50 protein-coding genes and 3 pseudogenes (1 of these 53 only partly in view) are annotated in these 57,393 nt (G+C 62.8%); 32 read left to right on the top strand and 21 right to left on the bottom strand.

What is annotated here, in order from left to right; translation table 11 throughout:
• Positions 1-149 carry the 3' portion of a winged helix-turn-helix transcriptional regulator gene (locus BLR29_RS30175; protein WP_255371518.1) on the top strand. It extends 124 nt beyond the left edge of the window, so 149 of the gene's 273 nt are visible here — the last part of the coding sequence; the start codon falls outside the window, past its left edge; it ends in the stop codon at positions 147-149.
• A 603-nt stretch (positions 150-752) separates the two neighbouring features.
• Here the strand turns inward: BLR29_RS30175 and BLR29_RS30170 are convergent.
• From BLR29_RS30170 to BLR29_RS30140, 7 genes are all read right to left on the bottom strand, one after another.
• A complete protein-coding gene (locus BLR29_RS30170) occupies positions 753-1,760 on the bottom strand; it encodes a Bug family tripartite tricarboxylate transporter substrate binding protein (RefSeq protein WP_092143304.1) in 1,008 nt (335 codons plus the stop codon).
• A gap of 42 nt (positions 1,761-1,802) precedes the next feature.
• The gene (locus BLR29_RS30165) at positions 1,803-2,561 is read right to left on the bottom strand and encodes an SDR family NAD(P)-dependent oxidoreductase (RefSeq protein WP_255371522.1); all 759 of its coding nucleotides are present in this window, start codon (positions 2,559-2,561) and stop codon (positions 1,803-1,805) included.
• A 91-nt stretch (positions 2,562-2,652) separates the two neighbouring features.
• On the bottom strand, positions 2,653-3,195 hold the full coding sequence (locus BLR29_RS30160; RefSeq protein WP_092143298.1) for a carboxymuconolactone decarboxylase family protein: 543 nt from the start codon (positions 3,193-3,195) through the stop codon (positions 2,653-2,655).
• A 65-nt stretch (positions 3,196-3,260) separates the two neighbouring features.
• Positions 3,261-4,064, bottom strand: coding sequence for a citryl-CoA lyase (locus tag BLR29_RS30155; RefSeq protein ID WP_092143295.1), 804 nt, complete (start codon positions 4,062-4,064; stop codon positions 3,261-3,263).
• Complete coding sequence (locus BLR29_RS30150) at positions 4,061-4,780, bottom strand: SDR family oxidoreductase (RefSeq protein WP_092143292.1); 720 nt, start codon at positions 4,778-4,780, stop codon at positions 4,061-4,063. The genes BLR29_RS30155 and BLR29_RS30150 overlap by 4 nt, the downstream gene beginning before the upstream one ends.
• Positions 4,777-6,324, bottom strand: coding sequence for a class I adenylate-forming enzyme family protein (locus tag BLR29_RS30145; RefSeq protein WP_092143289.1), 1,548 nt, complete (start codon positions 6,322-6,324; stop codon positions 4,777-4,779). The genes BLR29_RS30150 and BLR29_RS30145 overlap by 4 nt, the downstream gene beginning before the upstream one ends.
• A 59-nt stretch (positions 6,325-6,383) precedes the next feature.
• The gene (locus BLR29_RS30140) at positions 6,384-7,358 is read right to left on the bottom strand and encodes a Bug family tripartite tricarboxylate transporter substrate binding protein (RefSeq protein ID WP_092143286.1); all 975 of its coding nucleotides are present in this window, start codon (positions 7,356-7,358) and stop codon (positions 6,384-6,386) included.
• 155 nt (positions 7,359-7,513) lie between these two features.
• On the opposite strand from BLR29_RS30140, the gene BLR29_RS30135 reads away from it, so the two are divergent.
• On the top strand, positions 7,514-8,548 hold the full coding sequence (locus BLR29_RS30135; protein WP_092143283.1) for a LacI family DNA-binding transcriptional regulator: 1,035 nt from the start codon (positions 7,514-7,516) through the stop codon (positions 8,546-8,548).
• A gap of 531 nt (positions 8,549-9,079) precedes the next feature.
• Entirely contained in the window at positions 9,080-9,613 is a 534-nt protein-coding gene (locus BLR29_RS30130; RefSeq protein WP_092143280.1) for a DUF4339 domain-containing protein, read from the top strand.
• 136 nt (positions 9,614-9,749) lie between these two features.
• Here BLR29_RS30130 and BLR29_RS30125 read toward each other — a convergent pair whose 3' ends face one another.
• Together BLR29_RS30125 and BLR29_RS30120 are read right to left on the bottom strand one after the other, a co-directional pair.
• Positions 9,750-10,733 (bottom strand): VOC family protein, encoded by a 984-nt coding sequence (locus tag BLR29_RS30125; RefSeq protein WP_092143277.1) that lies wholly within the window; start codon positions 10,731-10,733, stop codon positions 9,750-9,752.
• A gap of 24 nt (positions 10,734-10,757) precedes the next feature.
• On the bottom strand, positions 10,758-11,639 hold the full coding sequence (locus BLR29_RS30120) for a fumarylacetoacetate hydrolase family protein (RefSeq protein ID WP_092143274.1): 882 nt from the start codon (positions 11,637-11,639) through the stop codon (positions 10,758-10,760).
• A gap of 368 nt (positions 11,640-12,007) precedes the next feature.
• Here BLR29_RS30120 and BLR29_RS30115 point away from each other — a divergent pair, with 368 nt between their 5' ends.
• From BLR29_RS30115 to BLR29_RS30100, 4 genes are all read left to right on the top strand, one after another.
• The gene (locus tag BLR29_RS30115; RefSeq protein WP_176861102.1) at positions 12,008-13,375 is read left to right on the top strand and encodes an MmgE/PrpD family protein; all 1,368 of its coding nucleotides are present in this window, start codon (positions 12,008-12,010) and stop codon (positions 13,373-13,375) included.
• Between the two features lie 3 nt (positions 13,376-13,378).
• On the top strand, positions 13,379-14,788 hold the full coding sequence (locus tag BLR29_RS30110; RefSeq protein ID WP_092143268.1) for an MmgE/PrpD family protein: 1,410 nt from the start codon (positions 13,379-13,381) through the stop codon (positions 14,786-14,788).
• Between the two features lie 70 nt (positions 14,789-14,858).
• Positions 14,859-15,827: a Bug family tripartite tricarboxylate transporter substrate binding protein gene (locus BLR29_RS30105; protein ID WP_092143265.1), complete on the top strand. Its 969-nt coding sequence runs from the start codon at positions 14,859-14,861 to the stop codon at positions 15,825-15,827.
• Between the two features lie 91 nt (positions 15,828-15,918).
• Positions 15,919-16,980, top strand: coding sequence for a lactonase family protein (locus BLR29_RS30100; protein WP_092143262.1), 1,062 nt, complete (start codon positions 15,919-15,921; stop codon positions 16,978-16,980).
• Positions 16,981-17,067: 87 nt separating this feature from the next.
• Here BLR29_RS30100 and BLR29_RS30095 read toward each other — a convergent pair whose 3' ends face one another.
• Positions 17,068-18,045 carry a hypothetical protein gene (locus tag BLR29_RS30095; RefSeq protein WP_092143259.1) on the bottom strand — a complete coding sequence of 326 codons (978 nt, stop codon included), beginning with the start codon at positions 18,043-18,045 and terminating at the stop codon, positions 17,068-17,070.
• A gap of 571 nt (positions 18,046-18,616) precedes the next feature.
• On the opposite strand from BLR29_RS30095, the gene BLR29_RS30090 reads away from it, so the two are divergent.
• The 6 genes from BLR29_RS30090 (at position 18,617) to BLR29_RS30065 (ending at position 23,787) form a co-directional block, all read left to right on the top strand.
• The gene (locus BLR29_RS30090) at positions 18,617-19,030 is read left to right on the top strand and encodes a hypothetical protein (RefSeq protein WP_092143256.1); all 414 of its coding nucleotides are present in this window, start codon (positions 18,617-18,619) and stop codon (positions 19,028-19,030) included.
• A gap of 318 nt (positions 19,031-19,348) precedes the next feature.
• Entirely contained in the window at positions 19,349-19,789 is a 441-nt protein-coding gene (locus tag BLR29_RS30085; protein WP_255371517.1) for a hypothetical protein, read from the top strand.
• A 228-nt stretch (positions 19,790-20,017) separates the two neighbouring features.
• Positions 20,018-21,145, top strand: coding sequence for an alpha/beta fold hydrolase (locus BLR29_RS30080; protein ID WP_092143253.1), 1,128 nt, complete (start codon positions 20,018-20,020; stop codon positions 21,143-21,145).
• A gap of 81 nt (positions 21,146-21,226) precedes the next feature.
• Positions 21,227-22,069 carry a class I SAM-dependent methyltransferase gene (locus BLR29_RS30075; protein WP_092143250.1) on the top strand — a complete coding sequence of 281 codons (843 nt, stop codon included), beginning with the start codon at positions 21,227-21,229 and terminating at the stop codon, positions 22,067-22,069.
• Positions 22,039-22,401 carry a Kelch repeat-containing protein gene (locus tag BLR29_RS30070; RefSeq protein WP_369804739.1) on the top strand — a complete coding sequence of 121 codons (363 nt, stop codon included), beginning with the start codon at positions 22,039-22,041 and terminating at the stop codon, positions 22,399-22,401. Before BLR29_RS30075 ends, BLR29_RS30070 begins: the two co-directional genes overlap by 31 nt.
• Before the next feature lie 114 nt (positions 22,402-22,515).
• Positions 22,516-23,787, top strand: a complete 1,272-nt coding sequence (locus BLR29_RS30065; RefSeq protein WP_176861101.1) for a patatin-like phospholipase family protein — start codon at positions 22,516-22,518, stop codon at positions 23,785-23,787.
• Between the two features lie 386 nt (positions 23,788-24,173).
• Here BLR29_RS30065 and BLR29_RS30060 read toward each other — a convergent pair whose 3' ends face one another.
• On the bottom strand, positions 24,174-24,740 hold the full coding sequence (locus tag BLR29_RS30060; protein ID WP_092143244.1) for a lipid-binding SYLF domain-containing protein: 567 nt from the start codon (positions 24,738-24,740) through the stop codon (positions 24,174-24,176).
• Positions 24,741-24,789: 49 nt separating this feature from the next.
• Positions 24,790-25,113, bottom strand: a complete 324-nt coding sequence (locus BLR29_RS30055; protein WP_176861100.1) for a hypothetical protein — start codon at positions 25,111-25,113, stop codon at positions 24,790-24,792.
• 571 nt (positions 25,114-25,684) lie between these two features.
• On the opposite strand from BLR29_RS30055, the gene BLR29_RS30050 reads away from it, so the two are divergent.
• Positions 25,685-26,383: a hydrolase gene (locus BLR29_RS30050; RefSeq protein ID WP_092143241.1), complete on the top strand. Its 699-nt coding sequence runs from the start codon at positions 25,685-25,687 to the stop codon at positions 26,381-26,383.
• Between the two features lie 310 nt (positions 26,384-26,693).
• Complete coding sequence (locus BLR29_RS32215; RefSeq protein ID WP_143018559.1) at positions 26,694-26,789, top strand: DUF2789 family protein; 96 nt, start codon at positions 26,694-26,696, stop codon at positions 26,787-26,789.
• 319 nt (positions 26,790-27,108) lie between these two features.
• Here the strand turns inward: BLR29_RS32215 and BLR29_RS30045 are convergent, their stop codons facing one another.
• Positions 27,109-27,606, bottom strand: a complete 498-nt coding sequence (locus BLR29_RS30045) for a winged helix-turn-helix transcriptional regulator (protein ID WP_176861099.1) — start codon at positions 27,604-27,606, stop codon at positions 27,109-27,111.
• Positions 27,607-27,731: 125 nt separating this feature from the next.
• On the opposite strand from BLR29_RS30045, the gene BLR29_RS30040 reads away from it, so the two are divergent.
• The 8 genes and pseudogenes from BLR29_RS30040 to BLR29_RS33080 form a co-directional block, all read left to right on the top strand.
• A complete protein-coding gene (locus tag BLR29_RS30040) occupies positions 27,732-28,925 on the top strand; it encodes an MFS transporter (RefSeq protein ID WP_092143235.1) in 1,194 nt (397 codons plus the stop codon).
• Between the two features lie 202 nt (positions 28,926-29,127).
• Positions 29,128-30,201: an efflux RND transporter periplasmic adaptor subunit gene (locus BLR29_RS30035; protein WP_255371516.1), complete on the top strand. Its 1,074-nt coding sequence runs from the start codon at positions 29,128-29,130 to the stop codon at positions 30,199-30,201.
• 4 nt (positions 30,202-30,205) lie between these two features.
• On the top strand, positions 30,206-33,370 hold the full coding sequence (locus tag BLR29_RS30030; RefSeq protein WP_092143229.1) for an efflux RND transporter permease subunit: 3,165 nt from the start codon (positions 30,206-30,208) through the stop codon (positions 33,368-33,370).
• Positions 33,357-34,799, top strand: a complete 1,443-nt coding sequence (locus tag BLR29_RS30025) for an efflux transporter outer membrane subunit (protein ID WP_092143226.1) — start codon at positions 33,357-33,359, stop codon at positions 34,797-34,799. The genes BLR29_RS30030 and BLR29_RS30025 overlap by 14 nt, the downstream gene beginning before the upstream one ends.
• A gap of 576 nt (positions 34,800-35,375) precedes the next feature.
• Positions 35,376-35,747 carry a hypothetical protein gene (locus BLR29_RS30020; protein WP_092143223.1) on the top strand — a complete coding sequence of 124 codons (372 nt, stop codon included), beginning with the start codon at positions 35,376-35,378 and terminating at the stop codon, positions 35,745-35,747.
• Positions 35,747-36,337: pseudogene (locus tag BLR29_RS30015) on the top strand (TonB family protein); the annotation flags it as partial. The gene BLR29_RS30020 and the pseudogene BLR29_RS30015, both read left to right, overlap by 1 nt.
• Positions 36,338-36,387: 50 nt before the next feature.
• Complete coding sequence (locus tag BLR29_RS30010; protein ID WP_092143217.1) at positions 36,388-37,116, top strand: MotA/TolQ/ExbB proton channel family protein; 729 nt, start codon at positions 36,388-36,390, stop codon at positions 37,114-37,116.
• A gap of 22 nt (positions 37,117-37,138) precedes the next feature.
• Positions 37,139-37,283: pseudogene (locus tag BLR29_RS33080) on the top strand (IS6 family transposase); the annotation flags it as partial.
• Positions 37,284-37,953: 670 nt separating this feature from the next.
• Here the strand turns inward: BLR29_RS33080 and BLR29_RS30000 are convergent.
• From BLR29_RS30000 to BLR29_RS29990, 3 genes are all read right to left on the bottom strand, one after another.
• Positions 37,954-38,559, bottom strand: coding sequence for a YitT family protein (locus tag BLR29_RS30000; protein WP_092143211.1), 606 nt, complete (start codon positions 38,557-38,559; stop codon positions 37,954-37,956).
• Between the two features lie 344 nt (positions 38,560-38,903).
• Positions 38,904-39,785, bottom strand: a complete 882-nt coding sequence (gene hchA, locus BLR29_RS29995; protein WP_092143208.1) for a glyoxalase III HchA — start codon at positions 39,783-39,785, stop codon at positions 38,904-38,906.
• Between the two features lie 195 nt (positions 39,786-39,980).
• Complete coding sequence (locus BLR29_RS29990) at positions 39,981-40,946, bottom strand: enoyl-CoA hydratase/isomerase family protein (protein WP_092143205.1); 966 nt, start codon at positions 40,944-40,946, stop codon at positions 39,981-39,983.
• Positions 40,947-41,760: 814 nt separating this feature from the next.
• On the opposite strand from BLR29_RS29990, the gene BLR29_RS29985 reads away from it, so the two are divergent.
• The 3 genes from BLR29_RS29985 (at position 41,761) to BLR29_RS29975 (ending at position 45,868) form a co-directional block, all read left to right on the top strand.
• Positions 41,761-42,534: an SDR family oxidoreductase gene (locus tag BLR29_RS29985; RefSeq protein WP_092143202.1), complete on the top strand. Its 774-nt coding sequence runs from the start codon at positions 41,761-41,763 to the stop codon at positions 42,532-42,534.
• A gap of 82 nt (positions 42,535-42,616) precedes the next feature.
• A complete protein-coding gene (locus BLR29_RS29980; RefSeq protein WP_176861098.1) occupies positions 42,617-45,388 on the top strand; it encodes a winged helix-turn-helix domain-containing protein in 2,772 nt (923 codons plus the stop codon).
• Positions 45,389-45,451: 63 nt separating this feature from the next.
• The gene (locus BLR29_RS29975; protein ID WP_092143196.1) at positions 45,452-45,868 is read left to right on the top strand and encodes a nuclear transport factor 2 family protein; all 417 of its coding nucleotides are present in this window, start codon (positions 45,452-45,454) and stop codon (positions 45,866-45,868) included.
• Positions 45,869-45,897: 29 nt separating this feature from the next.
• On the opposite strand, the gene actP is transcribed toward BLR29_RS29975, so the two are convergent.
• The 3 genes from actP to BLR29_RS29960 form a co-directional block, all read right to left on the bottom strand.
• On the bottom strand, positions 45,898-47,469 hold the full coding sequence (actP, locus tag BLR29_RS29970; protein ID WP_255371514.1) for a cation/acetate symporter ActP: 1,572 nt from the start codon (positions 47,467-47,469) through the stop codon (positions 45,898-45,900).
• Positions 47,466-47,780, bottom strand: coding sequence for a DUF485 domain-containing protein (locus tag BLR29_RS33075; protein ID WP_092143193.1), 315 nt, complete (start codon positions 47,778-47,780; stop codon positions 47,466-47,468). Before BLR29_RS33075 ends, actP begins: the two co-directional genes overlap by 4 nt.
• Positions 47,781-47,847: 67 nt before the next feature.
• A complete protein-coding gene (locus BLR29_RS29960; RefSeq protein ID WP_255371513.1) occupies positions 47,848-49,527 on the bottom strand; it encodes a fatty acid--CoA ligase in 1,680 nt (559 codons plus the stop codon).
• Positions 49,528-49,827: 300 nt separating this feature from the next.
• Here BLR29_RS29960 and BLR29_RS29955 point away from each other — a divergent pair, with 300 nt between their 5' ends.
• The 4 genes and pseudogenes from BLR29_RS29955 to BLR29_RS29940 form a co-directional block, all read left to right on the top strand.
• Positions 49,828-50,616 carry an SDR family NAD(P)-dependent oxidoreductase gene (locus BLR29_RS29955; protein ID WP_092143187.1) on the top strand — a complete coding sequence of 263 codons (789 nt, stop codon included), beginning with the start codon at positions 49,828-49,830 and terminating at the stop codon, positions 50,614-50,616.
• A gap of 40 nt (positions 50,617-50,656) precedes the next feature.
• The gene (locus tag BLR29_RS29950; protein ID WP_092143184.1) at positions 50,657-51,700 is read left to right on the top strand and encodes a phosphotransferase family protein; all 1,044 of its coding nucleotides are present in this window, start codon (positions 50,657-50,659) and stop codon (positions 51,698-51,700) included.
• A complete protein-coding gene (locus BLR29_RS33270) occupies positions 51,591-51,983 on the top strand; it encodes an acyl-CoA dehydrogenase N-terminal domain-containing protein (protein ID WP_092143181.1) in 393 nt (130 codons plus the stop codon). Before BLR29_RS29950 ends, BLR29_RS33270 begins: the two co-directional genes overlap by 110 nt.
• A pseudogene (locus BLR29_RS29940) lies at positions 51,950-52,294 on the top strand (acyl-CoA dehydrogenase family protein); the annotation flags it as partial. The gene BLR29_RS33270 and the pseudogene BLR29_RS29940, both read left to right, overlap by 34 nt.
• Positions 52,295-52,361: 67 nt before the next feature.
• On the opposite strand, the gene ggt reads toward BLR29_RS29940, so the two are convergent.
• Positions 52,362-54,077: a gamma-glutamyltransferase gene (ggt, locus tag BLR29_RS29935; RefSeq protein WP_092143178.1), complete on the bottom strand. Its 1,716-nt coding sequence runs from the start codon at positions 54,075-54,077 to the stop codon at positions 52,362-52,364.
• A 257-nt stretch (positions 54,078-54,334) separates the two neighbouring features.
• Here ggt and BLR29_RS29930 point away from each other — a divergent pair, with 257 nt between their 5' ends.
• Positions 54,335-55,255, top strand: coding sequence for a LysR substrate-binding domain-containing protein (locus tag BLR29_RS29930; RefSeq protein WP_092143175.1), 921 nt, complete (start codon positions 54,335-54,337; stop codon positions 55,253-55,255).
• 401 nt (positions 55,256-55,656) lie between these two features.
• Here BLR29_RS29930 and BLR29_RS29925 read toward each other — a convergent pair whose 3' ends face one another.
• Positions 55,657-56,289, bottom strand: a complete 633-nt coding sequence (locus tag BLR29_RS29925; protein WP_092143172.1) for a malonic semialdehyde reductase — start codon at positions 56,287-56,289, stop codon at positions 55,657-55,659.
• Between the two features lie 304 nt (positions 56,290-56,593).
• Here BLR29_RS29925 and BLR29_RS29920 point away from each other — a divergent pair.
• The coding region (locus tag BLR29_RS29920) for a patatin-like phospholipase family protein (protein ID WP_176861096.1) at positions 56,594-57,393 on the top strand (800 nt) is incomplete at its 3' end.

The raw sequence follows: 57,393 nt of genomic DNA, 5'->3' as shown, positions 1-57,393 counted from the left end.
TGAGACTGGCTGAACTGAAGGAAGCTTGCCTGGTCGAGCACACCATCGGCGGCTATCGACTGACCAATCAGGGGGGGAGTCTTGGCGCGGCGCTGGAACCGCTGTTTGCATGGGCCGAGGAATGGGCGAAGCACACAAATTTGGGTTGAGGCGAGCCGGCGCAGCTTCTTTTGACTCATGTCGGCAGTTCAGGGTGGGGCGGTGCATTCGAAGCCCTTCGGCGCGAGCGGCGCCGATCGCCGACTCTCACGTGGACTTCGTCGGCCTGCAGCAGACGGCGCAGCCGAAGTTGGCGTCGTCGAATCCGGCTCGCCACGGTTCGGCGCACTGTGGACGGTCCTGTAGGTGCCAACTGTCGCGCTCCGCATCGGAACGGGGGCTGCCGGCATGCCGATTGGCGCGCAGCTCATTGGCAAGTACGCCGATGACCTCGCACTGCTGGCCTCGGCATGCGCTGCGCCAAGAGGGCGGGCTATGGGCAGTAGACAGGCCGTTTGGGGTGCACCAGGCCCGATGCTGACAGCCGCGACCGATTAGCTGAAGCCGGCCACCCCTAGCTGACATCCGCTCCCTAAGGCACGCGACGCGACGCTACGGATTCGCTGCCGGTATAAGACTCGGCGAGCGGCGAGATTGGTGCAAACCTTGACGCCGCCGAGCCTTGGGCGGCTAACGAGCCAATATTGCGCCGCTCGCGAATAGCTAGACGGTTATGCAACGTATCCTGAGTTGTACCCACAGGGAGCGAGGTCTCAGTCCAGATGGATCTGATTGACCCTTGCGATGTTCTGCCATACCAGCAGGTCCGCTCGCACTGTCTGCGCGAACTGCTCTGGTGTCTTCAGCGGTGGATCGACTAGATTGAGTTGCAGGAACCGCTCACGCAGTTCAGGCGCTGAAAGGGTCGCCAGGACCTCGCGGTGTACCGCGCTTACCACGGATTGAGAGGTTCCTTTGGGAGCGAACACGCCATACCAGGCGTCTGTATCGAAGGGGTAGCCTTGCTCCGTCATAGTTTGCAGTGCTGGCAGGGCGGGCCCCCGGTGAGAGCCAGTAATGGCGATGCCTCGCAGCTTCCCATTCTTGATCAGTGGGACAGAACTGGTGGCATCGACAAAGGCGACCTGGATCCGTCCGCCCTGCATGTCCTGGTAGATCTGGCCGATGGTCTTGTAGGGAACGTGGCGGATATCGAGGCCATTCCGCCCCTTCAATGACTCCATGATTAGTTGTCCCGTCGATCCTGGACCCCAGGTCGCGTAATCGTACTTGCCGGGGTTGGCCTTCACTAGGGTCACAAAGGACTTGAGATCATGCGCGGGGAAATCATTGGTGACCACCAAGTGGATGCCGCCCGCGAAGATCTGAGCCACGGGCACAAGGTCCCGTGTCACGTCGAATGGCAGCTTGCTTAACAACGCCTGGCTGATGACGGTGGACGACGAACTGGCAAACAGCAGTGTGTAGCCATCCGGAGTTGCCTTTGCTACGGCATCGACGCCAATCACTCCGTTGGCACCGGGCCGATTGTCCACGACCACAGGCTGCTTCAGCGACCGGCTCAGGCGCTCCGCAAAAATCCGCGCGATAGTGTCGGGCCCGCTACCACCTGCACTCGGCAGAATCAACCGCACTGGTCGTGCGGGCCATGTCTCCGCGAGAACCGTGCTCGTCATGCAAGCCATGACGAGCCACGCCCCCCGGGCAAGATACCGAGAGGCCGCGGAAGCGGCGCCGGCGCATAAGGTCCAGAAGTTCATTTGGGTCTCCTCTCTAATATGCTCGATCGGCGCCGGGTTCCGTCAGGCTGCAGCGCGCACGGCACCAATGGACAGTCCGCCGTCCACGACTAGCATCTGGCCGTTGACGTAGGACGATTCGGTGCTGATGAGGAAGAGAGCGGCATTGGCGACTTCCCAGCCCGTGCCTTGCCGTCCAAAGGGCAGGGGGCGCGCCGCACGCGACGGGCGGGCGCGCGAGGCGTCGCGTCCCATTGGCGTGTCGATCAAGCCTGGTGCGAGCACGTTGGCGCGTAGTCCTGTACCTTGCCCGGCAAAGGCGACGGCGCGACCGAGCGCCATTAGGCCGGCTTTGGATGATTCATAGGCCGGCAGGCCGCTCAGAGGCGAGATCGCCGCGGTGGAGGCGACGAAGACGACCGTGCTGCCGGGTGGCATGACAGCGGCAGCCTCCTGCGCGCAGAACATTGGCGCCCGCAGGTTCAGATCTTGTACGCGATCCCAGTCGGCAGGATTTTCGCCGCCAAAGCGGTTCTGGGTGCCAATGCCGACATTGACGACGAGCCCGTCCAGGCCATCCATGGCGGATACTGCTTCGCGCACCATCCGGGAAATCTGGGCAGGGTCCGAAACGTCAGCTTGAACCGCGAAGCTCCGCCCGCCTTCACGAGCGATCCAGTCAACCGTGCCTTGGGCGGCGCCGGGATCGATGTCGGCGCAAGTCACCGCTGCACCCTCGCGCGCAAACAGCACCGACATGGCGCGTCCGTTTCCGACGGAAGGGATGGGGTCCACGGTCTGGCGCTGGCCAGCGCCAACCACCAGGATCCGGCGGCCGGCAAGGCGCCCCTCGCGACGGACAGTGCCCAGTGCGGGCGCGAAGAGTTGCTGATCAGGACTCGGTTGCAGGATATCAGTCACGGGGGATCTCCAGATGTTCAAGCGGCGGGTTCTCAATTTCGACTTCCAGGTTTTCCAGCAGGCGAGACACCAGCATGTAGTAGCCGATGGTCACCAGTAATTCCATGGTCTGCTGATCTCCAAGTGACTTCGCTACGCGTGCGTACAGCTCGTCAGGTGCCTTGACGTCGCGCACCACGGCATCGGTGAATGCGACCACTAACGCCTCGCGCGAGTCGAGTACTTTGGTTGAGTCGGGCCCGAGGACAGCTTCGATCTTTGCTTGGGGCAATCCGGCGGCGCGCGCCACTCGGCGATGCTGATGGATTTCGTAGGGGGCCTTGCACAGTGCGCCCACCCTGAGGATGGCCAGCTCGCGCAGCGTGGCGGGTAGCGCCGATTTCACGAGAATGGCGCGTCCCAGCGCCAGGAAGCCGATAGCGGTCTCGGGCGCGTTGGGGAGGATGCGGTACAGGTTGAGCGGCGGACGGCCGCGCACCAGCTCGCCGAGCGGGCCGGTGACTTCATTGACGTCAAAATATGGCATGCGAGCCATGGAATCTCCTCTGGCCGCGTTGGCACGGCGCATGAGTGGTGGATGAGGCGGTAACCTTCTGGGTATCAGGGCAGCACGTTTCGCGTGTCCTGGCGCAGTACCAGATCCCACATGAGTGGAGCGGTCGGATGTTCGCGCTCCTCGAGGACATGGGCGACCAGGCCGGCGCAACGTCCGATCAGTGCGAGGCCACGGCCAAACAGGGGGTCCAGCCCCATGTCGGCCAAAATGGCTCCGATGGCGCCGGCCGCGTTGAGCGGGAGTTTCGGCTTCATGTTCCCATCTGCACCCGGCTCACTTGACGCCTCCGCGAGTGCGATGGCGAAACGGCAGTGCCGGCTGAAAAATCCGTTAGCTTTGGCGGTATTGAACAATGCCGGCACGCGTGGATCGCCGTCAGCGTGGATCGGATGGCCCAGGCCGGGTAGGGCACGCCCGGCCTGTCGCGCAGTCGCCACGACCCGGCGTGCGGTCTCGTGCACTACAGGTCCCTGAGCGTCCGGCGCCAGATCTGCAGCTTCTCGCAAAAGCAGTTCGGCGATGTTCTGCACCGTGCCGAGAAAGCGTTCACCCGCGCCAAGCAGGCCGGCGGCTACCGCACCCTGCAGTGACTCGGGAGCGCCAAGCCAGGTCATGCGCGTGCTGATCGCACTGGGTGTCAGTCCGTGGTCCACCGCTGTGACGAGTAGCGTGTCGATCATGCGCGCCTCAGTCGGTTCTGGCAGCCTGCCGAGCGCAACCAGGCACAGCATCTGCACAAAATCCAGCTTGCCGATAACGTCGCGCGCGAGATCGCGGCCACGCACCGAAATTTGATCGGGCGTGGTCGTGCCGATGTCAGTGCGGATGCTTCTGCTAGCGGTACTCATGCGGACAACCCCACGGTAATACCGCCGCAGACATGCAATATCTGCCCGGTCACGAAGGATGCCCGCGTATCCAGGAAGAACTCCACGGCATGGACGATGTCGTCGGCCGTGCCCAGCCGTTTCACGGGAACGCCAGAGACGATACGCTGCGTCAACGCTTGCTGTGCCGGATTGGCCGCGCCGAACGCCGCCGTGGCGATCGGCCCGGGCGCGACCGCATTCACGGTAATGCCGTCCGCGCCCAGTTCAAGCGCCCACGTCCGAGTCATTGCGTTGAGGGCGCCCTTGGTCGCGGCGTAGGCCGTGCGCATTTCCTTGCCAAGCGCCGCACGGCTGGAAATGTTGACAATGCGACCCTGCCGAGCCGCGCGCATGGTGGGGATCACCGCTTGGGCGCATTGCAGGGCAGCGCGGGCATTAACCAGCATCTGGTTGTCAAAGTCTTCCAACCTCGTATCGTCGAGGTTGGCGGCACGCAGCGTGGCCACATTGTTGACGAGCCCACCGAACGCATGTTTGCCACAGGCATCGCGCAAGACTGCGGCGAGCTCAGCTTCACTGGCCATGTCTGCTTCGTAGAATTCCACAACGTCCTGCTGGGGCGGCGCGACGCGGTCGACGCTGACGACATGGCAGCCGCGCCTCGCCAGGGTTTGGCACAGGGCCCACCCGATACCACCAGAGCCTCCGGTAACAAGTATGGATTCGGGAATCATGATGCGAGCGTCTCCTTGGGGGAATGGACCTTGACGTTCGAACTCGTCAACTGGGCCCGGAGGGCCTGTTTAGAAACCTTGCCGTTCGCGGTCAGAGGTAGGCTGTCCAGAAAGTGGATTTGTTTGGGCGTCTGGACGGGGCCGAGCCGAGCTCTGACAATGGCCCTGAGCGTATCGGCCGACACGTCCGTGCCGGGCCTGAGTTGGACGGCGGCATGTACGGCTTCACCCCAGCGTGGATCCTCGACGCCGAAGACCGCGCACCGGCAGACGGCTGTATGCTCACCCAAGGCATTCTCGACGTCGCTCGGGTAGACGTTGAAGCCGCCGCTGATGACCATGTCTCGCAGCCGGTCCTTCAAGTAGAGAAATCCTTCCGGATCCAGGTATCCGCCATCGCCGGTATGCAGCCAGCCTTCGACGATGGTCTCAGCGGTCTTTTCTGGCTGTCGCCAGTAGCCGCTCATCAATAGTTCGCCTCGAACGACGATTTCTCCGGCCTCTCCCGGCGGCAGCAGGTTGCCGTCTGGGGCCATGATCCCAATCTCGGTCAGAGAGGTGGCGCGGCCCACAGATCCGTGGCGCATTGGATTGCGCAGGTCGGCTGCAGGCATGTAGGCAATGACCGCAGGCGCCTCGGTCTGTCCGAACGATGTCTCAAGCGTGCCGAACACCTCGATGGCCTGGGCGATGCGGTCTGCTCGCATCGGCGCGGCGGCATAGACCAGATGCCGCAGGTGCGACCAGTCCCGCTCAGCAACACCGGGTTCATCGAGCAAGTCGTAGATCAACGTGGGCGGCATGAAGGTCGCGGTGATGCGGCCACTTTCGAGTTGGTCCAGTACTGACTTCGGCCTGGTCGAACCCGCCAGGACAATCGTTCCCCCGCAGGCGAACACGGGAAGAAGGAAGGTCGACGTGCCGTGAGTGATCGATGCCACTGCGAGATAGCGCTCATCGTCCCGCAATTGCATTGCTGTCAGGATCGATACGACCGTGGCATTCCAGGCACGCAAGGACTGCATGACGCCTTTAGGGGCGCCCGTCGTACCACCAGTGAACTTGATGGCCTGGATTTCGGACAAGTCCCTTGAATGGCGTCGAGGGACACGCCCTCGCGATGCCGTCAGCATGGCCTCAATACTGTCCGGCATGGACGGGTGGGTACCGCAAACAATGCGCCGCGTGCCGGCCGGGACCGCGTAGCAACACTGCTCACGGTGGGCTTCGTCAAACACGAGAATCGACGGTGTCGTGAACTCGATGATCCTGGCCAGTTCCGGGCCCGCGCCGCGTGGATTGAGTGGCACCCAGGTTTTGCCTGCCGCCAGGGTCGCCAGTAGGGCGATTACGTGCGGGACGCTGTTGCCGGCACAGATGGCCACCCGTGAACCGGGCGCCGGGTCGATGTCCTGGAAGGCGGTGGCTAGCGCAGACACTTGCCGGGCTAGTTCGCCGTAAGTGACTGAGACATCGTCTGCTTCCAGGGCGATACGCTGGGGAAACGAGTTTGCGGTTCTCAGAAGGAAGTCAATCGGCTGCATAAGTACTCCGGTTTGAAGATTGGCCGACACGATTGCCGCACGACACGAGGCTAGAGATCTCATTCCGGCCGCGCTCCCGACACTTTGACGATCCGGGCCCATCTGACCATCTCGTCGTCCACGAAACGAGCGAACTCCGTGGGGCTCATGGCCTGTGTGTCAGCGCCCATTTCGACAAAGCGCTTTCGCATCGTGTCGCTAGTCACGGCTTTCCTCACGGCGTCATTCAGGCGATCTACGACATCAGGCGGTGTGTTTGCCGGCACGAAGAGGCCGCTCCAATTGCTGACGCTGTAGCCCGGGACACCGGCTTCCGCGAGGGTAGGCACATCGGGCAACGCGGGTAAGCGACGTGCCGAAGTGACCGCAAGGGGTCGCACCAGTCCTTTGGCGATCAGAGGAAGCGAAGACGGCACGTTGTCAAACATCAGGTGGACGCGGCCGCCCATGAGGTCCGTGAGGGCCGCAGACGCGCCGCGGTAGGGCACGTGTGTAAAGCGTGTGCCGGTCGTCGCCTGGAACAGTTCACCGGACATATGAATGCTGCTGCCATTGCCCGACGAGCCCATCATCAACTGGCCAGGCCGGCTTTTTGCCAGCGCAATTAGCTCCTTGACCGTACGGGCTGGCACGTCGGGATGGACAACGAGTACGTTGGCGCCGGAAGAGACCAACGCCACCGGCTGGAAGTCCTTGCGAGGTGAGTACGGCAGGTTGCTGTACAGGCTGGGATTGATGCCGTGCGTGCCGATCGTGCCGAGCAGCACGGTGTAGCCGTCGGCGGCCGCATTGGCGACAGCTCCGGCTGCGATATTGCCGCCGGCCCCTGCGCGGTTGTCCACCACAAATGGCTGGCCGAGCGATTGCATCAATTGCTGGGCCAGCAGGCGGCCGAACACATCAGCCGTACCGCCGGGCGGGAAGGGGACGACGAGGCGGACCGGTCGGGACGGATAGGTCTGCGCCGGGGTCGGCGTGGCAAGCATTGAAATGACTGTTGCTGCGAGCAGGCCTGGCAGCAGTCGGTACAGCAAGCAGGGTCTCCGGTGCGGGACGCCTCGATGAGCGATTTTTTGCATGTTTCGGAAAACGTTTTCCGTTAAGAAATGACAGAAAAAATGGCGTGGTGGTAAATTAACAGTCGGAAAAACTGGCGTCCAACTGTGGAACGTTTTCATTAGGGAAGACCATGACGCAACGCGTATCTGTGAGGGATGTTGCTGAGGCTGCGGGCGTTTCGATCGGCAGCGTGTCACGCGTGCTGAACGGGACAGGCTATGCGAGCGCAAAATTGCGGGCTCGCGTGCTGGCCGCGGTGGAAACACTCGGCTACGCTCCGAGCTTCGCCGCCCGGCATCTGCGTACCGGACGCAGCCGCACGGTGGGATACCTAGTCTCAAACATCCGCAACCCGCTGCTGGCCGCGCACTTCAGCGAGGTGGAGCGTCACATGCAGGACGCCGGGTATTCGCTGGTTGTCGGGAATACGCTGGATCAGCCGCACCGGGATCGCGAGCTGGTCTCGCTCTTCGAGACGCGTCGGCTAGAGGGAATCATTGCCGCGCCCAGCGTGGAAAGTGAGTCGCCCGCGGAATTCCTGTTCAGTTCGTGCGAGCTGCCTGTCGTAATCCTGGATCGGGAAACCCCCGTACCAATGGATGCGGTCATGCTCGACCATCGCGCCGGCGTCCGGCAGTCAGTGGATTACCTGGTCTCACTGGGGCACCGTCGCATCGCGCTGTTTGGCCCTGGCGAGCACATCCGCCCTGGCCGCGAAAAGCTGTTGGGATACCAGGACGGCCTGGCGGCCGCCAGCATTGCCTATGATCCTGGACTGGTGTTCATGTCGCGTTCCGCAGTGGATTCGTCCCGCGTGCAGATGAGTGCCATGCTGGCCCTGGACCAACCGCCGACTGCCATTATTGCGCTTGGCACTCGCCTGCTTTCAGGCGCTGTCTATGCAGCGCGCAGGGCTGGTTTAGATATTCCACGCGACCTCTCGGTTATCGGAATTGGTACACCGGAGACCCTTGAGCTAATGTACCCACCGCTGACCACACTGCGCTTCAATATTGAAGCGGCTGCGGAAGTCGCAGCGCGACTGATGCTCGATCGTCTTGAAGGCATCACCGAATCTCTGCCAAGAAGCGTCAGCGTGCCGCTGGATTTGGTATTGGGGGAATCATGTGCGATGCGAGACTCGCGTATTGCGGCGCCTGCATGAGCGTGGTGAAAGCCGACGACATCTAACCGCTTGGCCTAATCCACATTCCGTTGGAACGACTATCGCATTGCTTCCATCCTGACCGGCCACCTGGGATCAAGGGAGCGTAGTCAAGGGTGGTTGGTCGCAGCCGGTAGGGGCTCTTGATGAGCTAGGGATTTCCGGCCGCCGCAGCCAGATGCGACTGAACGACCCGATTCAGCCCTTCGGCCCAATGCGACTTCAATGGCGGCTTCCGCGGTACAACGGGCCCCTACGCTTCCGGGATCTCGATAGTCCCTTCAAGATACCGAACAGCCCGACCAGAGATATACACCCGGTCGTCTTGTACCCTTCGCAACCCCCTCCGACGTCTGGTATTGAACGCTTACGAACTGCCGACAATAGGTGTGTTTGCGGGGCTGACGCGTAGCGATGCGTGCCCCGGGGCGGGGCGGTCGACTTTAGCAGGGCTATCCTGACCGACAAAATCCTGCCTTCACATTCTTCCAAATTTGATCATCGGATAACCACGAAATAGGAGTTCATGACATGACCGTGTGGCATTATGAAAAAAACGGCGAGCGCCTCGGCCCCGTATCCGAGACCGACATCGTGAGGCTTGTCGGAGATCGTGCGATAAACAGCCAAACGCTTGTCTGGCAGACCGGATTTCATGACTGGAAACCCCTGTCCCAGACGCCGCTTGCGATGCACCTTGGCAACGTGAGCGCGCCACCGGTCCTACCCGGCCACCGCATTAACAACGGTCTAGTGTGGACCCTGGCAATCGCGCCAATTCTTGGGCTCCTCCTACAAGGGTTTGTCGCCGGCGTCGTGTACGGCGAGTTTGTTAGCGAGAGCCAGCTCAATCGTTTTTGGTGGATCACGCTCGTACTAAATGTCGGTCTCAGCCTATTTGATGTCCGTCAGCTTAAGAAGACCGGCGCGGATGTTAACCAAATTGAGCGTTTCGCCTTTCTCGTCCCCGTGTATCTGTGGAAGCGCAAGACAGCCCTGCAACAATCCCCCGCATACTTCTGGGTTTGGATTGCAACGTTCTTCCTGTCTCTGATTATTGGCTGATGCGCAAGCTCGAAGGACCTTGATTCGAGGGCAGGAGTCGAACTCTGCGGCATGGCGACCTTCCCCGGAAATCGGCGATGAGCTCTTTTATTTGGGTTTGCAACGTTGCAAACGCCCCCAGCCGTTATCCAGTCGTTCACGCCTCCGCGTTGTGAACAAAGTAGGGCGGTACTTCCGGCCCCCACTGATACAGCGCGTCTTCCGCCGGGTAGTCACCTGCGGGCCAGGGCTGTCCGGCGGAGATGTAGTCGATGTCGGCGGAATACTCGCAGAACGAGCCCCATGGGTCGCGCACATAGTGGAAGAAGTTGGAGCCCAGGACGTGCCGGCCCATGCCCCAGCCTTCCGTATAGCCGGCCTCCGCCATCTGCGCGGCGCCCTGGCCCACCTCGTCGATGCTCGCCACGTCCCAGGCGGCGTGATGCCAGCCCCGCGCGGTGCTCCTGGCGAATGCCACGAGGTGGTGATCGCAACCGTGCGGCGCGTGCGTGAACGCAATACCGTCGCCCGACCGATCGGAGAGGCGCAGCCCCAGCGCGGACCCGTAGAACGCCAGCGCGCGCGACACGTCGGGCGTGAACAGCAGCACATGCGATAGCCGACGCGGGCGCACCGTGGTGACCTGGCTGCGCACGCGGGCGCCGCGCTGGTCCGCGCGCGCATGGATATCGCGCAACGGGCTCTTGGCACTCGGGGCGGTCTTCGGGCCGACCTTTACCTGCACAAGGTTGCCGTCGACATCGTAGAACCAGAGGCCCTCCTGCGTGGCGTGGGGCGAGTCACCGGCAAAGGCGACGCCGGCGGCAACGAGCTGCTGGCGGATCGCATCGAAATCGCCGGCGAAGCAGTGGAAGCTGAGCCACGCCAGCGCCTTGCGCTCGCCCGGCAGCAGTCGCGCCCAGATATGTTCGCCCTGTGCCAGCAGCGCCAGGCCATCGCCATCGGGCACCACGCTCAGGCCAAACGCGCGATGAAAGTGCGCGGCGCGATCCATGTCCGGCACCGTCAGCGCGTAGTGGCCAATCGAATGCACCGACGCCGGGCGAGCTTCGGCGCCGCCAGTTGAATGGGCCGACGCCGGGCGATCCCCCGCGCCACCATTCTCCGCTTGTGTTGTCATCGGTCTCCTCCCTGGCGATGGCGGTCAGGCGGCGCGCATGGCGGGGCTGGCCTCGGCGGCGCTGGCGGCAACCTCCTCGTCGGCGATTGTGTTGCGCAGCGGCGCGAAGCCCGTCACCGATACCTCGCAGACATCGCCGGGGCGCATCAGCAGCCGGGGCTGGCGGGCCCAGCCGATGCCGGACGGCGTACCGGTCACGATGACGTCGCTGGGCTCCAGCGTGATGGCTTCGCTGATCACGGCGATCAGCGTGGCGATGTCGAAGACCATCGTGTCAGTGCTGGCCGATTGCACGACCTCGCCGTTGAGGCGCGTTTCCAGCTGCAGCCCCCGGGCGCCGCGCGGCACTTCGCTGGCAGTGACCAGTTCCGGGCCGAAGGCGCCGGTGGCATCGAAGTTCTTGCCGACGGTCCATTGCGGCGTGACGAACTGGTACTCGCGCACGGACCCGTCGTTGAACAGCGCATAGCCTGCGATGCAATCCAGCGCATCTTCCTTGCGGATGTGGCGGCCCCCCTTCTTCAGCACCACGGCCAGTTCGCCCTCGTAGTCCAGCGTGTCCGACACGCGCGGGCGGACGATCGGCTGGCCGTGGCCCACCAGGCTGGTGTCATAGCGCGGAAAAATGGTGGGATACGCGGGCTGCTCGTACTGGCTTTCCCGGGTGTGGTCGGCGTAGTTCAGGCCGATGCAGAAGATCTTGGCGGGATGCTCGACGACCGGCAGGAACGTGATGTCGGCCTCATCCACCAACCGACCGCCGGGCTGCGTATTGGCGTAGGTTTCCAGGTCCACGCCGGTGCCCAGCAGGTGCTCGATCGATGCCTCGCCGAGGATGCGGATCTTGTCGCCTTCACGGGCGCCCAGGTATTTGTTGCCTTCGAAGATAAAGCGGACGTAACGCATTGGGAATTCCTGTCTCTCTGTTTGTATAGGGCGGGGGGCCATGGCCCGGAGGCATTGCGGGAAAGATTGCTGCAGCGCGCAATCGGCGCAAAAACGCGGCCCGCGCTGGCACCCCGAGGGAAGCCTACTGGCTTGGGGCGAGCATCAAAAGATGGCGTGTTTTCCCTGGCGATAGCTGCCAGGTATCAGTGGGGAAGGGCGCGGGAGTCCGAGATTTCCATCTTGTGGAATTCGGCGGATGACAGGGGATAGGCCCGACCTTAATCTGCAACGAGGAATTGGGCAGTCGCGGCATGACTGCGGTCCACGACACGCGACCCCCGATTCACGAGACAACTCACACACCAAAGCAATTGGAGAGGACACCGATGGACCACGCACTCGAGCAGATCACCGACTTCGTCGCCAGCGTACGGCCTGAAGACATCCCTGACCACGTGATCGAACACGTGACCGGCATCCTGGTGGACTCCATCGCCTGCGCGATGGCGGCGCGGGATTGCCCTGGCGCGCTCGCCGCGGCGGCGATTTCCGACCTCCCACGCGGTGCGGGCGGCACGGTCATCGGCAGCTCCGCCGTCGCCACGCTGGACATGGCGGCGTTCTGGAACACCTCGATGATTCGCTACCTCGACTACAACGACACGTTTACCGGTGGGCACCCCAGCGACATCCTGGGTGCGCTCATCGCGGTAGCCGGCTCGCGCCGGCTGCCCGGACGTACCTTGCTCGCCGGCATCGCGGTCTCCTACGAGGTGTTCCACCGCATCTCGTTGCGCCACAGGTCCTATCGCAAGGACCACGGGGCGCTGGTTGACTACCTCTCGATCGACCAGGGCTTTGCCGTTGCCATCGCGACGGCGGCCGGCATCGCGCACATGCTCGAGTACGACCGCGCCCAGACCCGCACGGCGGTGTCCCTGGCCGCGACCAACGGACTGCCATTGCGGGCGAGTCGCGCCGGCGAACTCTCGCACTACAAGGGCGTGGCGACCGCGGCGAGCACCCGGCAGGCCGTCTTCGCCTGCCAGCTTGCCGAGCACGGCCTGACCGGTCCCTCGGACCCCTTCGAGGGCCGACACGGCTTCATCGAGATCATGGAGGGCCAGGCTGGCCCGATGAACCTCGAGCCGTTCGGCGAGTGGGCCGTGCTCCGTTCCGGCCTGAAGTACTTCCCGGCGACGGCCAACTGCCAGATCGGCATCTGGGCCGCGCTGAGCCTGCGCGAGGGACTGGACCTCACGCAGGTTCGCGAGGTGGTGCTGCACACCTCGCGTTTCCTGCGGCACGAGTCCGGCAGCGAGCCGGCCAAATGGGCGCCGACGACTCGCGAGACCGCCGACCACAGCCTCCCCTACGTCGTCGCGGTCGCGCTGCTGGACGGTGGGGTGACTCTGGCGTCGTACACCGAAGAGATGTTGTCCAGCCCGACGGTGCGCGCGCTGATGCAGAAGATCAAGGTGGTGGTCGACGAGAAGATCGAGGCCGAATGGCCCGGCACGATTCAGATCCGCGCGACGGTGACGCTGGCCGACGGCACTACCCGCGAGGTGCATGCCCGCGACCCCAAGGGCACCCACCGAAGCCCGATGAACCGCGAGGACATCAAGGTCAAGTTCCGCCAGCTGGTGAAGCCGGTCCTGGGATCGGAAACGGACGCCGTCTTCAACCTTGCGTGGGCCATCGTCGACAGCGACGACTGCACCAAGGTCTTCGAACGGCTGGTGACGGAGTAACCGATGCCCCACGACCACAACCTGCCTGTCACGCGCGGCCTTGCGGAGTTCATCGCCGGGGCCGATCTCAAGGCGCTGCCCGCCGCGGCAGTCGAGGCGGCCAAGGTGGCGATGCTCGACGGCCTCGGCTGTCTGGCCGCAGGGAGTCTCGAGCCGGCACCCAGCATTGCCCGCGCGGCGCTGGGTGACCAGCCATCCGGGTCCTGCACGGTGATCGGGACGACCGTCCCGGCGAGCCCCGCGACTGCGGCCTTGCTGAACGGGATTGCGCTGCACGCGCTGGACTTTGAAGTCCAGGGCATGCCGCCGGCTCACGGGACCTCCTCGATCCTGCCCGGCGTGCTCGCCCTCTCGGAGCGTTTCGCCGTGGCACCCGACCGGGCCGTCCTGGCATACGTCGTCGGCTGGCAGGTCCAGCAACGGGTGCGGACGGCGGCGCGGGACAGCGCCTTCCGTGGCTTCCACCCGCCAGGCGTGGTTGGCCCGCTCGGCGCGGTGGCGGCATGCTCGGTGGTCCTGGGCCTGTCGGCCGAGCAGGTGGCGGGGGCGATCGGCCTGGCGGCGTCGCGTACCGGCGGGCTGTTCGCGAACAACGGCACCATGGCCAAGCCGACCCACCCCGGCAATGCCGCGCGCGCGGGGGTCGAGTCGGCCCTGCTGGCCGCCCGCGGGATGTCGGGCAACACGCGGATCCTTGAGATGCCCGGCGGGCACTTCGAGACGTTCTTCGACGACCGGTTCCGCCCCGCCGAAGTCCTCGACGGACTGGCGGACTACGCGATTATCAAGCCGGGGTTCACGATCAAGCGATACCCGGCCGAGATCTACATGCAGTGGGTCATCGAGGCCTGCCGACAGCTGCGCCACAACGCCAGGTTCGACCTGGACGCCGTGGTCGAGGTGGTCGTCGAGCCACCCGTGTTCCGTCCCACGCTCTCGCGGCCCCGGCCGGTCTCGGGCCTCGATGGCAAGTTCAGCTACGAGTACGCGGCAGCGGTCGGTCTCAGCCAGGACGAAGTGATCATCGCCAGCTTCGACGACGAGACGGCGTTCAGCGATCCGGTCCAGCGCCTGCTGCCACGGGTGCGGCTGGTCCACAACCGCGACATCCCGCAGACGCTAGACGCGATGTGGGCGCGCGTGACCCTGAGGCTGGCGGACGGCACCGAGCTGGTCGAGCGGTGCGACCGGTTCCCCGGTTGCCCGGAGCGGCCAATGAGTCGCGAGCAGCGTCACGGCAAGGTCGTCGATTGCCTGACGACGGGCGGTCTGACGGTCGACGAGGCGCATCGCCTGATCGAGCAGGTCGAGCGTCTCGAGACCCTGTCGTCATGGGACCCGATTCTGAGACTGCTCTCCCGCGTCGGTCATCCCGATCCCCGGCCGCGCGACCTTGCCGCGGCGAGCATGTAGTAGCCCGGTTGGGGTCAACACAAGCCGCCCGGCAGGCTGCCACGAAGTCGATAAAAACACTGGAGACACCATGAAATTATTCCGACCCTTCGTCCTCGCGCTGGCCTGTCTGGCCGGCGGTGTCGCGGTGGCGCAAGACTACCCGGCCAAACCGATCCGCTTGTTGATCCCGGCGGCACCCGGTGGCGGCGTGGACTCGGCTGGCCGCATCCTCGCCACCCGCTTGTCCGCGACGCTGGGCAAGCCTGTGGTGCCGGAGAATCGCGCCGGCGCCGGGACCATGATCGCTTCCGAAATGCTTGCCCAGTCGCCGCCGGACGGCTACACGATCCTTCTGGCGACCAGCAGCCACACCGTCAACGCGGCGCTGCGCAAAAGCCTGCGATTCGATCCGATCGGCGACTTCGCCGCGGTGTCCCAGGTCGGCTACACGCCCGATTTCCTGGTGGTCAATCCACGGTCCGGAATCAAGTCGGTGGCGGACCTGGTGGCAGCCGCGAAGAGGACGCCCGGCAAGATGACCTTCGGCTCGTCCGGTCCTGCCACGCTTTCGCAACTGGAGCCCGAACTGCTCAAGAAAGCGGCCGGCATCGACATCCTGCATGTGCCCTACAAAGGCGGCGTGCCGGCTGTCACGGCGCTGATGGGCAACGAGGTCGACATGCTGTTCCTGGGCACGGTGGCCCTCGCGCCCTTTGTGAAGGCGGGCAAGCTGCGGCCGATCGCGGTCACCGGCAAGACGCGCTCGCCGCTGTTCCCGGACGTGCCGACGATGGCCGAGTCGGGCTTTCCGGACTGGGACACGGGCACCTGGTATGGCGTGGTGGTGCCGGCCAGGACACCGCCGGCCATCGTCGCCACCCTCAACAAGCAGATCCATGATGCGCTCAAGCTGCCGGACGTCCGGGACAAGCTGGCGGCCACCGGCATCGAGCCGACGGCAACGACGGCCGATCAGTTCTACTCGCTCATGAAGACGGACATCGCGCGCTGGAAGAAGGTGGCGGAGACGTTGCCTCAGCTGAAGGTCGACGAGTAATGGCGGCCGAGACACGCGACATGACCATGAGCCTGATTGAATCGAGCGTGACCGGCGGCATCGGCACCCTGAACAACCCGGTGGAGTTCCAATGAGTGTTGCCCGTCCGGCTTCCTTCCTCGTCCATGTCTCCTCGTCCGAGAGCCGGGAGATCCACGCGTTCCTGCTGGACGCGCAAACCGGCAGCCTCGAATTGATCGAGGTGGTCGCGGTGCCAGGCTCCGGCGCGCCCACTCGCGGCAACATCCCGCTGACCTGGGGCGGCGATAACAAGGTGCTGTATGCCCAGGTCCGTACGGAGCCGTTTCCGCTGTCCGCATTCGCCTTCGACCCCGCCTCCGGCAGGCTGCGGCTGCTCGAATCCATCGACCTGCCTGCGCCGATGGCCTACCTCTCGGTCACCCGCGACGGCAGGTTCCTGCTAGGTGCTTCATACGATGGCGCGCTGCTGACCGTCAACCGCATCGAGGCAGACGGCTGCCTCTCCACCCCGTGTCAGCAGACGTTGCCAACACCGCCCAAGCCGCACTGCATCATCGAGGCGCCCTTTGGCGGATTCGTCTACGCCACGTCGGTCGATGGCGAGACCATTCTCGTTTATCGCCTGGACGAGGCATCGGGGCGGCTTGAGGCGGCGCCGCCGGCCGCCATCCCGACGCGCCCGGGTTCCGGCCCGCGCCATATGGTGTTCCATCCGACGCTGGACAGGCTGTATTGCGTCAACGAGCATGCCGGTTCGCTGGCCGCCTACAGCGTCGACCGCGCGTCCGGCGCGCTGCAGGAACTGCAGTACGAGTCACTCGTGCCGCCGGATTTTTCCGATCGCGCGATGGGGGCCGACATCCACCTCACGCCGGACGGGGCGTTCGTCTATGCGAGCGTCCGCAAGACCCACGCGATCGCCGCGTTCCGCATCGACCCCGGGACCGGCCTGATGTCGCACGCGGGCACGTTCGAGGTCGAGGCCTATCCACGCGGCTTCGCAATCGAGCCGACTGGGCGGTTCCTGCTGTGTGCGGGGCAGGAGAGCAACCGGGTCGCGGTCTATGCGATTCACCCTGACACCGGCGGCCTCTCCCTGGTGGGGCGTCATGCCGTGGGCAAACGGCCGAGCTGGATCGAGATCGCTCCGGCGCCTGCGATCACCGCGTAAACCGGCGCGGAACTCCAAAAAAGGCCGCCATCCCCCTTTGCGGGGAATGGAGGGGCATGGCGGCCAGGGCTGCTTCGTGACGCGGGCTCAGGCCGCCATGGCGGGCACCGGCGCGCCGCTGGCGGGCATCGCGTACAGCAGTGGCGCCATCGCGGCTTCGATACGCGCCATCTGGGTGGCGTCGACCATCTCCCCGAGCAACTTGCGGAAGCGCGGTTCCAGCACGCCGGACACGATGTAGGTCCAGCGATACGCCTTGAGCACGGCGGCTTCCACTTCCATGGCGCGCGGCGCATCCTGCGTGCCACGGATGACGCGCATGAAGTAGGCGGTATCGGCCTTGGCCCGGCCTTGCAGGATCTCGTCCACACCGCCCACCAGGGCGATCAGGTCGTCCACGGCGGCGTCGCGTTCCATCGCGCTGACCTTGGCGTTCTCGCGGATCCATTCCAGTTCGTCGACGATCGCGTGTTGCGACTCCTCGCGCCAGTGGAACAGGAACACGTCCTTGAATAGCTCGGACAGGTCCGGCGCCGTGCCGATGCTCGCGCGATAGTGCGCCTGCGTGAACAACTCCAGATGGCAGGTCAGCGCCAGCACGGCCCAGGTGCGCTTGCTCAGCACGAACGCGGCCACGTCGTTCGGCTGCACGTCGAAGTGATAGCCGTCGGGCATGCCGTACGCGGCCAGGCGTTCGATGCGGCGGAACAGTTCCTGGTGCTTCAGTTCCTCGTCGGAAAACCGCACCAGCGCTTCCAGCGCGACCTGGTCGCCAAACCAGTGATCGCGGCTGAGCTCCAGCACCTTGGCGCCTATGAAGCGCTCCACCAGGCCGAACATGTTGGCGTAGGTGCGGCCCTGCACCTGGCTAAGAAATCGTTGCTCCGACGGGGTCAGGAAAGGTAGCTCGTCGACCAGCGACAACCCGTCCGGCAGGAACTTGTGACCCAGATCGAAACTGCGATCGCGGATGACGTCACGGTCAATATCCCAGCGGATCCGCTTGGAGGCGGCGATACAGCGGGCATAGCGTTGCGTGTCGGCGTGCATGGATACGGCTTGCATTGCGGAACTCCTGTCTGATGAATGGCGTCCCGTGCTACGTCGATATGTCGATAGGTCGCGATATGTCGATGGGACGTGCCGGGATCATTCCAGCGATTGCGCGCGCAAGCCTGAGGCGGGAGTCCCGGAAATCGCCGGTTATGGCGTCCCAGGCGTGCCGATAGCCGGGACAGCAGTCCCGTTGTGCGGAGAACGGGCATCCGGCATCGTGGTGACTGGGGACGCTCGCATGCGATGCGGCCTCGCGACCCCGCGATGACCTGCGGTGCTACGCCGAATGCCATCGCGGCAGGGCGGCCGCCCACCCGCAAAAGTCCCGTTGGTACTAACCCGTACGGACTGCCAAACCGGGACAGTCGTCCCACGTTCCTGAGTCCCTCATACCCGCCACCCGGTCCGGAACCGGGACACACGCCTCATGTCGCGCCCGCTCGCGATGCCGACAATGGACCCCTCAATCTTGTCATGGGACCGCTCCGGCGATCCCCTCGCCAACGAGCGCCTCCACGGGCTCATCAACGAGACGGCCAACGAGCTCATCCAACGAGCCCACCAACGAGGAGCGTGTGTCATGTGCCAGCCGCAGCAACCGTCTCAGCCGATCACCGTCGATGGTCAACACGTTCGCGTGCTGCGCCGCCGACTGGTGCATGCCGGCGTGGCGCTGCTGCTGTGCCTGGCGCTGTGTCGCACGCACGCCATCTGGTATGCGTGGCTTGCCGCCATGCGTGACCTGCAGCCCGACGATGGCGCCCCTGCGCGCGATATCGGCCGTGCGGTGTCGCTGGCGCGCGGACTGCGCTGCCGTCACGAGATCAGCACCGACGGCTGGCTGGCCGTCCTGCGGCTCGCCTGTCAGGACCTGCTGACCCGTCTGGCGAACGCCATCCGGCACGCCAGCCTGCGGCCTCGCATGCATTCCAGCATGGCGACCCAGCTGGTGCCGTTGCTGCCGCTGGCGGTGTTGCTCGACTGGCTGCGCTGACGGTAGCCCGGCAGTTCGGGCAGCTCGCGCAGTTCCGGTAGTCCGGCCAGCGCAGGCAGTCCGGGCCACGCGGGTAGCGCAGGCAGCGCAGATAGCGCAGATAGGCGGACCGGTCCTGCCAGGCCGGCAACATCGATACGAATCCAGGAAGTCGTGCGCGACGCCGTGGCCATGGATGGGATGGCTGGGGAGGCGCGGACGGGCCGGGCACGGCCAAGGCGATCCCGTGCCGCCCTCCACCTTGAACGAGATCGCCTGTACCGAGGCCATGCTGTGGCGGCCAAGCCGCCCTGTCCTCTGCTGGAGTTGGAGTTTGAGATGCGTACGAATCTTGCCAAAACCCTGCTTACCGCTTCCGCACTGGCCGTCGGCCTGTGCCAGCTGGCTGTCGCCGGCACCGGGAGCGAAGCACACAATTCCCAAGTCGCACCGGCGCACACCGGCTCGCGCGACCCCTTTACCGACGGCGCCCGTGCCATGCCGTCAGAGGCCGCTCTGCTGGCAGTCTCCGTGCAGACGGGACGCGTCGTGTGCAAGCAGGGCAGCTTTGATCCGTACCAGGACGGGTTGCGCTCGGGGCGCGTCGATCCCTATACGGACGGTGCGCGCATGGGGCCGCGCGACGCCTTCAGCGATGGGGGCAACCGCGTCAGTTCGCGTGACGCCTTCAGTGACGGCGGCAACCGGGTCGGTCCGCGAGACGGCTACAGCGATGGCTATCACGGCGCCGGCAGCAACTGTCCGTCGCGGCATGCGTAAGGGGTGAATCGGACGCCCGGTTCGCGGTTGGGGCCGGGCACGCAGCGACACGTCGTCGCTTCCACGAAAAAGGCGCCTTCGGTGGTGTTCCTCATGCGGCGCGCGCGATACGCGCCACGTCTGGCCTTCCGCACTTTGCGGGGCCGGGTGGCCTATGTATTGCCATCGCGCCGGGGCTCGTTGACTAAGATAGGGGAGTCGCCCGGTTCGACCGGACGCGGTGAGCCTATGCCCCGGCACACCGCATCGGCCGTACCCTGCCCCGCGCGCGACCCCACCATGCCGATGCTGAAGCAGCAGATTCGCCTTTGTACCAGCCGTGACCGCGTGCGCCTGGCGTACGCGGTCACGGGTGGCGGGCCGCCGCTGGTGAAAGCCGCCAACTGGATGAGCCATCTGGAGTTCGACGTCGGCAGTCCGGTCTGGAGCCACATGCTGTGCGCGCTGTCGGAAAACCACACGCTGGTGCGCTACGACGAACGCGGCTGCGGCCTGTCCGACCGCCATGTCGAGGACCTGTCTTTCGAGGCATGGCTGCGCGACCTGGAGACCATCGTCGATGCCACTGGTGTCGATCATTTTCCGTTGCTCGGTATCTCGCAAGGCGCCTCGATCGCGGTGGCCTATGCCGTGGCGCACCCCGAGCGCGTCAGTCACCTGATCCTGCACGGCGGCTACGCACGCGGCCGGCTCAAGCGCAATCTCGGCCCGGAGATGCGCGAAGAGGCCGAGCTGATGGCGCGGCTTGCGGAACTGGGCTGGGGGCAGGAGAACCCCGCGTTTCGCCAGTTTTTCACCACGCAGTTCATTCCCGGCGGCACGGCGGAGCAGCACCGCTGGTTCAACGAGCTCGAACGCGTGTCCACGTCGCCCGCCAATGCGGCGCGCTTCATGCGCATCTTCAACGATATCGACGTGGTGGAGCTGCTGCCGCAGGTCACCTGTCCGACGCTGGTGCTGCATGCGGTGCGCGATGCACGCGTGCCGTTCGACGAGGGGCGCCTGATCGCCAGCATGATCCCGAATGCGCGCTTCGTGCCGCTGGAGAGCGGCAACCACCTGCTGCTGGAGACGGAGCCGGCCTGGGACCGCTGGCTGGAAGAGATCCGCGCCTTCCTGCCCGCGCCTGCGCCAAGCGCCGATCCGGCGTTTACCACGCTCACGCGCCGGGAGCGGGACATCGTCTTGCTGATCGCGCAGGGGCGCGACAACGCGCAGATTGCCGCGCACCTTGGGCTGTGTGAGAAGACGGTGCGAAACCACATCACCAGCATTTTTTCCAAGCTCGAAGTGGAAAACCGCTCGCAGGCCATCGTGCTGGCGCGCGAGGCCGGGTTCGACCGGCCGCGCGTCTAGCACCGGCCCGCAAGCCGCAAGACGCCGGCCCGCATCGCCGCGGTGCCCGGCCCAACAACAACACCAAAGGAGACACGCATCATGACATCGACCCCCGCTACGCCCGCCGCCGGCAATACCCCGGTTGACCTCGTCGCCCTCAAGGGCCGCCAGCAAGCGGCATGGGCCAGCGGCGACTACGCCGTGATCGGCACCACGCTGCAGATCGTCGGCGAGCAACTGGCCGAGGCCTGCGACCTGCGATGGGACGAGCGCGTGCTGGACGTGGCCGCCGGCAATGGCAATGCCACGCTGGCTGCGGCGCGCCGTGGCTGCATGGTGACGTCGACGGACTACGTGGGCGCGTTGCTGGAGCGCGGCGCGCAGCGTGCACAGGCCGAGGGCCTGAACGTGACGTTCCAGGAGGCCGATGCCGAGGCGCTGCCGTTCGGCGATGGCACCTTCGACGCGGTGCTGTCCACCTTCGGCGTGATGTTCGCGCCGGACCAGACGAAGGCGGCTGCGGAGATGGCGCGCGTGTGCCGCTCCGGCGGGCGTATCGGCATGGCCAACTGGACGCCGCAAGGCTTTATCGGGCAGTTGTTCAAGACACTCGGCGCGTACGTGCCGCCGCCTGCCGGCGTCTTGCCGCCGTCGCGCTGGGGCGTGGAGGAACATCTCCACGCGATGTTCGACCCCCACGGCGTGGACATCGCGGTGACGGCGCGGGAGTTCAATTTCCGCTATCGCTCGGCCGCGCATTTCATCGAGGTCTTCCGTACGTGGTACGGGCCGGTGCACAAGGCATTCGGCGCGTTGCCGGCTGACCGGGCGTCGGCATTGGAGGCCGATCTCACCACGTTGCTGAACGGCCTGAATCGTGGCGGAGACAAGTCGCTGGTGGTGCCGAGTGAATACCTGGAGGTGGTGGTGCGCAAGCACTGAAGCGCCAGCCGGAAAAATTATCAATCGCATGCGCTGAACTTTACGATCCCACGGCGGGCGCGTGGTCAAAGACAGGCAGCCTGCGACAGGCACGTGACTTCCATACCGCCACGCTCCTGGCCAGCGGGCGAGTGCTGGTGGCCGGCGGTATCGAGTCCACCGACTTATTCGTGAGCGAGTTGTACGACCCCGCGACGGGAAACTGGTCCCAGGTCGGGAGTCTTGAGCAAATGCGCGAGCAACACACGGCAACGTTGCCGGCAGACGGCAGGGTCCTGGTAGCGGGTGGGATTGGACGCGGAGTCTTGTCCTACACAGAATTGTTTCACTAGCTTGTGAAGGCGCTAAGGTCGCTGGCCGGCTCGGATCCGAGACCGTTCCATAGAGCGACTTAAACTGGCGGGCAAGCGACCGAAAGCTGAATTCGTCTCGAGGAGGGCGAAATCATGGGAAAACTCTTCTTAATGTCGTTCAAGGATTTTGTCGCTAACAAGCTGAAAATAGGCTCCTTGTTTCTCGGCCTATTCATCGCTCTCATACTTTCACTACAAGGGTGCTCCACGACGCCTGGACGCTTGCCAGCAGTCCCACGCGAAGTAACAAGTAATGCTGAAATTCCTGGCATGCCTGGTGTACGCTACGCCGCAGGAGCAGATGCCCCAGAACTGACGAAGGCGGCTTTTGACTCTTTGAAGAGGGAAAGGGATTATCTGGCACAGCAGGGGCGAACTGGCCCGATGCCACCTGCGGTATTTCTAGCGATTTCAGGTGGTGGTGACAACGGTGCATTTGCTGCGGGCTTGCTGAATGCATGGACTGAGACGGGAACAAGACCGGAGTTCAAGCTTGTCACCGGCATAAGCACCGGTGCGCTTATCGCGCCTTTCGTGTTTCTCGGACCAAAGTACGATTCGACGCTGAAGCAGGTATACACGACTATTTCCTCGAAGGACGTCCTCGAACAGCGTAGCTTTCTGGGAGGCGTGCTAAGCGACGCGATGGCTGATAACCGACCGCTGCTGACGCTGACCCGAAAATTCGTGACTGAGGACCTACTCAAGGAGATCGCTGCCGAGTATGCGAAGGGCCGCATGCTGTTGGTTGCCACGACCGATCTTGACGCACGCCGCGGCATCATCTGGGACATGGGCAAGATTGCGACCTACGGCGGTCCCAAAGCATTGGACCTGTTTATAAAAGTCCTGGTCGCCTCCACGTCGATTCCAGGCGCCTTTCCTCCGATGATGATTAACGTGGAAGTCAATGGCACCCCCTACCAGGAAATGCACGTTGATGGTGGCGTGGTGGCGCAGGTATTCGCCTACCCGGCGACCCTCCGTCTAGGAGAGGAGGCTGTTTCGGTAGGCGTCCGCCGCGAACGCAAACTTTACATTATTCGCAACGCTCGACTCGACGCGGACTGGATGCAGGTGGAGCGCTCTACGATGGGCATTGCCTCTCGCGCGGTCGCATCGATGATCCAAAGCCAAGGCATCGGAGATCTTTACCGCATCTATGCGACTGCGAATCGCGATGGCGTTGACTACAACCTTGCCTTCATCCCCGCGAGCTTTAATGCTCCGCACAAAGAAGAGTTCGATACCGAATATATGCGTGCACTCTACGATGCCGCCTATAAGATGGCATTGAAGGGGTACCCGTGGGCTAAGGTACCGCCCGGGTTTGCTTTGCCGCGCGCTGCGGCGACCAAGAAGTAGCGCATGGACGGACGGCATTGCTTGGCACGCTCCGCCTCTCGATCCAACGATCGGTCCTATTCAAGTCGCGGCCTAGCTGCTTAGTAGGCTTCGGTGTGTTGCATCGACCGGTTGAATCCGCAAGGCGGAGCTGTCATCGTTCCTCGCGGGATTTTCGACAGGTGTCCCTCGCTGTGCCGATGTCCCGCGCGGCGCCTGGACAGTTTTACAGGTCGGCGCCGCTGCTCCATCTCTGCACACCGTATGGTTTGTGGGACTAATACAAGTATTCGACTGGCGATACGACTTCTGCGAACAGAAGTGAGGCCGGGAACAAGAGCGTATCCAAGTTGTTTCCCCTAAGCCCTGAGAACAAGCTCATTGATTTTTTTCCCTCGTAGCGAGAGTCAATGAGGCTTGTAGCTGAACTTCTGGCCGCCGATGCTCGCCTCGTACATCAAGCCGCCCTTGGTCACTGTAAATGTTGCCATGCCCTTGTGATAGCCACCCGCGGTCTTGGCGTCTTTCTTGCCGGCGCTCGCGCGTGCAGAAGTGCCTGTCGTGCTTGTCTGTGCGCCCGCAGCCGCCGTAATCGCAACCGCAGAGGCATCTGCGCCGAACTCAAAGTTACCACCGGTAAATTCCTTGAGCGCCCGTTCATCTTTGAACACGATCATCTCGCTATAGGCTTCGCCGCCAAGCTGCAGGCCCACGGTCACCTGGGTCATCGATGTGTCGCCGATATACTTTCCCTTTTCGTACACACGGCCCTTGCCATGGGCCCCTCCTATGCCGACAGCTCCCTTGCCAATTGTAGGAAATACCGCGTAGCCGTAAGCAGATTTGAGGAGCTGGCCACTTTCTCCTGCATTTTTGAAGAGTTTGATCGTGTCGGTATACTCATCCGCCCAGGCAGAAGAAATCGGTAACATCAGCGACAAGACTGCGAGAATCGATATCAGACGTTTAAGCATGATTTTTTCTCCATCGTGGTTGAAAATCATCGTGTACAGCACTACCGCGTCACACTTCTGCCCACTTCTTTTCGATTTTTCTGCTGCGACAAGAACAGTTAGAGTCGAAGCGCGAGAGCTTGTTGTAGCTCGATTTCAGAATAGACGAGATGCGTTCCGGCTCAGGGAATCTTACGATCGAGTAGTAATGCAGTTCGCCCGGAAGCGGGTGCTGCGCGAGCGCGCGAGCCACGCCTTGTGGGTCGCCAGTCTTAGGCTCTGCACGGCGCCACCATCGCCCGATCTGCAGGTCGCGCGGAACATATTGCAGCAGTACGGCTTGGTACGGCTCGGCGTAGTTGGCAAGAGGTGAACCGCCAATCGCCGGCGGCACTCAGCACCGCCGCCACCCGTTTTCGGATTTCCGGATAGGGACCCGCGCTTCGAGGATGTCGGGAGCTTGTTGAATAGCTGATCACTACGACGCCCTGCGCGCGCTTAGGTGCGGAGATGGTCATGATCGCGCCGCGAATCTGTCGCGCGCTGTTGGTGGAATTCGACAGCCCATGGACATGGATGAGGGGTGCGTCGAAGCCAAGATGGGCGGCGTCTCTTCCAAGGGCCTCATCCTGCGAGTTTGCCTTCGACAGCCCGCCGCAAGGCTGCGACCGTCTCTAGCCGACCCGCATTGCCTATGACCGCTCACGAGTGAAAGCAGCCATGCACCCGGCTACGCCACTACAGCTTGGCAACTTGGCCGTGGCAGGAGGAGTTTTTGATGGTGTGACCTTTATTCAATAATTTTGAATAACTATGACAGCGATCCGCCACTTTCTCCGGGATGGTGGTCGCTATAGTTCTGCACATGGACGGCGCAACAACAGCAGAAAGCCAGATAGAGCGCCGGAGGCGCCGTCCGATAACACCTCAAACTTATTGAACCAACTTTTATACCGGAGAGCACCATGTCGAACGCCAAGCTGCAAGTCCTGACCCCGCGCAACAGCCAGCTCATCATCATCGACCACCAGCCCCAGATGGCCTTCGGCGTGCAGTCGATGGACCGCCAGACCATGAAGAACAACGTCGTGGGCCTGGCCAAGGCGGCAAAGGTCTTCGACGTGCCGACCACGATCACCACGGTGGAAAGCGAATCGTTCTCCGGCTACACCTACCCTGAACTGCTCGACGTCTTCCCGGGCAAGCAGACGCTGGAACGCACTTCGATGAACTCCTGGGACGACCAGAAGGTGCGCGATGCACTGGCCGCCAACGGCCGCAAGAAGATCGTTGTCGCCGGCCTGTGGACCGAGGTCTGCAACACGACCTTCGCACTGAGCGCGATGCTCGAAGGCGACTACGAGATCTACATGGTGGCCGACGCCTCGGGCGGCACCACCAAGGAAGCGCATGACTACGCGATGCAACGCATGGTCCAGGCCGGTGTGGTGCCGGTGACCTGGCAGCAGGTCATGCTCGAATGGCAGCGCGACTGGAAGAACCGCGAGACGTATGACGAAGTGATGGCCGTGGCCAAGGAACACTCGGGCGCCTACGGCATGGGCATCGACTACGCCTACACGATGATGCACAAGGCAGCCCAGCGCACCCAGACTCCGCACCAATCGATCGCTCCGGTGCATGCACCGGTGACTGAGTACTGATATCCACGGTCGGTGGCGCGGCATTGGGAGCCGGGCCACCTGAATAAGCGCAGGCGAAGGGCGGCAACCGCTATGACACGCAATCACAAACTCGGCCGTAAGTTGGAAATGGCCGCCGTCGCCTTCGCGACGGGATTTTCATCTCACGGGCACACCTCGTCGTCCCTCGGTGTACTGGCTGGAACGCTGGCGGTTTGCGCCTTGGTCGCACGAAGCGCGTTCAACAAGCGCTCGCCGACGGCAGGCCTGGTGTTGCTCCCCCGGACATGACGATCAACGTCGCGGTGCGCGTTCAAAAGAGAAATCAATCATGACCAGGCAGTTTCCGACCTTCGTCGATTCGTTCGCCCAACTTGGGCTACCCACCGACGAAGCCGCCATTGGCGAGTTTATCGCCGCACACTAACCTTTACCGCGCTGCATCGAGTTGTGTGAGGCGACTGGTCAAGGAGCGGCGTGTTTGTCTGCTGTGTTGCATGGCCGGTTGAATCCGCACCCAGTGGTGCCCGGCTTGTGGTGCCGGCCCGGTGAGCGCGCGATCTGTCTCGGGGAGGTCACTCTATTTCGCGGGGGAGAAGCGCGAGTACTCGTGGGGTGGGCAAGTAGCCGGCCTTATTCGAATCCGGTTGAATCGCTCGCGTCGGGGCCCCGTGGCGAATGGCTGCACGATGTGCCGCGTTGTGACGCTTACAGACCGCGCCTGACCCAGCAGGCGTTCAGATCCTTCACTCCTTGCCCAGAATGGCAAGGTTGCGCGCCCTGACGACCTCTCTTGTACCTGCCGTGGCGCCGTCGCCCAGCTCGAATCGTACGTCACGCAGGCCAAGCGTGCGCGCCCCTACGCGCACGCTCACCGGTTCGATGGGGTGCCCGGTGCTGTCCTCGACCATCCGGATCGGCGTCTGGTGCCCACACCATTCGTCGCCCCACTGCATCAGGGCGACCAGGACAGGATAAAGAGCCTCCCCCTTCTCTGTGAGCCGATACTCGCCGCGCCGCTCGCTGCCCTCGGCCAGCACCTTCACCAGCACACCGTGCTCGATCAGGCGGTTGAGCCGCGCGGTCAGCACGTTGCGCGCAATACCCAGCTTGTGTTGGAAATCGTCGAAGCGCGTCGTACCCATCATGCATTCCCGCACGATGAGCAGGCTCCACCATTCGCCGACCTGCTCGAGCGCGCCCGCCACCGAGCAGTTCATGCCTTCGAAAGTTTTTCGGTACATGTCGTCATGCTAGATGAAAGAGTTGCGTCATGCAACTTAATGGGCTATTGTAAGTTTCATCATGAAACTTACTGGCACCCAACGCGTACCTAGATGGCCCGCATGTGCCGCAAAAGGACTTCCAAATGGATAAACGTCTGATAGTTCTGGCCAGCGGCATGTTTGCCATCGGAACGGACAGCTTCGTGGTAGCTGGCGTGCTATCCCAGGTTTCGGCGTCGCTGGGCGTGTCGGTGGCGCTGGCCGGGCAAATGGTCACGCTCTATGCGATGAGCTACGCGCTGCTTTCGCCAGTCATCGCGGCGGCCGCGGCCCATTGGCCGCGCAAACGGCTGTTGCTGGCCGGGCTTGCCGTGTTCGTGCTGGGCAACGTGTTGACGGCGGTGGCGCCAAGCATCGGCCTCGTCCTGGCCAGCCGTCTGATCGCTGGCTTGGGGGCCGCAATGTTCAGCCCGACAGCGACGGCCACCGGTGCGTCGCTAGTGCCTCCCGAACAGCGGGGCCGCGCGCTTGCTATCGTGGTCGCCGGGCTGTCCAGTGCCACTGCGCTGGGCGCGCCGCTGGGCACCTTCATCGGCGGCTGGCTCGACTGGCGCGCGACGATGTGGTTTGTCGCGGCGGTTGGCACGTTGGCCGCGATGGGAGTGGCCTGGCGCCTGCGTGATATCCCGACGCCGCCGCCGGTCACCCTCGCGCGTCGGCTCGCGCCGCTGGGCGATGCTCGGGTGCTGCTGACGCTGCTGACGACATTGCTCGCCTACTCGGGTCTTTTCCTGGTCTACACGTACATCGGATCGAGCTTCGACCGGGCGACGGGCGGTGACGCGCGCGTCCTGGCCGGCCTCCTGCTGCTCTGGGGCGTGGCGGCTACGGTCGGCAACCTGGCCGCCGGGCGAATGACCGACCGTTTTGGAAGTCGCCGCATTATCAATGCCGCGATCGCCATCGTTGCGCTCGATTTCGCGCTATTGCCCTGGACCTCAGCGTCGCTTGTCACCGCCGTTCCCGCGCTTGTTATCTGGGGCTTGTGCGGTTGGGGGTTGCTCGTTCCGCAACAGCACCGGCTGATCAGCATCACGCCCGCTGCCGCGCCGCTGCTCCTGGGACTGAACTCGGCCGCGATCTATGTCGGCGTGTCGATGTCGGGCCTGCTTGGCGGTGCCGCCATCACCTGGATCGATCCCCACGCGCTGGGTCTCGTCGGCGCAGTGTCCATCGCGGTCGCGCTGCTGGTGGCCGAGTGGGCGCAGGCACGCATCGCCCGTCCCGAAGATCTGGCCGCCGGCACGGTCGCCGCGCCGCAGAACACGGCGCGCTGATTGGCTGCGCGTGGTGCAGCAGGTTTTCTCGAAGTTCATGAATGATCGAGTTGGTGAAGCAATGGCAGAAATGAAGAAGCGTCATACGAACCCGCGCCAGCGTTGGTGGGTGGCGGGATCGGTCCTGATCGTGGCAACCGGCGCCGTGATCGCCACGATGGAAATGAAGGACACCCGCGCGGCGGCACCCCCCAAGGCGGCCGTGCCCGAGGTGCTGGTGAAAACACTGGAGCCCGAGAAGGTCCGCGTCTGGGCCAATTTTTCCGGGCGCCTCAACGCCGTGGACGAGGCGCTGGTGCGGCCCGAGGTCGGCGGCAAGATCGTCGAAATCCGTGTGCATGACGGGCAGACGGTAAAGGCGGGCGACGTGATGTTCGTGATCGATCCACGTCCCTACGAGGCGGCTGTAGCGAAGGCCCGCGCCGATCTGGCGGCCGCACGCGCTCGCGCCGAGTTCGCGGCTGCCGAGTACGGGCGCGCCAAGGGGCTGATCGATGCCGAAGCGATTCCGTTGAGCGTGCATGACCAGCGCACCAACGAGCACCGCATGGCGCAGGCCGCGGTGCTGGCGGCCGACGCCACGCTGCGCCAGGCCAGCATCAATCTCGACTATGCCTATGTCAAGGCGCCGATCGCCGGCCGCATCAGCCGCGCGGAGATCACCGTCGGCAATCTGGTGCAACCGGGCGCGAATGCGCCGGTGCTGACCCGCATCGTTTCGAACGATGGTATTTATGCCGACTTCGATGTCGATGAGCAGGTCTACACCCAGTCGATTCGCCAGCACGCCGGCACGCTCGGCAAGGAACAGCAGATCCCAGTGGAGATGCGGGTGCAGGGCGATGCGGCGAACGTCTACAAGGGCGTCATTTACACATTCGACAACAAGATCGACACGCGCAGCGGCACGATCCGCGCCCGGGCGAAGTTCGCCAATCGCGATGGCGCTTTGGTTCCAGGGATGTTCGCATCGATCGGGCTGTCCGACGCCAGCGATACCGTGGCGCTGGTCGTTCCCGATGTGGCGATCGGCAGCGATCAGAGCAAGAAGTATGTCTATGTCGTCGGGCGCGACGACAAGGTTGCCTATCGCGAAGTCCGGCTCGGCGCCGGGCTCGATGGGCGGCACGTCGTCACCAGCGGACTTCAGTCTGGTGAGCGCGTGATCGCACGGGGCCTGCAGTTCGTGCGCCCCGACGCGACGGTGGTGCCGAAGGAAGTCGCCGCCGACGAGCTGAAAACCGCCGCGACGTCGGCAGCACGCGGCGCGGAGTAGTGGCATGAATCTCTCGAAGTTCTTTGTCGACCGCCCGAACTTCGCCGCGGTCATCTCGATTCTCATTTTTCTGGCTGGCCTGATCGCGATTCCGCAGCTGCCGATCTCCGAATACCCGGAGGTGGTGCCGCCATCGGTGGTCGTGCGGGCGCAGTTCCCCGGCGCCAATCCGAAGGTCATTGCCGAAACCGTGGCGACGCCACTCGAGGAGCAGATCAACGGCGTCGAAAACATGCTGTACATGTCGTCGCAGGCTGCCAGCGATGGCGTGCTGACACTGACGGTGACCTTCAAGCTCGGTACCGATCCCGACCTCGCGACGCAACTGGTGCAAAACCGCGTCAACGAGGCGCTGCCGCGCCTGCCTGAGGTGACCCGCCAACTCGGCGTCAGCACCGTCAAGAGTTCGCCGGACCTGACGATGGTTGTGCACCTGGTCTCGCCGTCGGACCGATACGACATGCTTTATCTGCGCAACTACGCGCTGCTGAACGTCAAGGATGAACTCGCGAAGATCCCCGGCATCGGTCAGATCAAGCTGTACGGCTCGGGCAACTACGCGATGCGTGTGTGGCTCAATCCGCAGAAGATCGCGGAACGCAACATGAACCCTGACGAGGTGGTGGCCGCGATCCGCAAGCAGAACGTCCAGGTGGCCGCGGGCGTCGTCGGCGGACCGCCGTACAAGGATAGTGTCGAGATCCAGTTGCCCGTGAACGTGCAGGGCCGCCTGACCGACGTCGATCAGTTCGAGAACATCATCGTCAAGCGCGAAGCGGGCGTGGTGACCTACCTCAAGGACGTGGCGCGCGTGGAAATGGGCGCGAGCGAGTATGCCTTGCGCGCGCTGCTCGACAACAAGCAGGCGCTGGCGCTGGTGATCTTCCAGACCCCCGGCGCGAATGCCATCGACATTTCGAACAGCGTCCGCGCCAAGATGGCGGAGCTGAACAAGCGGTTTCCGAGTGGCCTGGAATACCGTATCGCCTACGACCCGACCACGTTCGTGCGCGACTCGATCAAGGCAGTGATTCATACGCTGCTCGAAGCGATCGCGCTGGTGGTGCTGGTGGTGATCCTCTTCCTGCAGAGCTGGCGTGCCGCGATCATCCCATTGCTGGCTGTGCCCGTATCGGTAATCGGTACGTTCGCGGTGATGCTCGGTTTCGGCTTCTCGATCAATGCGCTGTCGTTGTTCGGCCTGGTGCTGGCAATCGGCATCGTGGTCGACGACGCGATCGTCGTGGTGGAGAACGTCGAGCGGAACATCGCCACGGGGCTGCGACCGCGCGAGGCCACCATCAAGGCGATGCAGGAGGTCACCGGACCGATCATCGCCATTGCGCTGGTGCTGTGTGCGGTGTTCGTCCCGATTGCATTCATCAGCGGCCTCACCGGGCAGTTCTATCGGCAGTTCGCGCTGACCATCGCCATCTCGACGGTAATCTCCGCCTTCAATTCGCTGACGCTGTCGCCAGCATTGGCGGCATTGCTGCTGCGCTCGCATGATGCGCCCAGGGACGGCCTCACGCGCCTGATGGACAGATGTCTCGGCGGCTTCTTCGCGCGCTTCAACCGTGCGTTTGGCGCAGGCGGCGAGTCCTATGGGCGAGGTGTGCAGCGGGTGCTGCAGCACAAGCGTGGATCGATGGTGCTCTATGCGGCGCTGCTGGCGGCGACTGTGCTCGGTTTCGTCAGGGTGCCGGCCGGATTCGTGCCCATCCAGGACAAGGGGTACCTGGTTAACCTGATCCGGCTGCCCGACGGCGCGACGCTCGACCGCACGGAGGCCGTGGTGCGGGAGATGTCCGATGCCGCGCTGAAGACGCCGGGCGTGCGCAACGCAGTGCAGTTGCCGGGCCTGTCGCTGAACGGCTTCATCAACAGCGCATCGTCCGCCGTCGTGTTCCTCGGTGAACAGTCCTTCGAGGATCTGCACAAGCTGGGGACCTCCGGTCCGGGCATGACGGCGCCTCTGCAGCAGCAGTTCGCGTCGATCCGCGACGCGTTCATTGCCGTGTTCCCGCCGCCGCCTGTGCAGGGGCTCGGCAATACCGGGGGCTTCAAGCTGCAGATCGAGGATCGCGGTGACGCCGGTTACCTGGCGCTGAGCAAGGTTGTGAAGACGGTCCTCGACAAGGCGCGCCAGGCGCCCGAGCTGGCGGGCGTGTACACCAACTACAACGTCTCCACTCCGCAACTCTATGCCGACGTGGACCGTACTCGTGCCGCCCAGCTTGGTGTCGATGTCGACGATGTGTTCAAGACCATGCAGATCTACCTGGGCTCGCTCTACGTGAACGACTTCAACAAGTTCGGTCGTACTTACCAGGTCATCGCGCAGGGCGACCGCGATTACCGCTCGAAGCGGGAGGATATCCTCGCGCTCAAAGTGCGCAACGTCGAAGGGAAGATGGTTCCGCTGGGCGCAGTCGTGACGCTGAGCGACACCAGCGGCCCGGACAACGCTTCGCGCTACAACGCCTACCGTTCGGCGGATATCAATGGACGCCCGGCGCCCGGCTATTCGACGGGACAGGCGCAGGCGGCGATCACGCGCATCCTGAACGAAGCGCTGCCGGCTGACATGGCTTTCGAATGGACCGAACTGGCCTATCAGCAGATCCTTGCCGGCAACACCGCGCTGATCATATTCCCGATCTGCCTGCTGTTGGTGTTCCTGGTGCTCACCGCACAGTACGAGAGCCCATTCGTCCCGCTGGCGATCATCCTGATCGTGCCGATGTGCTTGTTCTCGGCCATCGCGGGTGTCTGGCTGACCAGGGGCGAGAACAACCTGTTTACGCAGATCGGGTTCTTCGTACTGATCGGGTTGGCGTGCAAGAACGCGATTCTGATATGCGAGTTCGCGCGAGAGCTGGAAATGCATGGCAAGAGCACGCTATCGGCCGCCATCGAGTCTGCGAACCTGCGCCTGCGCCCGATCCTGATGACGTCCATCGCCTTCATCATGGGCGTGGTGCCGCTGGTGGTATCGCACGGAGCCGGCGCGGAAATGCGCCACGCCATGGGGATTGCCGTGTTCTTCGGCATGATCGGCGTCACGTTCTTCGGGCTGTTCCTGACGCCGGTCTTCTATGTCTTGATGCGGAACCTCGAAAAGCGCATCAAGCGGAAGGAAAAGGTGGGGCAACATGTTGAAGCTTGAGCGACTGGCCGCTTTCGTACTGGCCGCTGTCGCGGTGGCCGGCTGCACCCACCCCGTAGGGCCGCAGGAATCCGGCGTGGCGTTCGCGCCGCGCTGGCAGACGTTGACACCCACGCCGGAACATGCGGAGCTGATCGTCAGCAACGACGAGACGAAGACCGACCAGCAATGGTGGACGCATTTCCGCGATCCGGCGCTCGATGCGCTCATCGGCGAGGCACTCGCAGGAAACAAGTCGCTGGCCATTGCACGGGCCCGGGTGGAGGAGGCGCGGGCGGTACGCCTGGAGGCGCAGTCCGCGCTGGCGCCGCAGGTGAATGCCGTGGCGAGCAGCGAGCGCGGCAACCGGGGCCTGCTGACCAACGACAGATCGGTTACGGTGAACCAGGCGGCGCTGTCGGCAGCCTGGGAGGTGGACCTGTTTGGCCGAAACCAGGCCCGTACGGCCCAGGCGGCGGCCATCCTGCAGTCGACGCAGGCCAGCGAGCAGGCCGTACGCGTGGCGCTGCTTTCGGAGGTGGCGCGTACCTATTTCGAGTTGCGCAATCTCGATCGGCAGATCGCGCTGACGACGGGAAACCTCGACACGCAGCGCAAGACGCTGAAACTTGTGGAGGCGCAGCAACGCGGCGCACTGGTGAGCAATTTCGACGTCCAGCGCGCGGCGGCGCAGACGTCAGCGACGGAAGCGCGCGTGCCTAGCTTGCGCGCTTCGAGGGACGCCGCGGCCAACCGACTGTCGACGCTGCTTGGCCGCGCACCCGGTACGCTGCCGCAGGCGGTGGCGCCCGCATCGCAGCCTGCGCTCGATGCGCGCATCGTTGTGTCGGCGCCGGCTGCGGTGATTGCCACGCGACCCGATGTCAGGGCGGCAGAGCGGCGATTGGCGGCGTCGATCTCAGCGCGCAAGGCTGCGGTGGCGGAACTGTTCCCGAACATCTCGCTAACTGCGCTGTTCGGGGTGCAGAACGCCACGCCGTTTTCGTCGACGCCTTGGGGAATCGGCGTGGGTCTCGTGCAGCCGGTGCTCAATTTCGGCCGCATCCGCTCGCAGATCGACGCTGCCGACGCGCGCCAGGCACAGGCATTCCTCAGCTATCAGCAGGCCGTGCTCGATGCGCTGGAAGACATGGAAAGTGCGATGTCGGCGTACCTGAACGAACAGTCGCGCAACGCTTCACTGGCGGCAGGTGTCGAGCAGACCCGGCGCGCGGCCGAACTGGCGCGCACACAGTATCGCTTCGGCTACGTCGGGCTGCTGGACGTGCTGGTGGCCGAGCGTGACCTGCTCAATGCCGAATCGGAGCAGGCGGCGTCGGACGCCAGCCTGCGCGTCGGGCTGGTGCGCATATTTGCGGCGGCAGGCGGCGGATGGGAGGTCGGGGGCGGCGAGAGCGCGAAGCGCGGTGGAGGCGATCCCGATGCATAGGGCAGTCGCGACAGACTCAGGATTGCCGCAGCTCGTGCCTGAGGATAGCGCCAGCCTGACTGCGATGGCCGCCAAGCGTGCTTCTTCATAGGTAGGCATGTCGATCTGTGCTCCTTCGCATTGCCAGGGTCATGGATTGCCGAAGCGCGCGGCAAAAAAATCGACGAAGACGCGGGCCTTTGCCGGTGCCAGATGAGCGAATCACTTCGCCATGATTACCAAGCGCCAAATCGGGCATGACCCGCCCATGTGCAAGGCCACGTCGATCGGCATCCGATACGCCACTAGGCGAAACGAACGTCACTGTTCGGGGGTCGCCAAGACATGACACAGCGGAATCCACATGCCGATGTGGAAGTTTGGTCTGACACGCTCCGCTGGCCGAGAAGGCTCGGCTACCGCAAGGGCTCGGGGGCGAGGAGAGCGATAGGCGTGCCAACAGGTCTCCAATTCTGGCCGCGCGGCAAAGTTCTATCCTTCATGTACAGGGTGTGCTGGGCGCATTGCCCAGCCAGACTCGCGCCACGGCGACTAGCACGTTTTCAGTCACGGCGCAGGAAGCGGGGCGGTGACGACATGAACCGGGTTTACGTAATGATTGCGGTGTGCGGCCTGATGGTTGCCTGCGTATCGACGGGCGTTGACGTCAAGCCGGAGCAATTGGCGAATTTCATCCCGGGTTTCTCCACCCTTGGCGACGTGACCGGGCAGCTTGGGACTCCCACATCCCAGGCGACGTTAAGCAACGGGTCCGCAATACTGATCTATTCGTTTGCGACCTCCAAGCCACATCCTGAGAGTTTTATTCCGTTCATTGGCCCGTTATTTTCCGGAGGCGAGATCCGGTCGTCGACAGTTCTGTTCGAGTTCGACGAAAACGATATTCTCAGGAGCCAGCGGAGGACAACCTCTAGTGGTGCTTCGGGCCTGACCGTATTGCCTCCCTGAGCGGGCGCTCTCAGAAGACCGAGGCCGTCATCGCTCCCGAGATCATTGCCCGACTCATGCCGATGGAGCCCCCACAGCAACCGCCTACGCCCAAACCGCGCAAGTTTGAACCGCAGACGCCGCCATCGCAGGTCAAGGTAGTGACGCCACATCTGACACCGCATCATCAGAAACCGACCCCGACATCCGTCGCGACGCTGCCGCCGACGCCGAATGCGATCGAGGCGCCGCCGGCACCGTCGGCACAGCCGGCCCTGCCAGACCAGGCACCGGAGTCGCCCGCGGCATCCACGCCGGCAAACGCCGCGCCGCGCGTCGTAGGGATCGGCGAGATCGGGTGCTCGCCGCCAAAAGTCACTTATCCGACTCGCTCGCGCCGCATGGGTGAAACCGGTAAAGCGGTGGTGAGTCTGACGACTGATGAGAGCGGCCGCGTGATCAAGACAGCCGTGGCGACGTCGAGCGGATCGACGCGCCTTGATACGGCGGCGATCAATGCCTTGCAGGCAATGCGCTGTAAGCCTTATATGGAGAGCGGTCGCCCCGTGGCGGCGACCGCCCAGCAGCCAATCGACTTCGAATTGAACTGATTTCCCGGAGTCTTTCTGAAACCTCCAAACACTGACTTTCAGGAACCATCATGCAGGAACTCGGACTCTCCCACCTCTGGTCGCAAGGCGATCTCGTCATGCGTGCGACCGCCGTCATTCTGCTGATCATGTCACTGCTTTCGTGGATAGTGATTCTCACCAAGGCGTGGGATCTCGTTCGCCTCAGGAAGATGGCAAATGGCGCGGAAAGGCGCTTCTGGTACTCGGACGACTTCGATCACGCACTCGATACGCTTGGCGCCCGCGATGCCAACCCGTTCCGCACGCTGGCCGTCACAGGCCGCGAAGCCGCCCAATTCCATCGCGCCGGCGATCCCTCGTTGCACGCTGTCCTCGATATGTCTGACTGGCTGACCCGCTCGCTCAAGTGCGCGATTGACGAAGCCGTGGCGCGCATGCAATCGGGCTTGGCTGTGCTGGCATCGATTGGTTCGACCGCGCCGTTCGTCGGTCTCTTCGGTACGGTGTGGGGCATCTATCACGCACTGCTCGGTATCGGCGCGTCGGGAGTGCCGACCATCGACAAGGTGGCCGGCCCCGTGGGTGAGGCACTGATCATGACCGCCTTCGGCCTGGCCGTGGCTGTCCCGGCCGTGCTCGGCTTCAACGCGCTGAGCCGCAGCAACAAGGGCGTCATCAGCAAGCTCAACCGCTTTGCGCACGATCTGCACGCCTACTTCATGACCGGAGACCGCTTGCGCCCGACTACCGCGGCCGGCTTCGACGGCGCATCGATGCGCATGGCCATCGAGAACTGAGCGTCGTTCCCCTCGCTGCGTGCTCGTTGAGCAGGACCATCGGGTGATCAAGCGCATCGTCCAACAGATGCTTGGCTTCAAAGCTACTCGCTGCGCGAGCATCCTGATAGACGGCATTCGAACTCGTGCACATGAAAGCCACGGGCCAGCTCCTTCGAAGTGGCTGATGGGGGCTTACCCGAAGTCCAGTACTCGATTGGCAAGGACCAGTTACAGAGCCTCATTGAAGGCGTGGTGAACGGAGCGGCCTCAGACTCGAAGTCACCGCTGGCTGCCTGGCAGGAGGCTGTAAAGGCGACCACTACGCTTTATGAGTCGATGCAGTTGACGGCAAAGCAAGCCTTGGAAGTAGCCGAGAACAGTATCAATACGGCTACGGAAGCGGCCTCGAATGCTGCACGGCGCCGAGCAGCGCAGGCGTCCCACGCAGCCGCAGGGTAGTTCGGCGTTTGCTCCCCGGTTACCGCGCGCACAGTGCCGGGATCAAGCCAACTCACGAAGATGCCTGGAGGCGTGAGCAACGCGGTTAGCCAAGTTCGAGAAGCACGTCGATTGCCTGCTTCCCGTAATGAATGGCCGCCTGCTCCGCTGCCTCGCGCGTAAAGTAGTCCTGCTGGTCCGTCGCCGGGCCGCGACGCGTCATGGCCGGTACCTGACCTCCGGTAGTTGCTCTCCGGATCATTCCCGGAAGCATCCGCCGCCATTCGAACTCTCTGAAACGAGTTCCGTTAAGGCTTTGGCGCTAGGGAGCCAGACTTGCAATGACTGCTTAGAAGTGAGCAGCACGGTGAGGATCGTTCTCACTCGCAGCTGACGGAGAGAATCGGCCAGCAATGATCACTGGACCACGTACCGTCCCGGGCGGTGGTTGGTTGCCAATACAAAGTTGAGGACAACGGCACCGAGAATGGAGAGAGCGACGCGCGGCCATGGAACGGTCAGGAGAGCCGCTCCGACGATCGCTGCATCCACCGCCATCTGGATATGGCCGGCACGCCAGTTGTGCCGTTCCTGAAGCACGAGAGCAAGGATGCCGACACCGCCGAGGCTCGCCTTGTGCCGAAACAGAATCAGGAATCCGTTACCCAATAGTACGCCTCCAAGTATTGCAGCAAGCGTGGGATCGAGCGTGGCGAAGCTGAGGCAGCGTGGCAGCAAGTCGGCTTCCACTGAGAACAACAACACGGCCACGAACGTCCGGAAAGTGAACGTCGCGCCCATGAATTTCCACGCAAGCCAGTAGAAGGGCAGGTTGAAGACGAAGAACGCTACGCTGAACGGCATGCCGCCGAGGTAATGGGCAAGGAATGCCAGACCAGCCGTACCGCCCGAAAGCAAACCTGCCTGCTTGAACATGGATACCGCCAGTGCGACAAGCAGTGTGCCTATCAGCAGTGCCTGCAAGTTCTCTATGGGGGTGTGTTGGGCGATTGCAGGCTTCATGGCAGAGGGGGCGAAGATGGCTTCGATACCTGCCCATCAAGATAAGTCGGGCGCAAGCCGGACTACGACTGACAAAGTGCAGCGACGCTGGACGATCCCTTGCATGATCCTGGTCAAGTGTCAGCCGCCAAGCTGCGGGTTCGCTCAGCACTGGCTTCGTCGTCCAATTGATCTCCCCCGGACAGTGTCGATGCAACCGAATATTATCATTCTGATTTCATCGGAAAATTGCGCGGCGCGGATTGATTGAAGCATCCCGCGCCGCGGCAAGTGGCAAACTAATGTCTAGGAGGCAGTGCTAATTCAAGCCGCCCGAGAAGATAATGTCTCTGGTGGTGGAAGAACTAGCGTCCACCTGTTTTCTGCACTTCGTCCAGTAACGCGCGCGCGGCCAGTTTGCCGAGATTGTTGCCCGCGAAGGGGCTGTCACCTGTGAGGAGTTTCCGGTCCCGATACGTGCTTCCGTCAATCTTAGTGTTGACGATCTCGACTCCCATGGCAGCAAGTTTTTCGCCGAAGAACCAGCGCAATGGACCGGGCATATAGCCAATATCGGGTGTCTGCTTGTCCATCGCATCCGGGAATGCGCAGATGCGATAGCCGCGAAAAAGATCTCCCCCGTCGGGTTCGTCGACGCCGGCGGAAAGTAAGGCGGCAGGCCCGTGACACAGCGTGATGATGAACCTGTCGTTTTGCATCGCCCACTGCAGGGTTGCCTTCATGTCCGTGCTGAAGGGTAGCCCCATCAAGGCACCATGCCCCCCAGGGACGAAAACGGCAATATAGTTTGCATCCTTGTCCAGGGAATTCACCACGTCAGCAAGCTTGAGTGGCTGCTGGAATTTTTGCTCGTACTTTGCGTAGAAGGCCTTTACCTCGTCGTCTTCAGAGGGGAACGCCCACCATTCGAACTTGGTCGGATTGCCCGATACAGTGGCAATGTCGAACTCGAAGCCTGCGCGGTCCATGTGATACATGGGCAGGAGTGTTTCGATCGGATGGTTGCCAGTAGAAAAGAAGGTGCCGTTACCGGTCAGCAGATAGCGCTCATCTGCAGCGACGAGTAGTACTTTCCAGCGCCCCCCCTGATAAGCATCCGGATAGTCGGCATCAGAGAGGTCTGACTTTGGCGATGTGAATTGCGAGAGCGAGTAAGGGGAAGGAAAAAACGCCTTGCGCTCGGCTGGATCTGGCGTCGGTTGTTTGCTGTCTGTCTGGGTCATCATGATGGACTTCCTTCTAAATAAAAACGAGCTTTGGAGCTAAATTTCCACTGGCTTTTACACCAAATGAGGGAAATCCCTCAATCACAGCATGTGTTGTGCATTTCGATTCCTTGCCGTGTCTCATGTACTTGCCCGCTCGTACCGAGGCCTCCGCGCGCCTGCGGGCAATCAGCGGTCGGAGGCAGGTTTGATCGCTTAATCGGCGGGCGGCAACTTCGCGGACAGATCGGGGAAGTGGAGTTCGCCTTCGTAGGTCTCTGCGCCCGCAGCGAGTATCGCTTTCACGCGTGCCTGTATCGCGTCGTTGGCTACGCAAAGATCGGCCTCGTGTGCCTCTATCAACAGCCCTTCGGAGAAGGAGGTGTCGGACCCCATGTCGACAGCCGCTTTCAGGTGGGCGATAGTAGTGGGGGGGAAGGTCGCAATGCGGCGTGCGAGCTTGTCCACAAATGGGCCCAGTTCCCCGGCCGGCAGCGCGCGATTGATGTAGCCGTAGTGGTCGGCCAGTTCCGCCGAGAAGTCTTCGCCAACCAGCAGTACCTCGAGGGCGCGGGCGCGCCCCATGCGCCGCGGCAAGCGCTGTGTGTTACCGCCTCCGGGGACGAGTCCACAGACGACTTCCGGCTGGCCGAACACTGCCTTGCCGATTGCGCCGAAACACATGTCCGCGGCCAGCGCGATCTCGCAGCCGCCGCCACGGGCGATGCCTTCGACTTTTGCGATGACAGCCTTCGGCATATTGCGCAGGCGCTCGCCGAGCATCTGGGTCAGGCGGAAGGAGCGTGTATTCGAAGTTGTTTTCGGCGCCGAACCGACACGGTGCAGGCCAGAGTGCGCGATAAAGAACTTCGGAATGGCGCTCTGCAAGATTACGACGCGTACGCTTGTATCCTGTTCTAGCTGACGGGTTACCCGGTCGAACTCCTCCGAAAGTACCTCGTCGAGGAGGTTGAAAGGCGGGTAGTTCAACGTAACGGTGGCGACGCCGCGATCCTGGGCGACCTGGATATGCTTGTAATCGGCGTAATTCGCGCTGGCCCCTTGGGGTGGGGCGGAGCTTCCGACCGCAGCCTTAGCCTCCGCGGCTGCAACCAATACTCCTGGCGCGAGTGTGGCGGCACCGATAGATTGGACAAAGGAACGTCTTGAGATCGTCGACATGGCGGGGATCCTTGGTTGAATTTATCTCGGGCCGGCTGGGTCGGGCTCGGCCCGTAGTTTGCGGCGGAGTCGAGTGGCGCGATTGCTCTCCACCGACGCGACTTGCTTCCCACAGGCGCTGCGGATGAAGGTGACTAAGTCAGCAATTTCGGCATCGCTGAGGCAGAGATCGACGGCGGGCATCGTTGAGTTACTCCCGAATGCTTCGAACTACACGTGTCACTCAATGGCCTGCGAATCCATTCGCGAGTAGTTGTTGTGGGAAGAGGAGATCCGTCATCAGATTGAAGAAACAAACCTCGCCAACGCAATGATCCGCGTATCGTTGCGGCGATAGCAAGGAGCCTCCCTAAGTGGGGGGGGAGCCCAGTCCAGGTATTCGGCAATGTCGGCGCAATGCCGAAGTAGGCTTTCTGCTTTAGCCACGAGCCTCTGGCACAGCACAAAGGATGCTCGGCAATAGCGAGGAAATGGCATCGTCGGGGAAGCCCCCCCGCCTTCCCCCCCTCTGATGGTCTCCTATGCCCTTGTGGCTTGACTTTCGTTTCGACGATCATCTAATACAGTCATACCCGGCGTCACCTCGGCTGATCCTAGTGAAGGAGAGTTCAACAGGAGTGGCAAGAAGATCCTCTTGTCTTGAGGACTTCAGAAGTATCCGGATATCGACCGGGCTACTGGCCGATGGCCGGGCGAGACGGTTCACTTTGTCAAGATGGTTGAGCAGCGGGGCTAATATGCGAACCGCGAAAAGCGTACCCAGTAGTAGCGGCTAACCTCCTCCCGGCTGGTCTGTGACTTCAGGAGCGTTGCGATGGGGAAGACTGTATTGGTTACCGGCGCCGGGAGTGGCTTTGGCAAAGGCGTAGCGCTGGGGCTCGCTCGCTGCGGGCATAAGGTTATTGCCGGGGCCCATATCTGGCCGCAGGTGACGGAGTTGCGCAATGTGGCCGACCTTGAGGGCGTCCAGCTGACGGTAATCAAGCTCGATGTGCTGGATGAGATCGACCGCCAGCGTGCGTTTCAATATGAGATCGACGTGCTGTTCAACAATGCCGGCCTCATGGAGGCAGGGCCGGTGGCGGAGATTCCCATCGCGCGTGTGCGACGAGTCTTCGAGACCAATGTGTTCGCCGCACTTGAGGTGGCGCAGGGCTTTGCCACGCAGATGATCCGACGCGGAAGCGGGAAGATCATCTGGACGTCGTCTGTCGCAGGGTTGGTCAAAGTGCCATGGGTGGGAGCATATGCGGCGTCCAAGCATGCGGTCGAGGCACTATGCGCATCGATGCGCGAGGAGCTGAAACCGTATGGCGTTCAGGTCGCGACGGTGAATCCCGGAGCCTATCAAACGGGTTTCAACGATACTGGCATGGAAAGTATGGATCAGTGGTGGGAGGATGGCCGGCAGGCGATGCGGCCACGAACAAGGCGCCCGCTGAACAATCAGCATGACCCGCAGGAAATGATAGATGCCATGATTGAAGTCATTGCCGCCGATTCACATCGCTACCGCACCGTAAAACCTGAGTCTGCCGCCGAGATGGTGCGCCGTGAGCAGACGGACGAATGGGATGTGATCGTCTAGTGTGTCCCACCAACCACCAGCGCACTTGATGTCCCGATCCTCACTAGCTGTTGCAGGGAAGCGGCCCCAATGGCCACCAGCTTTGATCCAGACCAAGCTGTCCCCGCCGCGCACGCGCCACTACATCAAACGCCAGCGCGCCACTGCACTGCTGCGCGCTGGAATGGAGCGAAAGCTGACAGTGCTGACCGCGCCTGCCGGCTTCGGCAAGACATCGCTGCTGAGTGAATGGAGGACAGTCCTGGCGGAGGAAGGCTGGGCTGTTGGCTGGCTGAGCATCGACCGTGATGACGACGATCTGTTCCAGTTCGGCGCCTACCTGCTTGCCGCGGCCAGGGAAGCCTTCAATGAAGTCTGCGATGACAGGGGCAGTGTCACCTTAACGGAGGTCGGTAGCTCCGGTTCTTGCCGTTTGGAGCCGGACCCGCTGGCGCCGGCTGACGCGATGTTTGCCGAGCTGCTCAATGCAGTCGCGGCGCAGCCTCGACAGATGGTACTGGTGCTGGATGATTTCGACCGACTGGCGTCGCCCACCATTCACGAAGCAATATTCCGGCTGCTGCGCTATGCGCCGGATAACCTGCACGTGCTTGTCGCCGGGCGCGGCGAGCCGTCCTTTCCTCTCAGCTATTTCGAAGCGCGGGGCCAGCTGCTGAAGCTGGACGCGGAGGCGCTGCGCTTCAACGGTGCCGAGACTCGGGCGTTTTTCTCGGCTGTTGCAGGCCGTGTACTAAGCCCCGCCCAGACAGAGGTTATGTTGCAGGCGACGGAAGGCTGGGTGGCGGGGTTGCAGCTAGCCTCTTTTGCATGGAGTGGGGACAATTCGAGCGGCGTCTTGGCCGACCGCTTGCCTTTCGCACGGCGCAGCATCGAGGCATATCTTAACGAGAACGTGTTTGTTCATATCCCGGAGCCGCTGCAGGCCTTCCTGCTCCAGATCTCGGTGTTGGAACGGATGTCAGTGCCCTTGTGTAATGCGGTAGTCGGTGTCGATACCGCGCATGCGAGCTTGGACTGGTTGGTCGCACGGAATATGTTCGTCAGGCTGCTAGATGCCGAAGGCCACTGGTACCGCTTTCATGCATTGTTTGCCGACTACCTGAGAAAGCGCCTGGTTCGCGAGCAACCGCACCTGGTAGCCGAACTGCATCGCCGGGCCAGTGAATGGTTTGCGACGCAATCGCTCTGGACGGAAGCAGTCAAGCATGCCTTGGCGGCCGGCGATGTCGGCCGCGCTGCCGGCTGGGTAGAGGAATGCGCGATGAAGCTGGTTGAGGCCAGTGACGTCCGCATCTTGCTGAGCTGGGTCGCCAAGCTACCCCCAGAGGCGGTGCACGGCCGGCTGCGCCTACGTTTGGCGCACGCCTGGGCGCTTGCGTTGACGATGGATACCGTTGCGGCGAGAGCGGCATTGCAAGCGGTGGAGGACGACATTCGCTGCGGGCGGCTTCCTGTGACTGCGGTGGTGCGCGTCGAACTGGAAGCGGTCAAGGCGCTGATCGCCGGCCTGTCGGATGAGAGCCAACGCTCGCTAGAAATGGGGCGCAAGGTTCTAGAGCTCGGTCCGGCGGCAGGTTCTTGGGCAGAGGGTATCGGCCTGACGACGTTGATCTTTGGGCTCAGCTATGCGTCCGGGTTCGGTGATGTGGAACGCTTGCGGCATAAGCTGACCTATGGCACCGGGGCGGACGCGCCAATCTATGCGGTGGTGTATCGGCAGAGCATGCTTGGGCTCAGCCTGTTTGTGGAGGGCAGGCTAGGCGAGGCCGTCCAGACGCTCGAAGATGTTCTGCGCGAGTCCAACGCTCGTGCCGGCAGACAGTCCGCTGCTTCAGTACTTCCGGTCGGCTATCTGGCGGCCATCCACTACGAATGGAATGATTTGGCCCGTGTCGCCGAATTGCTGGAGGGGCGGCTCGAGATTGCCCTGCAATCGTGCTCGCTGGGACCGCTGGTCGGCTTCTGCGTGACATTGGCACGGCTACAGTTACTTGCCGGCAAACAGGACGAAGCCTACCGAATGCTGGAAGACGCGGAAGCCGTTGCCAGGAGCCGGCAATGGATGCGCATGCAGGTCGCGTGTAAGGCCGAAGCGATTCGGATCAGCATCCAGTCTGGCGACCTGAGCCGTGCCGTGCGGATCGGCCACGATCTGGAAACCCTGGTAGGGCCGAAGCCGCCGACTTTGCAGGGCAGCTACCTGGAGACTTGGCAGCGTTTTCAGGTAGCGCATTGCCGTCTGCTTGTGGCTTGTGGCCGCCCCGCCGAAGCTGCCCATATCCTGCAAGGCGTACAGGCGGAGCTGCGAGCAACGGGCATGCAGTACCTGATCGCGCAGATTTCGGTGGTGCTGGCTGTCGCACTTCATAGTGCCGGGCAGGGTGCGGAGGCTTTACAGGCGATGGCGACTGCAGTCGCATACGGCCAGAAGAACGGCCTGCATCGCGTGTTTCTTGATGCCGGGCCGGTGGCGCGTGAGATCCTTAATGGCCTGCGTCAGCAGGCGATCCTGCCGGCAGATGTGGAGGCCTGGTACGTGAACGGGCTCTGTGCCGGATTTGATGCGCAAGCCAGTGCACCTAACGTTGTGTCCGACGCTGTCGCACAATTTCAGTCAGAGCCAATGACCGGCAGCAGGCTTAGTGCCCGCGAAGTGGAGATTCTGGACTACGTCGCGAGAGGGCTTTCTAACAAGGAGATCGCCCGAGCCATTCGCGTCGCACCGGAAACGGTGAAATGGCACCTGAAAAATATCTTTGAGAAGCTGAAGGTGAACTCCCGCATCCAGGCCGTCCGCAGTGGCTTGGGCCGCGATCTCCCTCTGGTCTCGGAACGAGGTGCGTCGCGGAACTAGTCGGGGGCGAAGGCCCGCGGTGAACTGATTCATCTTCTCACATGTCCTTTTGGGAGACCCACGATGAGCCAAATCGAGACCGTTGAGACGTTCTTCGCGCGCTACCGTGCACATGACATAAAGGGCATGCTTTCACTGTTCGCACCAGGCGCGCGGATTGACTATGTCCCTATCATGATGGCGGGTCCGGTCGGCGAGACAGGAAGAAGTATCTGGAGTACGCTGATTGATGGCTTCCCTGATTTAAGTAATCGGGTCACCGCGATCTATTCCGACGACGACCAGCGCACCGTGATTGCCGAGGTCACCATTTCGGGAACACAAGCCCGAGACGTGCTGGGGATTGCCAACCGCGGCCAGTCGTTCTCGCTGCCACACGTCTTCATCGCGCGCGTGGACAGCCAGGCCAGGATCGAATTCATGCGCGCCTACTGGGACAACGCGACGCTCTATGCCGCGTTGTCCCATGCTGAGTCGTAGTTTGGCCTACGAGGGAGTACGCCAGGGTTTCAGTGCTTGGCCGCTGCCGCAGCCCCATGGCCGGTCTGCGCGCGCACCAGTTGCGCGTCGAAAGCCTGTCGCTCGGCTTTTGCCCGCGCGCTGTTGTCGAAGCGCGAGCACAGGTAGGTGATCAGGAACGCAAACGGGACCGTAAACAGCGCAGGATGATCGTAGGGAAAGATGGCTACGGGGTGTCCCAACACGTTTTTCCAGACAGCAGGGGAGAGGACTACGAGCGTGACCGATGACACTAGGCCGGCCACGATGCCCCACACCGCGCCGCGGCTGGTCAGGTCGCGCCAGTACATCGATAGCACCAGCACTGGGAAATTTGCCGAGGCGGCCACGTTGAATGCAAGTGCGACCAGGAACGCGAGGTTCTGCCCCCGAAAGCCGATCCCCAACAGCACAGCGATGACGCCGATGACCAGTGTGGCTTTCTTGGTGACGGCGATCTCCGCGGCCTCGGTGGCGCTGCCGCGGCACAGTACATTGGCGTAGATATCGTGTGAGATCGCGGAGGCGCCCGCCAGCGTCAGGCCCGATACGACAGCGAGAATCGTGGCAAATGCGACCGCCGCCAGAAACCCGAGAAACAGGTTGCCTCCGGTTGCGCTGGCAAGATGCATCGCGACCATGTTGCTACCGCCGAGCAACTTTCCCCCGACCTCACCTCCTTCAAAGTATTGGGGGTCAGTACCGACAATCACGATGGCCGCGAGCCCGATGGCGAACATGGCTAGGAACATGTATCCAATGCACGTGCTGGCCACCAGCACGCTCTTGCGTGCCTCGCACGCATTCGGCACCGTAAAGAAGCGCATCAGGATGTGCGGAAGCCCCGAGAGCCCGAGCACCGTCGCCATGCAAAGGGAAAGCGCAGAGATCGGATCGGCGAAGAGAGTGCCAGGGGCGAGCAGGGCGGGGCCGCCGCGGTGTACCGCGACCGCCCGGGCGGCCAGGGTTTCGAAGCTGAAACCGAAGTGTGCCAGAGACAGCAACATCAGCAGAGAGCCGCCAAACATCAGTAACACAGCCTTGATGATTTGGACCCACGTCGTCGCGACCATGCCGCCCACGGTCACATAGATCATCATCAGCGCGCCCACGCCGACCACGGCATAAACATAATCGATGCCGAACAACAACTGCACCAACTCGCCCGCGCCAACCATCTGTACGATCAGGTAGAGCAGCACGACCACCAGGCTGCTGCCCGCGGCGATGCAGCGCGTGCTAACCGGGTCAAGCCGGTCCGAGATGATGTCCACGAAGGTGAACTTTCCCAGATTGCGCAACCGCTCGGCCATCAGGAATAACATCACCGGCCAGCCGATGAAAAAGCCGACGATATACAGTAGCCCGTCGAAGCCACGCGCATAGACCAGGCTGACGACGCCAAGCAGCGTGGCGGCTGACATGTAGTCGCCGGCGACGGCCAGGCCATTCTGTGTACCGGTGATCCCGCCGCCGGCGGTAAAGAAATCGTTGGCTGTCCGGGTGCGCGAAGCAGCCCGGTACGTGATGCCCAGAGTTAGCGCGACAAAGAGCAGGAACATGGCGATGGCCTGGAGATTCATTGGGCGGCCTCCGACAGGATCTGCTGCACGATCGTCTCCAGCTCGCCATTGGCCTGGCGTACGTAGAACCAGGTAGTGGCCCAACCCAGCAGCACGATCCCGACGGCAATGACGATGCCGAGGTTGAGCCATGTGCCAGGTTGAAGCGACTGGGCTAGGCGCTGCGGCTCCTGCGCGACAATAAGCATCAGCGCGAGATAAGGCGCTAGAACGAGGACCAGCAGGGTCCACGAAAGTCGGGCGCGCCGGCGGATCAGCTCACCAAATCTTGGATGGCGCCTGATGCGCTCGGTAGTTGTGGAATCTTGCATGGCTTTGTCTCCTGAAGCTGTATTGGTAGTGAAAACGCGCGTTCCACGCCTAGCAGGGCTGCCACGGCTATGGATGGGTGACGGAAGGGGGCTGGGCCGTCTGGTACTTTTCGCGAAGCAGGCGTTTGTTGATCTTGCCTACACTGGTTTTCTCGATTGCATCAACAAAGACCACGTGGTCCGGGACGGCATACTTTGAGATGGTGCCGCGACGGACGAATTCACGCAGATGCTCCTGAATGTCGGTGGTATTGGCCGCCTGTCCAGGCCGGAGTACGATCAGCGCCAGCGGGCGCTCGCCCCACCGCACGTCCTTGACACCGATGACCGCCACTTCGTTGACGGCAGTGTGACGAGAGATCAGGTCTTCGAGCTCCAGTGACGACACCCACTCGCCGCCGCTCTTGATCACATCCTTGATGCGGTCCGTGACCTGCAGATAGCCATCGCTGTCGATCGAGCCGATATCGTTGGTATGGAGGTAGCCACCGGCCCAAAGGTGTTCAGACTCTGCTGCGTTGCCAAGGTAGCCTTGCGTGAGCCATGGTGCCCGCACCACAATTTCGCCACTGGCCTTGCCGTCGTGCGCGACATCGCGCATGTGGCCATCGACGATGCGCAGGTCAACAAGAGGGATAGGCAATCCAGTCTTGGTGCGCACGTCGAGCTCGGTGTCGACATCGTCAAGTAACGTCGTTTTGACTTGCGCCAGCGTGAGAATGGGGCAGGTCTCCGACATGCCGTAGCCTGTGAACACATCGATGCCGCGATCGATGGCAGCCTGCGCCAGGCCGCGCGGCAGTGCTGACCCGCCAACGATGATCTTCAGGCCGCTCAAGTCGACCCTGGCTGAATCCGGGTGCGAGAGAATCATGTGCAATAGCGTGGGAACGCCGTGGGAAAACGTCACACGCTCGCGTTGTACCAGGCGCAGCAGGTGATCCGCGGAATATCGCCCCGGATAGACCTGTTTCATGCCGAGTGCAGTGGCGACATAGGGCATCCCCCAGGCATGCACATGGAACATCGGCGTAAGCGGCATGTAGACATCGTCTCGATGCACGCGTCCCTGCCTCGGGGCACTAGTGAGCGCGGCCATGGTCGCCAGCGTATGGAGCACGATCTGCCGATGGCTGAAATACACGCCCTTGGGCAACCCTGTTGTGCCGGTTGTGTAGAAGGTCGTTGCCCGCGAGTTTTCGTCGAAGTCGGGAAAGCTATAGTCTGGTGGAGACTCGCTCAGAAGCACTTCGTACTCCGCGACAAAGCCTTCCGGCAACGGAGTGCTCTCGATGGAGAGCGTGTCCTCGCCGATCAGAACCAGACGCTCGACGGATTCGAGCTGGTCACGGATCGCCTCGACTATGGGCAGAAAATCCACGTGGACAATCAGCAGTTTGACCCGTGCGTGATTCAGCGTATAGGCGATCTGCTCGGGCGAGAGCCGCACATTCACCGTCATCAATATCGCGCCCATCATAGGAATGCCGAAATAACTTTCGAGGTAACGGTGGCTATCCCAGTCCATCATTGCGACCGTATCCCCCGGCTCGGCGCCCAGCGAATGCAAGCCGCTGGCCAGTTGGCCGATTCGGTGCCTCATGGTCCAGTAACAGTGCCGAACCTGCTCGCGATAAACGACCTCCTGCTCGGGGTTGACCGCCAGGGGGGTATGCAACAACTGTTTGATGAGCAGCGGATAGGCGTACGCGGATGGCGTACGGGGAATAGGGGTGGGCCGTGACACGGAGAGACTCCTCGATCGTTGTGGCGGCGGGCGGGGCAGCATGCGTTGAAGTCTGGGCATGCTGGTGCGAAGGCTGCCGGATTCCTGGCAGCGTAAGCGCCATGGCCCGGCTTTCCAGCCCCCCGATAGGGGAGGAGCCGCGATCTGCCAGAGGCTCCCCTATCGGGGGGGGCTCCCCATTAGGGTGGCTGGCCGCTCAAATGCGGCCGCTTAATCTGTGCGAACCATTGGGGAGCGGGCGACGAACCAACGTTGTGAAAGGTGTCCGCTCCGCATACCACTTCGAAGGAGACTGAAAATATGGCTTCCACACCCCGCCTATCCCCTGTTTTTCCGGACCTGGAAGGCAAGGTGGCCCTTGTCACTGGCGCGTTCAGTGGTCTCGGTCGTCACTTTGCGCTGACATTGGCAAAGGCGGGATGCAGGGTGGCACTCGCCGGTAGGCGCATGGCAGAAGGGGAGCGCTTGAGGGACGAAATTCTGGCGATGGGCGGAAGCGGTTGCGTCGTGCAGCTGGATGTCCGCGACGCTGATTCCGTATCCGGCGCCTTCTTCAAGGCTGAGCAAGCGCTGGGAATCGTAGAAATTGTCGTCAACAGTGCTGGTATTGCAACGACGGGGCCAGCGCTGGAAACGACCGAGCAGGATTGGCAGCGGGTCATTGATACCAATCTCTCAGGCGCCTGGCGTGTGGCTCAGTACGCTGCGCAACAGATGCGAGAAGCAAACCGGCCTGGCAGCATTATCAACATCGCGTCCATCCTCGGGCTAAGGGTAGCGCAGCAGGTTCCCGCATACACGGCTGCCAAGGCCGGCTTGATTCACCTGACGCAATCGCTTGCGCTTGAATGGGCACGTCATGGCATCCGTGTCAACGCGCTAGCGCCGGGGTATTTTGCCACTGACATCAATCGCGCCTTCTTCGAGACGGATGGCGGGCAAGCGATGGTCCGGCGGATTCCCCAACGGCGCCTGGGACAGCCTTCACAGCTTGATGGCGCCCTGCTCCTGCTGGCATCGGAGGCATCCGACTATGTCACCGGTGTGGTGTTGCCCGTCGACGGCGGGCATCTGGTCAGCACGCTGTGATGTGCCACGCGATCCTCAACACCATTTGGGGCACAGTCCGATGAATGAAGTGACACACCGCAATTGGGATGCGCTGGCGCAGCTACTACACGGGCGCGGGCTCATAGAACATGCTTCGCTTACGGCCACGCGCCTTACCGGCGGGCAGTCCAACCCCACCTATCTGGTTTCGTCTGGCGAGCGTCGTTATGTGTTGCGCATGAAGCCGGCTGGGCAGATCCAGGCCAAGGCGCACGCCATCGACAGGGAATATCGCGTGATGCGCGCTCTGCAACGAAGCTTTGTGCCGGTGCCCGAAGTGCATCTGTACAGCGAGGACCTATCCATCGTTGGCAGCCCGTTCTACCTGATGGAGTACCTGGAGGGCCGGGTGCTGGTGGACCAGTCGTTGCCCGGTATGCAGCCCGAGGAGCGCCGCGCCATTTACGCGGAGATGAACCGCGTGCTGGCTTCCCTCCACCGCATTGACGTCGAACAGGTTGGACTCTCCGACTACAGTCCGCACGGCAATTACCTGGCGCGCCAGATTGCCGGGTGGACGCGCCAGTGCCGCACCACGGGAGCGGCCGACAGTTCTGCGATGCAAGTGCTGATGAACTGGCTTCCGAGAAACGTCCCTGAGGTCGAAGAGACGCGTCTCGTTCACGGCGACTTCCGGCTTGACAATCTGGTCTTCCACCCCGACGAACCGAGGGTCATTGGGGTGTTGGATTGGGAGTTGTCGGCGCTGGGGCATCCGCTCGTCGACTTTGCCTATCACTGCCTGAGCTGGCACATCCCGTCATCGTTGTGGCGTGGAATCGCCGACCTCGACCTCGCAAACCTCGGAATCCCGAGCGAAAAGACGTATATGCAGTGGTATTGCGATGCCAATGGCACCGCAGGTATGGAGCACTGGGATTTCTACATCGCATACAACCTCTTCCGGCTGGCCGCCATCATGTTCGGGATTGCAGAGAGGGCGAGGCAAGGCAATGCCGCCGCCGCTGATGCCGTTGAAACCGGCCGCAAGGCTGGGCCGATGGCGGAACTGGGTTGGCATTTCGCGATGCGCTATCAAGCTGGGCGGCGACTCATTCAATAGTTGGTACCGCAGACCAAACAGAAACACTGCCCGCCATCGATTACGGTCAGGGTTGGGTGAGTCGGAAATCTTCTCCAGCACTGATGCGATTCGTTCCTACAGAGGTTACTTTCCGATGACTTACCACGCACCACTAAAGGATATGCGTTTCATCTTGGACGCAATCGCGAGTTTCGACGCTGTTCACGGGCTGCCTGGATTCGAGGAGGCCTCTTGGGACGTCGCGTGCGCAGTGCTGGAGGAGGCGGCCGACCGGTCGACGGTTCGACGCGCGAGGCGGTGACAATCATCCATCACCCGGACGTCAAGCGCATGCTAATGACCATGCGCGGTCTGATCGAAGGCGCCCGCTCCGTGGCTTACGTGGCTGCCGCTACCTGCGATGCTGCACACAATCATCCGGACGAGACCGTGCGCAAGCAGAACCAGGCGGTCTACGAGTTCCTGGTGCCGATCGTCAAGGGCTGGAGTACTGAACTGTCGATCGATGTGACCAGCCTCGGCGTGCAAGTGCATGGCGGCATGGGCTTCATCACTGGTATTCGTTTCGGGGGCACAAGAGTGACGCGCGCGATGGTCGTCGTCACTCTTTGGTTTTAGTTCCTGGTGCCCATGCAGGACACCAGGGGCCCGTTGGACCGGCGTGCTTGTCCGACAGCGCTCACCACCCCATCGCGGCGCCCGCCGGTTCCCGGTTGTCGTGCGCGCCAGTCATGACGCCGGTGGAGGGATCGACGACGATCGCGGTGACCGCGTTCGATACGACATTCGCCTTGTCGGCGGTGAACTTGTGGCCCATGCGCTCAAGATTGGCGCGCGCGTCTGGCGGAATGGCCCGGCCCTCCACGTACACCGTGTCCGGCAGCCATTGGTGGTGGATGCGGTCGGCATCCACGGCGTCCTTGACGCTCATCCCGTAGTCGACGACGTTCAGGATCGCCTGGGCGGTGCCACTGATGATCCGTGGCCCACCCATGGCGCCCACGACCATGAACACCTTTCCGTCCTTGAGGATGACGGTCGGGGTCATCGAGCTGAGCGATCGCTTCTCGGGCGCAATGGCGTTGGCTTCGCCCTGGATCAGGCCGAACGGATTTGGCGAGCCGACCTTGGCAGTGAACCCGATCATCGTGTCGTTCAGGAAGAAGCCGGCGTCGCCCGCCACCTTGCCGGCGCCGAAGCGCAGGCCCAGCGAGTAGGTCACAGACACCGCATTGCCCTCGCGGTCGACCACCGTGTAGTGCGTGGTGTTCGCGGACTCGCGCGTGGGCGCAATCCCCTTGACGTTGCTGGACAGCTCGACGCGGTCAGGCTGGATCTTGTCCCGGATCTGGCTGGCGTACGCCTTCGAGGTTAGTCGCTCGATGTCGTTCCGGACATACCGGGGATCGCCGATTTCGAGGTTGCGGTCGGCATAGGCGTACCGGAAGGTTTCGATCAGGTAGTGCAGGCTCTGGGTTGACTGGTAACCGAGCTTCGCCAGCGGAATCCCTTCGAGCACGTTAAGCGTCTCGCAAAGGGACACCCCGCCGGAACTCGGCGGCGCGGCCGAGATGATCGTGTAGCCGCGATACGTGCAACGTACCGGCCGGTATTCTAGCGCTCGATATTTCTCGAAGTCCGCCTTGGCCAGGATGCCGCCAGCTTCCTGGCTGGCCCGCACGGTTTCGTCGGCAATCCATCCCTGATAGAACGCGCCCGGCCCCTGTTTTGCGATGGCGGAGAGTGTCCTGGCCAGCGCTGGCTGGCGGAACCGCTGTCCGACGGTATACGGTTCGCCGCCATTGAGGAAGTGCTTGGCAACGTAGCGATCGGTCTTTGCAAACTGCTTGAGCATGTCGCCCATGTGCACGACGTCATCCCACTGCGTGAGGACATAGCCTTCGCTGGCGAGCTTCACGGCCGGCTCCACAAGGGGCTTGAGCGGCATCGTGCCAAACTTCTTGCGCGCATAGTCGAGCCCGGAGACGGTGCCGGGCACGGCCACGCCCGACCACATCCTGGCGCCGGAGTCGTTGGCGACGGCGCCGTTCTTGTCTAGGTACATGTCGCGCGATGCGGCAAGTGGTGCGGCCTCGCGAAAATCGATCATGGCCTCGCGTCCGTCCGCCATGCGGACGACCATGAAGCCGCCGCCGCCAATGTTCCCGGCGTTAGGCATCGCAACGGAGAGCGCATAGCCCACGGCCACGGCCGCGTCCACGGCATTGCCGCCGTGGCGGAGCACGTCGAGGCCGATCTCCGTGGCCAGGCGATGTCCGCTTGCCACCATGCCGTGGCTTCCCGCAGCGGGCTCGGACGAGATCGCGAACGCGGAACCGGAGAGTGCCGTCGCGAGGAAGGTTGCCAGTAAATGATGCTTTGCGGGAATATGCATGTTGTCTCTCGTTGTGATGCCCGGCGGTTGAATCCATCGGGTCGGGGAAATGCGGGGCGAGCGTTGCCGCGGCGCAGGGTGTGCCGTGGGACTGCCAAAAAGGAGCGGGATTGCCGATCGTGGCACGCCCTGTTGGACGTGAGGGCGTGGATGCGTCTCCGTATTTATTTTTCTGTAGCTTACCGACCGGTCGCGAGCTTTTGGGTGAAAATTTGGCCTCATAGCATTCCACACGGGAATGCATATTAGGAGAAGACATGGCTCTGAGGCGACTCAATCCGCCGCTGCATCTGCTGCGGGCGTTCACGGAGGTAGTGCGTTTCGGTAGCGTCTCGCGCGCGGCGGAAGCATTGCATCTGACGCAGAGCGCGGTCAGCAAGCAGGTGCAGGAGCTTGAGCGCTGGATCGGCGTGAACCTGTTCGAGCGCAGCCACAAGCGGCTGACGCTGACGACGGCCGGGGAACACTACAACCGGGCCATTGTCGCGGTGCTGGCCGGCCTGGAGTCGGCGACGCTGGAGGCCATTTCCAGCCAGACGGAGGGCGGGACGCTGAACCTGTCGGTGTTCCCGACCTTTGGCGCGAAGTGGCTGATTCCGAGGCTTCCGGACTTCCAGCGCAAGCATCCCCAGATCACGCTACGCTTCGTTCCGCATATTCACGCCTTCGATTTGCAGCGATCGGACCTGGACTGCTCGATCGTGTTCGGCGACGGAAATCTACCGGATACGAACTGCCACTACATCGATGGCCGGGACGTCGTGATCATCGCCCCGCCCACGGAATCCGCGCGGCCGGCTGACGATGTCGCCAGCTTCTTGCGCCAGGGCACCCTGCTGCATCACGTGGCGGTTCCGGACGCATGGCTGCAATGGCAGGAGCATCATGGCATTGCCGGATTCGACGCGCTCGTGGGGCCGCGCTTCGACCAGTTCGAATCGATGATCCGTGCGGTGTCCGTGGGACTTGGGCTGGCCTTGGTGCCGCGCTGCCTGGTGCGGGACGAACTCGCGGCCGGGGTGGTCAGCGAAGGGTTTCCGGATTCTCCGCTGGGCGGGTACCAGAGTCATTCCGGCTACTGGTTGTGCTACACCGGCGCACGGAGCCGCATGCCGCAACTAATGGCGTTCCGTGCGTGGCTGCTCGACGATGCGAGGCGAGTGGCGGCAGCAAGCTGAGCCGCGGTTGGCCGCGTTGCGATTGCGGAGGCGTGTGACGCCGTTGGTGCCGCCCCGTTAGGCGCGTGTCAGCAGCTTCCGACCTGGCACGCGGCCAGTTCGGCAGTATCGAAGCGGACCCCTCCGTCGCGGATTGGTCATCCACCATTGCGCCGACTTCCAGCACGTACATCTGCCGGTTGCCGTCGTGACTCGAATCGATGCAGACACGCCTGCTATCCTGTTTTAGCGGGGGTGTAGGTGCGGTGCCGAGTGTCCGAAATTCCGCGCTTTCCTGGCCGAACACGGACCCCGAGCTCGCTGGCGCATCACCCGACCAAGGGGCCGGCGTTGATGCCTGGTGAATCGGCTCGACCGCGGTGGTGCGTTCGCGCGCGTCAGGGCGTACGGTACGACATCCTTCAGAGCAGTTTGCATGCCTCGTCGAATTCCAGGCGAGGGCTGCGCGGAAACAGCTTGGCAGTGTCGCCATAGCCCAGATTGCATATGAAGTTCGATTTCACATGGCTGTCCGGGAAATATTCGAGCTGAAAGACATTCTCCTTCGGGTCCGCCGGAAAGAATTCGTGATCGACCTTGGCATTGTCGAAGCCGGACATCGGCCCACAGTCGAGTCCCAGCGAACGGGCTGCAATCATGAAGTACGCGCCCTGCAGGGAACTGTTCCGCCTCGCGGTGGTGAGCGCGAGTTCCGGCGTGTCGGTGAACCATGCGCGTGCGTCTGCATGCGGGAACAGCTTGGGCAGAAGTTCGTAGAACTTGATGTCGTAGGCGATGATGGCGGTGACCGGCGCAGCCATGGTCTTCTCCACATTGCCCGGTGCTAGCGCGGGCAACAGGCGCTGTTTGGCCTCAGGGGTGCGCAGGAACAGAATGCGCGCGGGAGAGCAGTTGGCGCTGGTTGGGCCCCATTTCATCAAGTCATAGAGCTGCCGCAGGGTCTCGTCGCTCACGGGCTGGTTCAGCCACGCGTTGTGCGTGCGTGCCTCGCGAAAGAGCAGATCCATCCCTTCTTCACTCAAGCGCTTGTTCATGATTGTCTCCTTGTGATGCGATGGGACCACGCGGCTGCCCGGCCGGCTCGCCGCTTCTGTCTAGCATAGCCAGCGCGGCTCGCCGCCGCGCCGCCGGCTTCTGCATAGATCCGGAGGGCTCGTCTCCGCCATCGGCTGCGCCCGCAAGGGTAGGGGTTCGGGTATCCGAAACGCCACTCTGGCGCAAGTGCGCTGTGGTCCGGTCGAAGTGGCGATTGTCAGCCGCGGATTGCCAGCGCTGACACGCGAGGGCGATACTGGCGAACAATCGGCGGCCGTGTGCCACGAGATGAGAGAGGGGAGCATGGACGAGAAGACATCAGGCGCCGGCCCCGCGCAAGTACGAGAGCCGCTCACGGAGCTACCGGGTCAGGTCGTGCTGGTCCTGCAAGGTGGTGGCGCGCTTGGCGCCTACCAGGTGGGTGTCTATCAGGCATTGCATGAGGCGGGGCTTGAGCCGGAGTGGGTGATCGGCACCTCGATCGGGGCGATCAACGGGGCCATCATCGCCGGCAATCCGCCGGAGGAGAGGCTTCCCCGGCTCAAGCGGTTCTGGGACGGTGTTGCCTGTCGCGGCACCGCTCAGGGAAGCGGCAGCTTTCGACAATTCGAAGACTGGCTGCGGGTGGTGAAAATCACGACCCAGGGCATTCCGTCGTTCTTCACGCCAAGCCCCGATGCCTGGTGGCCTGGCGTACGTGCCACTGTCGGCCTCGCCAGAGCGGCGTTCTACTCCACGTCGCCGCTGCGTGCGACCTTGGTCGCACTGGTCGACTTCGACTACCTGAATGCCATGCAGACAAGACTGACAGTCGGCACGGTCAGTGTCCGCAGCGGCCGCATGCGCTACTTCACCAACCGCGACACACCGTTGAACGTCGATCACGTGATGGCCTCGGCGGCGTTTCCTCCCGGCTTCCCTTCCGTGCAGATCGAGGGCGAGCCTTACTGGGACGGCGGTATCTATTCCAACACCCCGCTGGAAGCAATTCTGGATGACCGCCCGCGCCGCAGTTCGCTGATCTTCGCCGTGCAGCTTTGGCCCGCCAGCGGCCCGGAGCCCGATTCCATCTGGCAGGTGATGAGCCGGCTGCGGGATATCCA

This window comes from Cupriavidus sp. YR651 (assembly GCF_900101625.1).
GTDB lineage: Bacteria > Pseudomonadota > Gammaproteobacteria > Burkholderiales > Burkholderiaceae > Cupriavidus.
Note: the sequence above shows the minus strand (reverse complement) of the source record. Positions and strands in the feature narration are given on the sequence as shown.

What these genes read in the sequence shown, in the direction of transcription:
- BLR29_RS30170 (WP_092143304.1), bottom strand. Translation starts at nt 1,760, where the DNA reads ATGAACTTCTGGACCTTATGCGCCGGCGCCGCTTCCGCGGCCTCTCGG.
- BLR29_RS30160 (WP_092143298.1), bottom strand. Translation starts at nt 3,195, where the DNA reads ATGGCTCGCATGCCATATTTTGACGTCAATGAAGTCACCGGCCCGCTC.
- BLR29_RS30155 (WP_092143295.1), bottom strand. Translation starts at nt 4,064, where the DNA reads ATGAGTACCGCTAGCAGAAGCATCCGCACTGACATCGGCACGACCACG.
- BLR29_RS30150 (WP_092143292.1), bottom strand. Translation starts at nt 4,780, where the DNA reads ATGATTCCCGAATCCATACTTGTTACCGGAGGCTCTGGTGGTATCGGG.
- BLR29_RS30145 (WP_092143289.1), bottom strand. Translation starts at nt 6,324, where the DNA reads ATGCAGCCGATTGACTTCCTTCTGAGAACCGCAAACTCGTTTCCCCAG.
- BLR29_RS30135 (WP_092143283.1), top strand. Translation starts at nt 7,514, where the DNA reads ATGACGCAACGCGTATCTGTGAGGGATGTTGCTGAGGCTGCGGGCGTT.
- BLR29_RS30130 (WP_092143280.1), top strand. Translation starts at nt 9,080, where the DNA reads ATGACCGTGTGGCATTATGAAAAAAACGGCGAGCGCCTCGGCCCCGTA.
- BLR29_RS30125 (WP_092143277.1), bottom strand. Translation starts at nt 10,733, where the DNA reads ATGACAACACAAGCGGAGAATGGTGGCGCGGGGGATCGCCCGGCGTCG.
- BLR29_RS30120 (WP_092143274.1), bottom strand. Translation starts at nt 11,639, where the DNA reads ATGCGTTACGTCCGCTTTATCTTCGAAGGCAACAAATACCTGGGCGCC.
- BLR29_RS30115 (WP_176861102.1), top strand. Translation starts at nt 12,008, where the DNA reads ATGGACCACGCACTCGAGCAGATCACCGACTTCGTCGCCAGCGTACGG.
- BLR29_RS30110 (WP_092143268.1), top strand. Translation starts at nt 13,379, where the DNA reads ATGCCCCACGACCACAACCTGCCTGTCACGCGCGGCCTTGCGGAGTTC.
- BLR29_RS30105 (WP_092143265.1), top strand. Translation starts at nt 14,859, where the DNA reads ATGAAATTATTCCGACCCTTCGTCCTCGCGCTGGCCTGTCTGGCCGGC.
- BLR29_RS30100 (WP_092143262.1), top strand. Translation starts at nt 15,919, where the DNA reads ATGAGTGTTGCCCGTCCGGCTTCCTTCCTCGTCCATGTCTCCTCGTCC.
- BLR29_RS30095 (WP_092143259.1), bottom strand. Translation starts at nt 18,045, where the DNA reads ATGCAAGCCGTATCCATGCACGCCGACACGCAACGCTATGCCCGCTGT.
- BLR29_RS30090 (WP_092143256.1), top strand. Translation starts at nt 18,617, where the DNA reads ATGTGCCAGCCGCAGCAACCGTCTCAGCCGATCACCGTCGATGGTCAA.
- BLR29_RS30085 (WP_255371517.1), top strand. Translation starts at nt 19,349, where the DNA reads ATGCGTACGAATCTTGCCAAAACCCTGCTTACCGCTTCCGCACTGGCC.
- BLR29_RS30080 (WP_092143253.1), top strand. Translation starts at nt 20,018, where the DNA reads ATGCCCCGGCACACCGCATCGGCCGTACCCTGCCCCGCGCGCGACCCC.
- BLR29_RS30075 (WP_092143250.1), top strand. Translation starts at nt 21,227, where the DNA reads ATGACATCGACCCCCGCTACGCCCGCCGCCGGCAATACCCCGGTTGAC.
- BLR29_RS30065 (WP_176861101.1), top strand. Translation starts at nt 22,516, where the DNA reads ATGGGAAAACTCTTCTTAATGTCGTTCAAGGATTTTGTCGCTAACAAG.
- BLR29_RS30060 (WP_092143244.1), bottom strand. Translation starts at nt 24,740, where the DNA reads ATGCTTAAACGTCTGATATCGATTCTCGCAGTCTTGTCGCTGATGTTA.
- BLR29_RS30050 (WP_092143241.1), top strand. Translation starts at nt 25,685, where the DNA reads ATGTCGAACGCCAAGCTGCAAGTCCTGACCCCGCGCAACAGCCAGCTC.
- BLR29_RS32215 (WP_143018559.1), top strand. Translation starts at nt 26,694, where the DNA reads ATGACCAGGCAGTTTCCGACCTTCGTCGATTCGTTCGCCCAACTTGGG.
- BLR29_RS30045 (WP_176861099.1), bottom strand. Translation starts at nt 27,606, where the DNA reads ATGTACCGAAAAACTTTCGAAGGCATGAACTGCTCGGTGGCGGGCGCG.
- BLR29_RS30040 (WP_092143235.1), top strand. Translation starts at nt 27,732, where the DNA reads ATGGATAAACGTCTGATAGTTCTGGCCAGCGGCATGTTTGCCATCGGA.
- BLR29_RS30030 (WP_092143229.1), top strand. Translation starts at nt 30,206, where the DNA reads ATGAATCTCTCGAAGTTCTTTGTCGACCGCCCGAACTTCGCCGCGGTC.
- BLR29_RS30025 (WP_092143226.1), top strand. Translation starts at nt 33,357, where the DNA reads ATGTTGAAGCTTGAGCGACTGGCCGCTTTCGTACTGGCCGCTGTCGCG.
- BLR29_RS30020 (WP_092143223.1), top strand. Translation starts at nt 35,376, where the DNA reads ATGAACCGGGTTTACGTAATGATTGCGGTGTGCGGCCTGATGGTTGCC.
- BLR29_RS30010 (WP_092143217.1), top strand. Translation starts at nt 36,388, where the DNA reads ATGCAGGAACTCGGACTCTCCCACCTCTGGTCGCAAGGCGATCTCGTC.
- BLR29_RS30000 (WP_092143211.1), bottom strand. Translation starts at nt 38,559, where the DNA reads ATGAAGCCTGCAATCGCCCAACACACCCCCATAGAGAACTTGCAGGCA.
- hchA (WP_092143208.1), bottom strand. Translation starts at nt 39,785, where the DNA reads ATGATGACCCAGACAGACAGCAAACAACCGACGCCAGATCCAGCCGAG.
- BLR29_RS29990 (WP_092143205.1), bottom strand. Translation starts at nt 40,946, where the DNA reads ATGTCGACGATCTCAAGACGTTCCTTTGTCCAATCTATCGGTGCCGCC.
- BLR29_RS29985 (WP_092143202.1), top strand. Translation starts at nt 41,761, where the DNA reads ATGGGGAAGACTGTATTGGTTACCGGCGCCGGGAGTGGCTTTGGCAAA.
- BLR29_RS29975 (WP_092143196.1), top strand. Translation starts at nt 45,452, where the DNA reads ATGAGCCAAATCGAGACCGTTGAGACGTTCTTCGCGCGCTACCGTGCA.
- actP (WP_255371514.1), bottom strand. Translation starts at nt 47,469, where the DNA reads ATGAATCTCCAGGCCATCGCCATGTTCCTGCTCTTTGTCGCGCTAACT.
- BLR29_RS33075 (WP_092143193.1), bottom strand. Translation starts at nt 47,780, where the DNA reads ATGCAAGATTCCACAACTACCGAGCGCATCAGGCGCCATCCAAGATTT.
- BLR29_RS29955 (WP_092143187.1), top strand. Translation starts at nt 49,828, where the DNA reads ATGGCTTCCACACCCCGCCTATCCCCTGTTTTTCCGGACCTGGAAGGC.
- BLR29_RS29950 (WP_092143184.1), top strand. Translation starts at nt 50,657, where the DNA reads ATGAATGAAGTGACACACCGCAATTGGGATGCGCTGGCGCAGCTACTA.
- BLR29_RS33270 (WP_092143181.1), top strand. Translation starts at nt 51,591, where the DNA reads ATGCCGCCGCCGCTGATGCCGTTGAAACCGGCCGCAAGGCTGGGCCGA.
- ggt (WP_092143178.1), bottom strand. Translation starts at nt 54,077, where the DNA reads ATGCATATTCCCGCAAAGCATCATTTACTGGCAACCTTCCTCGCGACG.
- BLR29_RS29930 (WP_092143175.1), top strand. Translation starts at nt 54,335, where the DNA reads ATGGCTCTGAGGCGACTCAATCCGCCGCTGCATCTGCTGCGGGCGTTC.
- BLR29_RS29925 (WP_092143172.1), bottom strand. Translation starts at nt 56,289, where the DNA reads ATGAACAAGCGCTTGAGTGAAGAAGGGATGGATCTGCTCTTTCGCGAG.